Source organism: Streptosporangium pseudovulgare (assembly GCF_014648055.1).
Lineage (GTDB): Bacteria > Actinomycetota > Actinomycetes > Streptosporangiales > Streptosporangiaceae > Streptosporangium > Streptosporangium pseudovulgare.
On the sequence record NZ_BMQJ01000011.1, the window covers coordinates 57,672 to 114,428 of the forward strand.

The window sequence follows — 56,757 nt, forward strand, 5'->3', positions numbered from 1 at the left end:
AGGGCATGGTGCGCGACGCGCGGCGGGTGCTGGCGGAGGTGGCCGGGGACGGCGCCGCCGTGCACACCGAGCTGTTCCACACCGGCGGGCCGCAGCCTCCGCCCGCGACGCCCGCCGTACCGCCGCCCGCCGGGCAGGGCCGCCAGGTGCGGGTCCTGCTGGACGGCCGGGCCACGACGCTGCGCGTCCGGGGGGACCGGCCGATCCTCGACGACGCCCTGCCGCACCGCCCGGAGCTGCCGTACTCGTGCCGCAACGGCGTGTGCGCCACCTGCCGCGCCCGCGTCGTGGACGGCGAGGTGCGGATGACCGGCAACTGGGCGCTGACCGAGGAGGAACTGGCCGCGGGCTACGTGCTCACGTGCCGGTCGGTGCCCGTGAGCGACCGGGTGACCGTCGACTTCGACGTCGTATGAGGACGCCGTACGAGGACGTCCCACGAGCGCGACCCGACCACACGATGACGATCTCGACGAGCCAGGAGGGCCCATGAGAACCGCGCACCGGACCTGCCCCATCTGCGACGCCGTCTGCGGCCTGCGGCTGACGCTCGACGACGCCGGACGCGTCACCTCGGTCAAGGGCGACCCCGACGACCCGTTCTCCAAGGGGTTCGTCTGCCCCAAGGGGGCGAGCCTCGGCCACATCGACGAGGACCCCGACCGGCTGCGCGCGCCGATGGTCCGCGAGGGCGACGACTGGCGCGAGGTCACCTGGGAGGAGGCGTTCCGCGCGGTCCACGAGGGCCTGAACGGGGTGATCGACGCCCACGGCCGCGACGCCCTCGCCGTCTACTTCGGCAACCCGACCTTCCACACGATGGCCGGTTTCATGTACCGGATGCCGCTCACCCAGTCGCTCGGCACCCGCAACGTCTTCTCGGCCAGCACCATCGACCAGATCCCCAAGCAGGTCGCCGGCGGCCTGATGTACGGCGACGCGATGGCCATCGCCGTGCCCGACCTGGACCGCACCGACCACCTGCTGGTGATCGGCGCCAACCCGGCGGTGTCCAACGGCTCGCTGTGCGCGGCCCCGGACTTCCCCGGCCGGCTCAAGGCGCTGCGGGCGCGGGGCGGCAAACTCGTCGTGGTCGACCCGCGCCGCACCCGGACCGCGGCCATGGCCGACGAGCACGTCTTCGTCCGGCCCGGCACCGACGCCTTCCTGCTGATGGGCGTCGTCCACACCCTGCTCGCCGAGGACCTGACGTCGCTCGACCGGGTCGGCGTCGAGGTCGGCGGCCTGGACGAGCTGCGGCGGCTGGCGGACGACTTCACCCCCGAGGCGGTCTCCCGGGTCTGCGGGGTGCCCGCCGAGCAGATCATCCGGATGGCCCGCGAGCTGGCCGCCGCCCCTTCGGCCGCGGTCTACTCGCGCATCGGCACCTGCACCGCCGAGTTCGGCACCGTCACCCAGTGGCTGGTGGACGTGGTCAACACGCTGACCGGCAACCTCGACCGTCCCGGCGGGGTCATGTTCACCAGGACCGCCGCGCTGGAGTTCTTCCGCACCGGCCAGCCGTACAGCGGGGGCAACTGGCGCAGCCGTGCCCGCGGCGTGCCGGAGGCGATGGGCGAGCTGCCGGTGGCGACGCTGGCCGACGAGATCGAGACGCCGGGCGAGGGCCAGGTCAGGGCGCTGATCACGATCGCGGGCAACCCGGTGCTGTCGGCGCCGAACGGGCCCCGGCTGGACCGGGCGTTCGCCGGCCTGGACTTCATGGTCTGCGTGGACCCGTACCTGAACGAGACGACCCGGCACGCGAACGTCATCCTGCCGCCGCCGCGCATGCTGCAGATGCCGCACTACGACTTCCTGCTGCTGACCGTGACGGTGCGCAACTACACCCGGTTCTCTCCGCCGATCCTGCCGCTGGAGCCGGGGCAGCTGTCGGAGGCGGAGATCCTGGCGAAGCTGACGCTGATCGCCGCCGGGCAGGGAGCGGACGCCGACCCGGCCGGGCTCGACGAGATGATCGTCGGGCAGATCCTCGGCGGGGCCGTCCAGGCGCCCGGATCGCCGTTCGAGGGCCGTGACCCGGCCGAGCTGCGCGCCGGCCTCACCGGCGACAGCGGCCCGGAGCTGATGCTGGACGCGATACTCCAGCTCGGCCCGTACGGCCTGTCGCTGGCGAAGCTGCGGGAGAACCCGCACGGCCTCGACCTGGGCCCGCTGCAGCCCCGGCTGGCGGAGCTGGTGTGCACGCCGTCGGGCCGGGTGGAGCTGGCTCCGGAGCCGCTGGCCCCGGAGGTGGAACGACTCCGCGGGCGGCTGGCCGCGGCCCCGCCGGAGATGGTGCTGATCGGGCGGCGCCAGCTTCGGTCCAACAACAGCTGGCTGCACAACGTCGGCACGCTGGTCGGCGGCAGCAACCGCTGCACCCTGCACGTCCACCCGAGCGACGCGGCCCGGCTCGGCCTGGCCGGGGAGGCGCTGGTGCGTTCGGCCGCCGGTGAGCTGACCGTGCCGGTGGAGACCACCGAGTCGATCATGCCCGGGGTGGTCAGCCTGCCCCACGGGTGGGGGCACGCCGGGAGCTCCCTGCGGGTCGCGGCCGAGCACGCCGGGGTCAACGCCAACGCGCTGACCGACGAGACGGTGATCGACCCGCTGTCGGGGAACGCGGTGTTCAACGGCGTCCCCGTCACGGTCGCCCCTGCCGTCCAGGACACCCAGGCCACCCAGGACTCCGGCGGCGACGCCTGCTCCGGCTCGGGCACGCGGGCGGCGGGCCCGGTCGCGGTCACGCTCACGACCCGAGGCGCGTGACCCAGGGCGCGTGACCCGGGGCGACCGCGGTTCCGGTCGCGGTCGCCTCCGGGGGAGTCAGCAGGTGACGTCCCTGCCGGTGAACCGGGCCCAGGCGACCGACCCCGCGACCGCGGTGTAGGCGGCGAAGACCAGCAGGCCCCGGCCCATGTCGCCGAAGGCCACCGGGTCGCGCAGCACCCCGTCGAACCCCGTCCACCAGTGCGTCAGCAGGTAGGGCTGGAGGTCGGCGAGCTGCGGGATGGCACGGAGGACCTGGGCGGCGACGACCAGCACCACGGTGGCGGCGATGGCGCCGATGGCCACCTCGGTCAGCGTGGAGATGGCCAGCGAGACGGCGGCCAGTGCCGCCATGCCCGCCGCGACGTACAGCACGACCAGGCCCATCCGCAGCAGGCCGTCGGTGAAGGGCACGGTCGCGCCGGACAGCAGCGTGACCGGGCCGACCGGGAACAGCGCCAGCCCGGTCAGCAGCGCCGACAGCACGACCGTCGAGACGGCGGCCAGGCAGAAGACGACGGCGCCCACGTACTTGACGGCCAGCAGCCGGGCCCTGCCCGCCGGGGCGACCAGCAGGTAGCGCAGCGTGCCCGCGCCCGCCTCCCCGGCGACGGAGTCCCCGGCCACCACGGAGACCGCCACGGGCAGCATGAACTGCACCAGCACGCTCAGCGCGGCGAAGGCGAGGAAGAGGGCGTTCCCGGTGACCCGTCCCAGGATCGCCAGCTCGCCCCCGCCCGCCCCGCCGCCGCCGTCCACGCCGGTGAACAGCCGCAGCGCCAGGCCGAGCAGCACCGGGACCGCGGCGAGCACGGCCAGCACGGCGAGGTTCCGCGGCCTGCGGAAGATCATCCCCAGCTCGGAGCCGAGCAGCCGCAGCCACGCCCGCACCGCGCCGGCCGCCCGCACCGCCGTAACCGCGTCGGCCGCCCGCGCCGCCGGAACCGCGCCGCCGGCCGTTCCCGCCGCGGCTCCTCCGCCCGCGCCACCGGGACCGCCGGGCACCGCGGCGTCCGCCGTCCCGGCCGCGTCCCCGGCGGCTCCGGTCACCGGGACCGGACCGCTAACCGTCGACATCGAACCCCTCCCCCGTCAGGCCCACGAACACGTCCTCCAGGCTGGGCCGCCGTACGCCCAGCCCCCGTACGGCGACGCCCGCCGCCACCAGGGCCGCGCAGACCCGCTCGGGCTCCTCGGCGTCCAGTTCGGCGTCGGCCTCGCCGTCCCCGGCGCGGATCCCGGTCAGCCCGGCGGCGGCCAGCACCGCGACCGCCCCGGCGACGTCGGGGGTCTCCACCCGGATCCGGACCGTCTCCCGCGCCAGGAGATCGGCGATGGTGCCCTGCGCGACCAGCCGCCCGGTCCGCATGACGGCCACGTGGGAGCACATCTGCTCCACCTCCGCCAGCAGGTGGGAGGAGACGAACACGGTCGTCCCCTCGGCGGCGATCTCCCTGACCAGTGCTCGCACCTCGCGCGTGCCCTGCGGGTCCAGGCCGTTGGTCGGCTCGTCCAGGACCAGCAGCTCCCGGGGCTCCAGCAGCGCGGCGGCGATGGCCAGCCGCTGGCGCATGCCCAGCGAGTAGGCCCGGTAACGCTTGCCGGCCGCGGCGGTCAGGCCCACCCGTTCCAGGGCGTGCCCGATCCGGGCCGTGGCCGTGCGCGGGTCGGCCGCCGGGTCGGCGGCGTCGTAGCGGCGCAGGTTGGCCTCACCCGTCAGGTACGGGTAGAACGCGGGCCCCTCGACCACCGCCCCCACCCGCGGCAGCACCGTGGTCATCCCGTCCGGCATCGGCCGGCCGAGCAGCTCCCACGTCCCGGCCGTCGGCGTGACCAGGCCGAGCAGCATGCGGATGGTGGTGGTCTTGCCCGAGCCGTTCGGCCCGAGGAAACCGAAGACCGAGCCCCCGGGCACGGCCAGGTCGAGGGCGTCCACGGCGACCTGGCCGCCGCGGAACCGCTTGGTCAGCCCGCGGGTGACGATCGAGCACTCCTCCGGCGCGGGCCCCGCGCCGCGGGGAGCGACGGAGCGCTCCCCGCGGCGGCCCGCCAGGAGGCCGGTGTCTCCTGGCATGTCGCTCACTTCTGCCCGGCCACCTCGGTCAGTTTCTCCGGGGTGACGGCGCCGACCAGCAGCCGGCCGTCGTCGGTCAGCAGGGCGGAGACCAGCTTGGTCCGGACGACCCTGCCGCTGCCCCACGGGCCGCTGACGGGCTGGGCGGACTTCAGCACGGCGTCGACGACGGCGCCGACGCCCTGACCGCCGTCCTGCCTGGGAGCCCGGCCGCCCGGCAACTCCTGGTCCGCCGGCGGGAGCTGCCGTTTGAGGTCCTGCTCGGAGAAGGGCAGCACCGCCACCGCGGTCCAGCCCTCGCCGACGATCTTGGCCTCCTCCTTGATGCCCTCGGCCCGCTCGGCCCGCTTGCCGGCCACGGCGGTGAGGTCGTCGATCCGCTTCTCCTCGACCTTGGCGCCCGGGGGCGGGGTGAAGGTGAAGTTGCCGGGTGCGGGCGGGGTGAAGGCGACGGAGGTGAAGCCCACCTCGAAGGCGGGCTCGGCGGCGCTCTTGGCGTAGACCTGGACCCGCAGCGGGATGAGGGTCTCCCCGTCGAGTGCCAGCCTGACCTCGCGCACCAGGGACGAGGCGTCCTTCGGCGCGAAGGTGAGCTGGTAGGCCGCGCGGTCGGCGACCCGCTCGGTGTTGGTCACGCCGACCGCGGTGCCGGGCTTGGACAGCAGCTCGTCGGCGAGCTGCTGCGGGGTGACGGCCGTGGGCGCGGCCGTCTCGGGACGCGCGGCCGCCTCGGTGTCGCCGGTGATCCGGGTGGCCTTCTCGGCGTCGCTCTCCCACAGCCACACCTGGCCGCCGTTGACGATCAGGTCGGTCTCGCTCATCCGCCCCGGCAGGGCGAACCGCATCCGGTCGGCTCCGCCGTACCAGACCTTCAGCTCGTGGGAGCCGGTGAGCAGGGCGGCGGGCGAGGTGCCGCCGAGGCCGGCCATGTCCGGCAGTCCCGGCAGGCCGAAGGAGGCGGTCTGCACGAGCGTGCCCGACATGGGCTTCGGGCCGGACTTGGCGGCCTGGACGGCGTCGGCCAGCAACTGGTTCGCGGTGCGTTCGGGCAGCGTCGGGTCGCCCTGGACCGCGGCGATGACCGGACCGGCGCCGACGGCCGCGGCGACCACCGCCATCGCGGCGACCGGCACACCCCACCTCACGGCCCGGCCCCGCATCGTTCGCTGTGACATATCACTCCTTAACGGTATTGCTTCATTGCCTGCACCGTCAGCCTGCGCGAACGACCCTGTGCCGAGGCTGAGACAGACTGAGAGGGCTCACAGGGTTCTCAGCCGCCTCTCAGGACGGTCGGCGGAAAATGGGGCGACCGAACATCAGAGGAGGCGGAATGCGGGTTCTCGTCGTGGAGGACGAGCGGCGGATGGCGGCCGCCCTCCAGCGCGGCCTGCAGGCCGAGGGGTTCGCGGTGGACCTCGCGCACGACGGCCACGACGGCCTGCACCTGGCCAGGCACGGCGACTACGACGTGGTCGTGCTGGACATCATGCTGCCCGGCCTGTCCGGCTACAACGTCTGCAAGGCGCTGCGGGCCGAGGAGAACTGGGTGCCGATCCTGATGCTGTCGGCCAAGGACGGCGAGTACGACATGGCCGACGGGCTCGACCTGGGCGCCGACGACTACCTGACCAAGCCGTTCTCCTACGTCGTGCTGGTGGCCAGGCTGCGGGCGCTGCTGCGGCGCGGCGCGGGCCGCCGCCCCGCGGTGCTGCAGGCGGGCGACCTGTCGCTCGACCCGGCCCGGCGGCGGGTCGCCCGGGGCGAGACGCCGGTCGAGCTGACACCCCGGGAGTTCGCGCTGCTGGAGTACCTCATGCGCCGCCGTGACGAGGTGGTCTCCAAGTCGGAGATCCTGGAGCACGTCTGGGACACCTTCGACACCGACCCCAACGTCGTCGAGGTGTACGTGGGCTACCTGCGTCGCAAGATCGACGTGCCGTTCTCCCGGAACGCGCTGCGGACCGTGCGCGGCGCCGGCTACCGGCTGTCCGGCGATGGCGGCTGACCCGCCCGCACGCGGCCCGGCGCGCCCGCCCGGCGCCGCGCCCGACCAGGCCCGGCCGTCCGGCACCGCGACCGGCCCAGCGCGTCCGGCCGGTGCCGTGGCCAGCCCCGCGGACCCCGACGCCGCCACCGGCCGCGCCGCACGGCGCGGGCGGCGCGCGGGCTGGTGGCGGCGCAAGAGCCTGCGGTTCCGGCTGACCGCGGTGGCCTCGGCCGTGCTCGCGGTGGCGCTGGCCGCCTCCGCCTACGTGCTGGTGGGCGTGCTCGGCCGGGCCCTGATCGCCGGCACCGACGACGCGATCCACCAGCGGGCCAGGGAGGTCGTCTCACTGGCCGACGCCGGACGGCTGCCGGTCGAGATGACCTCGCCGGACGGCGTCCTGGTGCAGGTGATCGACGCGGCGGGCCGGATCACCCACGCCACCCCCGGCACCGACCGGCTCCTGCCGCTGCTGGACGCCGGGGAACGTGCCACGGCGATCGCGCGGGGCGGCGCCGGGTTCGTGGACGGCGGGCCGTACGGGATCCCGCACGTGCTGCGGGTCCGGGTGCTCAGCGCCGACCAGGGCCGGACGGTGATCGCCGCCCGCCCGTTCAGCGAGGTGCAGACCAGCGTCAACACCGCCGCGCACGTGCTGCTCGTCGGAACCCCGCTGCTGCTGGTGCTGCTCGCCGGGGTGAGCTGGGTGATCGTCGGCGGGACGCTGCGGCCCATCGCGGCGCTGCGCCGGGGCGCGGAGGAGATCACCGACACCGCCCGCTCCCGGCGGCTGCCGGTGCCGGAGTCCCGCGACGAGGTGCACAGCCTGGCCGTCACCCTCAACGACATGCTGGCCCGGCTGGAGAAGGCCGACGCCCGCCAGCGGGCCCTGGTCTCCGACGCCGCGCACGAGCTGCGCAGCCCCCTGGCCAGCATCCGCCTCCAGCTGGAGGTGGCGCTCGGCCACCCCGAGGGGCAGGACTGGCGGGAGACCGCCGAGGGCGTGCTGGAGGACACCATGCGCCTGGCCCGGCTGGCCGAGGACCTCCTCGCGCTGGCCCGGCTGGACGAACGCGGCGGCGCCCTGGCCCGCCGGGAACCGGTGGAGCTGGACCGGCTGGTCCCCCAGACCGTCGAACGGTACGGCGAGGCCGTCACGATGCGGGTCTCCCCCGTCCCGGACGGCGCGATCGTGGTGACCGGGGACGCGCTCGACCTGGGACGGGTGCTGGTCAACCTGGTGGACAACGCGCTGCGGCACACCGTCTCGCCGGTCGTGGTCGGATTGCGCACCGAGGGGGCCGACGCCGTGCTGACCGTCACCGACGACGGCTCCGGCATCCCCGAGGCCGACCGGGAGCGGGTCTTCGACCGCTTCACCCGCCTGGACAGCGCCCGCAGCCGCGACCACGGCGGCGCCGGGCTGGGCCTGGCGATCGTCCGGGAGACCGTCCACGCCCACGGCGGCGCGGTCACCCTGGAGGACGCCGCCCCGGGCCTGCGAGCGGTCGTCCGTCTCCCGCTGTCCTGAGCGGCTGGCCTCGCTGTAGGGGTAGACCAGGTGAAAGGGACAGCCTCTTGGTCACGGCGGTGTGCACGCGAGGACTACGGCTCCAACATGGCGGGACAAGTCCGGCGCAATAACGATCATTCAGGCGTGTTCGCAGGCGGAACTACTAGATATCATGCCATGTCAACCCACTGCCCCCTTCGGGGTACTTGGTCCACGGGCCCTGCCGCTCTCAGACCCCGGGATCCGCTTCGCGGCCGCGGACTGACCACTTCCCTGGCAGATGCCGGTCTCATAACATGATCATAACCGCATTCGACCATGGAGGTTCTCGCATGGAGATTGCACTCGCCGATGCCGTAGGAGCGGTTCGCGAGCAACTGTTGGAGGCCGTCCGGCGCGCCGAGGGAGAAGATCTCGTGTTCGAGGTAGGCCCCATCGAGCTGGAGTTCTCCGTCCAGTTACGCAAGGAGGGGCAAGGCAAGTTCGGCGTCAAGGTGTTCGCGGTTTCGGCGGAGGCAGGAGGAGGCATCTCCAAGGAGAGCACGCATCGTATTCAGGTGACGCTGGTGCCTCAGAGGTCGGACGGCTCTGATGTACACATCGCTGGCTCAGCGCGGAAAGACGGGCAGGCCGACCGCCCGAGGTTGGGCCGATAACTGATGGAGCCGCAGGCCGTCGTAGAGCTCCAGTACAAGAACGGTCGCGGATCCGGCTACGCCATCGCCCCCCGGCTCGTCCTCTCGGCCGCGCACGCGGTGCCCGGGCTGCGGCAGGGGGTGCGCGTCCAGACCGAATCCGGCGCCTATCAGGGCCTGGTGATCTGGCGGGGCGCAGACCCTGTTGACGCAGCACTGGTCGAGATCGTCGATCCGGCGTGGCCTGCTGCCTTCCCATCCCCTGTGCGGTGGGGGCGGATCATCACCGTACGACAGGAAATCCCGTGCACGGCGTGGGGTTTTCCCGCATTCATGCAACCTGACGGCAACCGCGAGGTGAGCCAGGCGCCTGGGACGCTCAATCCGGGAGACGGTCGCCTGAGCGATCGGTACGTGTTCAACGTCGCCCCCCATCCGCCTGGTCCCGTCAAGAATGAGAAGTCGCCGTGGTCCGGGATGTCCGGCGCGAGCCTGTTCTGCGGCGACCTGCTGACCGGCATTCTGATCTTGGACAAGCGGTACACGCGCAATGCCCGGCTGGAGGCTCTTCCCGCGTACGCGCTTCACGCCGATCCAGGATTCCGCGAGGTGGCCGCCCGGTTCGACGTCAGGACAGGGGAACTAGAGGCCGTCGAGCTCAGCCACCTGAGCGATCCGATGATCCCCGCGGCACGCTCGCCGTCCTGGCTGCTCAGGGCGGACCAGGAGATCGTCCGGTTCCGGGGGCGCGAGGACCTGCTCCGAGACCTCGTGGATTGGGTCGACGGTTCCGGATTCGCCGCGCGGCTCCTGCATGGCCCCGGCGGCCAGGGGAAAACACGGCTGGCGAAGGAGCTCGCCGGGCGGCTCCAGCGGGATCGCTGGACCGTGGCATGGGTCAGCGCGGACATCGACGCCGCGGAGCTGGACGTCGTGGCCGACGTGCGCGAGCCCTTGCTGCTCATCGTCGACTACGCCGAGAGCCGCCTGGAGCACCTGCGCGCCCTCCTGCGCGCGTGCGCTCGCCGGAGCCAGGCCCGCTCACCGCTGCGGCTCCTGCTGCTCGCGCGCTCGGCCGGTGACTGGTGGAAGCAGACGCAGCGGGTCACCTCCCATACGGAAGCGCTCCTTCAAGGGGCGCCGGTAACCGAGCTGGCCCCCGTTGACGCCGATGCGGCGGGGCGGCACGAAGCCTACGAAGAAGCCCTGCAGGACTTCGCTGCCGCCCTGGCGATGCTCCCCGGGTACGACGATATCGATTGGTATGGCCTGGCCGCGAACCTCGTACAGCCCGGTGATGTCGAGCGCTCGATGCTGGGCATCCACATGACGGCGCTCGCCGACCTCCTGGACGCGGCGTTCGGGCGCCCTCTCCAGGACGCCGATGTTCCGGAGGATCGGATCCTGAACCATGAGGCGCGCTACTGGGACGCGACCGCGCGGGGGCTTGAGTCCCGATTACGGCGCCAAGCCCTCGTGGCGACGTTCCTCGCGGGAGTCCACGACGAGGATGAGGCCGAGCGGCTGCTGCGGCACGCAGACAACCAGGAACAGGTCCGCGAGTGGCTGAGCAGCCTATACCCAGTACGTCATGCGCCGTGGGGCGCCCTCCAGCCCGACCGCCTCGTGGAGCGCTTCCTGGGGCTGGAACTACTCGAATCCACGCGTATTGCCGACCTGTTCGTCGAGCTCGCCACCGACCGCCAGCTCCATCAGATGATGGACACGTTCGCGCGGGCCGCCACACATCCCTCCTTCGGTACGGCGTTGCACGCGGTGCTGGCCGCGTTCGTTGCCCGGCACAAAGACCAGCTGGCCAGGTTCGCCGTCCAGGTGGCCACCTGGACGCGCGCGCCCGAGCCGCTGGTGGCGACCCTCTGGCAGGTCGCCGAGACGAGTGACACCGCCTTCCTGGCCCAGTTGGAGCGGGCGACGCCCCAGCAAACGCAGATCCTGGCCGATTGGGCGCTCGACGTCGCCACGAAGGCCGTGCGGCCGACGGATCCGCTGAGCCTGAGTCGCCTGGCCTTCCGGCAGGTCTGGGTCGGGAACTACGACCAGGCGCGGGAGACCTCACGGCGCGCTGTCCGGCGTCTCAGCTGGCTGGCAGGCTGGGACCGCATGTGGAAACAGCCCGGTGCCGCACGTTCGCACGCCATCGCGCTGAGCGACACGCTGATCCTCCAGGCGAGATGCACCTATCGGACCGGCAACAGCGCTGGGGCCGTGTCACTGTGCCTGAGGGCCCTACGCGTGCACAGGGCACTGATGCGGCGCGTGGGCGAGCAGGACTACCTGCTCAGCCTCGCCGGCTGTCTCGTGGATCTCGTCGATTACCTGAAGGCGCTCAACCGCTTGTTCCTGGCGGACCTCGCCATCGAGGCGCTCGTAGTGGTCAACGAACGACGTACCCTCCTCGACCCCTCCTCACGTTCGGCCGCGGCCTCGGCCCTGCTGGCCATGGGGCACAACGGCCGTGACGCACACCCAGACCGAGTGCTCGAGGCCAGTGCCAGGTCGGTCGTGCTGTTCCAGGCGCTGATGGAGGAGGCGCCCGACGCGTACCTGCCCGACTTCGTGAAGGCTCTGAGCAACCACGTGCTCAACCTGTTGGCGAACGGGCACCACCAGGAGGCCGCCGCCACCTTCGCTGAGACGAGCGACGTCGTGGGGAAGCTGGACCACCACTCTTCCCATCGCAGCGTGCTCGCGGAGGCGCTGGCCCTGCATGGCTACTGCCTCTACAAGGTCGGCGACCAACGGCAGGCACTGGACCTCGCCGCGCGGGTGGTCGACATGTACCGATCGCTCGCTGGAGAACGTGACACCTGGTTGGCGCCCATGCTCGCCGACGCGCTGGTACAACACGCCTTCCAGCTCGAGCTCGCCGAACAGCAGGAACAGGCGCAGAAACTGCTCGATGAGGCGATCGGCACCTTCCGCGCTCTTGCCCGGCTTTCGCTGGTCGAGTACGGGCCTTCCCTGGTGCGGACGCTCGTCTCCACGACGATCTTGGCTGCAGCAGCAGGACTTGCGGCCAAGGCCGTGGAAACAGCAGAGGAAGCGACCCACACCTTCGGCCGCCTGGCCAGGAGAAAGGCGCCCACCCTTCCGCTCGGGAGCCACCTGCAGCTCATGGAGGCGGTGGACGTCCTGCGGGAGCTGGGCCACGAGCATGAAGCGGAGAAGGTCGCCGCCTGCAGGGAAAAGCTGTTCTGGTTCGAGTACGGCCGGGGCGGCCGCCGGGCGGCTCCCGCGTGGCGGGCGGGTTGGCAGCATGGAGTGAAACGCGGGCGCATCAACCTACTGATCTTCATCATGGCGCATGAAAGCGTCCTCCGGGACCATCCTGCTGATCCCGATCACTTGCCTCACGCATTCCTCAAGGACTTCAAGCGGCGGCGACGGAATGCGCAGATCGAGTTCAAGGCCTACGAGCTGTCGCGCTCGATCTCGCACTTCTTCGGGGACTTCACGCCGTTTCCGTAGCTTCGGCCCGAAACCTCGTGGCAGTCGGAGATGACCAGCTGAACGCCGGACAGACCGCGGGCGACCAGGACACGCACGTAGACGGTATGGCCGCCCTCGCGCCCCATCTGGGTCAGCGCGTCCAGTGAGACGAGGGTGCATAGGCCGACATCGAGCGCCCGGGGCGGAACGCGTCGACCTGCTCATCGAGCGTCTTGGCCACCCGGCTGACAGATGCGCTTCCCGCACCCGTTCGTACCCACTGGCGGATCCCGCGATCAACCGGTGCCTGACTCCATCCTGACGGTCGAACTGGTCTTTGCCTCCGGGCAGCAGCGATGGAGCCGTGCCCACTGCGCCCGGCCACGACACACCTTTGATCACCACTTCGAAACAGCCGCTAGTGCCGGTGTCGGAGGCGGTCGCAACCGCTCGTTGCGCTGTACGGCGCGAACGTCCGCATCACCCTCGACGGGACGATCCACCTGTGACGCGGCCGATGGAAGGCCGTCATCAGTTGGCCTCCGGGAAGCACGAAAAGCGCTCCGCTCCTCCACGGAGCAGCTGGGCGCCTCGTCGTACGGGGTCACGCCCCTGCGTCGGCGCGCACGTGACGCTCACCCTGCGGCGACCCGACCACGGCTCCGGCGTGGGGTCGGCCCGTCCGTGACCATGGCCCCGCATTGGTTAAGAAGGCGTCATACACATCGGAGACCATGTTTTTTCTGCCCGTCGTCCGCTACGCGGTGAGCCCGAGGAACTCCTGCACCGCGCGGGCCTGCTGGTGCTTGCCCAGCTCCGCACGCAACTCATCCAGCGTGCTGGACCCGCGCGCCGAGTCGACCCCGCCCATGCGGCCGACCACCTCATGCGCGCTCTCCAACGCGGCGTCGATATCACCGAGCGCGAGATGCGCCGCGGACTTGCGCGCCAGGTAGATGGCCGCGCCGCGAGCCTCCCTGTCCGGGTCGTAGGGGTCATGGTGGGAGAAGGCCGCGTCGAAGTGCGCCAAAGCACGCCGGGGATCCTTCAGCGTCAGCGCTGAGCTGGCCGCCACCTGATGCAGCTCCCCAGCGGTCACCCAGTACATACCCGACAGGTCGTCGGCGGCCGGGCCCGCGCGATCGTAGGCGGTGAGCGCGGCATCGACCGCCCTGAAGGCCGCCACCGACTCCCGCGCCTTGGAATGAGCGCGCGCCCGGCGAGCGTGCAGCATGGCCATCACCCGCGGGGAGGTGATTTTCCCTCGCGCCGACAAGGCGCCGTCGAGGAGGCCTAGAGCCCCGCGTGCGTCACCGCGGGCATAACGCAAGTTCGCCCAGAACGCCAGCACGATCGCGGCCATCGTGTCGTCGCTGGCGCTGGCCGCGGCCCGCAGCGCGGCGACGAAGTGCCGCTCGGCGGCGGCGGTGTGCCCGGCGTCGTAGGCGCACCAGCCCGCCAGGCGGGACGCCTCAGCCGCCGCCGCATACAGACGACGGCCGATGTCGTCTGTATAGGCCGACTCGGCCAGAATTCGGATGATCAGCCGCAGCTCAGCGGTTGCGGCATCGTACGCCTGCCCGGATCCGACCTGGTCGTCCAGGTGACGCAGAGCATCCAGGCGCGTGTCGAATAGCTCCACGACCTGACGGCCGACCCGGCGGCCGGCAGCGGGGGCGCTGGTGGAGGAAGGAGCGGTCGCCCACTGGGCGACGATCGCGGCGAGTGTGCCGGTTGAGGCGACCAGGAAACCCCGACGATCCACCGGCCCTCCTAGGTTCTCCAGTGCTTTGACGGTACCCACCGGAGTCCAGGCAGATTCCAAAACCACACGATCGTCGTGAAATGCGAGCAAAAGCCAATCGGGCCAGCCCCGGTGGTGAACCTCCCGCCGGTCCACCCCGAACACCTCGGCCATGGCGAGCTGAACGGTGATGTACGGCGTGGTCCCCGCCACCCAGCGGCACACCTTCTCCTTACGGGTGCCGATCCCGCCGTGCCCCAAGGCGCGGTGGCAGGCGTCCACCCTCGTCAAGAACATGGTCGCCGTCCAGTGACGGCGAGCGATCAGCGCGGTGAGCGGATGAGGCTCCACCGAAGCGTTCACGTGCGGCCCCTCCCCTTTGAGGGCGTGATCTGCAGTACGTGGTCCCCGAGGCGTTCGCCGTCACGAGCATGCAGCCGAAACACAACTCAAGGCAACCGGAACGCAACCCAAGGCAACGGACGACCTCTTTCACTTCGCGGCTTCACCGGATGTCCTAGAAACGCACACCCACTGGGAAGGGCAGCCACTCGATGACACCTGAGTCTTTTCTTCACCCGCCGCGGTATGACCGCGGCCACGTCGCCGAGGCCGAACGCCAGCAGCAGCGCTTCCCCGGCTGGCTCGTCATGTGAGGCCCCTACGCACGAACCTTCACCGCGTGGCACCTGGCCGACCCCCGCCAGTGCCGCAGCGTCGAGGCCGCGACCCCGATGGATCTCGAGGTCCTGATGGGCGACGCCGAGCTCGAGTTCGGCGGGCCTCGTTCACCCCCAAGCCCACCACCCCGCCGACCCCCTCCAGCCGGGTCATCGCCAAGCGGCACGGGACCGTCGTCACTTGGCCCTAGACCGCCGAGCGGAAAGGAACTGTCTATGGCATCCAGCATCGAGCGCGCAGTCGACCTGCTGCTGGACCGATGGCGGCTGCACGTGACCGGTGACGCCGAACTGGTCGACGACGTCACCACGGTGATGGTGCCTCCATGCAGCGCCGAACCTGCCACAGCGGACGGCGGAGCGCAATGGACCGTCCGTGTGGAACGAGACCCCTACGGCGAAGCGCCGGCCGACCCGGACACGCTGGCCAACAGTCGGCCCGTGCTGGCCTATCCCAATGGCAGTGCGTGCCTGGCAGTCACCGACAGCTCAGGCGGTCTGCTGCGCCTGGCAGGCCGCTATCGGCCGGGCATCCCGCCCGCGCTGCTTGAGGTCGACCATGGCAGGCGCACCACCCGCGTGGTCGTCTCCACCTCCGAATCAAGTCCGCGCTGGCCCGATTGGCTGGCCCGGCTGTTCTTCTCCAGCCGCATGTTGTCCGGCGGATGGCGGATGCTACATGCGTCCGCGGTCGCGCTTAACGGCGTCGCGGTCCTGTTCGTCGCGTCCACACACGGCGGGAAGTCCACGCTCGCCCACCGCGCCTGCATGGAGATGGGCGCCCGGTTCATGGCCGACGACCTGGTGCTGATCAGCCCTGAAGGGGTCGTCGCCGGATGGCCGACCCGTGTCGCGATCCCCGCGGAACTGGCCGAACTGGGAGGCTTCGCCGGTGGTGGGATGCCTGACCGGCAGGTCGTGGCCGGGGTGTTGCGTCAGCGGGTCCTGCTCACCCCACAGGAGCACCGCGCCGCCGTCCGGCCGTCGCCACCTACCCGGCTGGGCGCGTTGGTGCAGATCGGCACCGCGCCCGGGTCTGCCGCGGGGTGCACGCTGGAGCCGGCGCAGGCCGAAGAGGCGGCCGCTGATGCCGGGGACGTGCCGCTGCAGCGCCTGTATTCCACTGACCTGCTGTCGGTGACCGGCGGCCCACCTCCCGGTGCTCCGGGGGTCCCGGCGCCTCCCGTGGGGTCGGTGCTGGCGGGCGTCCCCGCCGTCAGGCTCACGGTCTCCCATCTGCGGGACCTGCCGTATGCCCCGGTGTGGGAGACATTGGCCGGGCTGCTGCCCGAGGTGATCGCGTGACCGGGCGCCGCCTGGTGCGGGTGTCCTCGGCCGGGCGGACGTTGACGGTGGATGCCCCATCGGCGTTCATCAGCGCGTGGCCCGGCGTGGCCCCGCATGTACCTGGCGCTTCCCCCGGCCTTCTTGACGGCGCCGGCGGGCGGGCGGCGGCGGTCCTGCCGGATGATGCGGCCGATGCCCGCCGCGTGATCAACGCTCACCTGCATGTCCTGCATCTGGCCGCCGGCACCCTGTCAGTGCACGCCACCTGTCTCCACCGCCCCGATGTGGGGGCGGTGCTGCTGCTCGGCGGGCATGGCGTGGGCAAGACGCTGACCGGGGCCGTGCTCGCTGAGCTCGGCTGGGACTGGCTGGCCGGGGATGTCACCCTGGTCGACGCCGTCGCCGACGGCGGCCCTGCGGTGCGGGGCGGTACCAGCGCACTGCTCGGCCGCCGGGCCGGGTTGCGCCGCTGGTTTCCCGCCTGGAATGTGGCCGCCGACGGCGCTGCGATCGTGGCGCTGCCCGGTCACACGGTCCGGCAGCCGGCGGGGCCGGTGCGGGTGGCGGCGGCGGTTCTCGTCGACGTCGACGGCGACCCGGCCGAACGGGCCGTCCTGAAGGGGCTTGACCGGCATACCGCGGCCACCGCGTGGCTGCGCGCCAGCGGGCATCTCCTCGACCGTCTCCTGGCTGAAACCGGTGCGCGGCCGCTACGCGCCCTGGAGGACGGGCGGGCGCAGCGGCGCCGGGTGCGCTACGTGCGCAGCCTGGCAGATGCCGTGCCGGTCTATGCCGGTCGCGGCACCCCGCATGGCATCGCCGCCCGCATCTGCGACGTCGTCACCGCGGAGGTGAGATCCCGATGCCCGTGAAACCTCCTGTGTGCCGGCATGCTGGGCCGCGGCTGCGGCTGGCCGGTGGGCGGGCGTATCTGCTTCCTGCCATCACGCCGCCGAACGGGATGGTCCCGGCGTGGTTCAGCATGCTCAGCCCCGGTACTGAATACCGGCATCTGCAAGCCACCACCGCCGGTTGTGAGGTGCGTGACGCGGGTTATGTGACGCTCGCCTTCCGTCCCGGCGGGGGATGGCTGCTGGCCGCGGTCCCGCACGGCGCCGCGTTCGATCCGGCCGGGCCCGTGCTCGCGGCGCCACCCGGCGCCGATGTGCGGGCCGCCGCGCTGGCCCGGTTCCAGCAGATGGCCGTCCTCGGGCTTGACCGGCTGCCCTCCGGCACCTGCGTGGACAGGGCGGTCGTGGTCGGGTCAGGGCCCGTCGCGCTCGGCTGCGCCCTGGAGCTGCGCCGGCGGGGAGCCTCCAACGTGCGCATCATCACCTCCCGGACGGGGGCGCCGATCGAGGCTGTGCCCGGCGTGTCCTGCCTCGCCGGCCTGGAGGCACCGGCGGCACTGGTCATCGACGCCGCAGGACGACCTGAGCGGGCTGCCGAGCTGCTGGCTCCCGGCGGTGTCCTCGCCCTGCTGGGCACCCCGCCGAGCGAGGCCGGCCTTTCCGCGTTGCAGGTGCACCGGTCCGGATGGACGGTGATCGGCATGCACGAACTCACCAACGACGCGGACGTCTACCATGCCGCCTACACCACGGCGGTGTCCTGGCTGACCGACCAGATCAGTTCACGCCTGCTGAACATCTGGTGCCAGATCGTGCCCGGCACCTGCGCCCCGGCCGTCTACGACACGCTCGCCCGCCCCGCCGGCCGAGACCCGCACCCTGTGGTGATCTTCTCGTGGGGTGTGCCATGACCGTAGGGCTGTACAGCATCTCCGTACGCGGGTTTGACGTGCCCGGCCTGCTGGCATGGGCCGCCTCCCACCGGATCCCGTTCGTGCATCTGCGCGGCGGCCCGCGCGGCGTCGACCTGGCCGCACAACCGGCGGCGACGGTCAAGCGGTGGGCCGCAGCCGCCCGGTCGACCGTGCCGGTCACCGGGGTCACCGCTGACGTCGACGTGGCCGACCTCGCCGCATCCGACGCCGCCCGGCGGGCGCGGGCATGCCGGGACCTGGCCGGGCTGGCTGAGGCGGCCGACCTGCTGGGTGCGGGCTGGGTGAGGCTGCTGGCCTGCACCCCACTGACCGCCGAGGCGCTCAGCGCCGTGGGAAGGCTGCCCGTGGTGGCCGGCAGCCGGCTGCCGCTGCTGGTCGAACCCCATCATCGGCAGTGGATGACCCTGAACGGGGTGCAGGCGCTCGCTCGGCTGGTCGCTGACTGCCCGGCGGCGTGTCTGCTGGCCGACACCACCCAGCTCGCCGCCGCACCCCCCACCTCTGCCAAGGGGGCGGTGGAGGCGATCCTCGACAGAGCACGCGTGCTGCATCTGTCTGATCCCGGCACCGGCTGGGACACCCCCGCTCACGCCGACGTCGCCGCCGCGGCGGCGGCCCGCGCCCGCGCGGGAGCGTTCGCTGAAGTCGCCGTGGAATGGACAGGCGCCGACCGCTCCCCGCACGGGTGCCTGGCCCGCTACCACGCCGCCGTCGCCTGGTGGCAGCAGCACACCGGCAGCTCCGCATGACCCCCCTCAGAACGGGGGCGCCATCACGCTGGGCCTGCCCGCAATCGCCGAGTCGGGCATGCGCCGGGCTGCCATGCTGTACCCGGCCTGGGCGCATAGGGCGAAGGCGCGGCGGCGTAGGTCCGCTGCCCGGGAGCACGCCCACCACCTCACCGCCACCTCACCGCAACCTCTATCGAGGAGATAACCCATGCCTGACCAGACCAGCGTCGCCTCGACGCGGGAGTCCGCCGTCATGGACGTTCTCGCCACCGGCTTCGGACTGACCGCGCACACGATCAGCCCGGTGCCGATCGGCCAGGTCACCATCAACTACCGGGCCCGCCTCGCCGACGGCCGGGACGTGTTCGTGAAGCAGTACCCGGCCACATGCGACCTGGACGCCGAACGCGCCGCGATCGACCTGGCCGCTCGCGCGGTGAAGGACGGCATTCCCGGCGCGGCCGCCATCCCGACCTCATCCGGCGACGTCATCGCCAGCGGCCCGCCGCCGATATCGGTGTGGGAATGGATGCCCGGCCGCGTCGAGACACGGCTGTCGGCGGCGCAGCTCACCGCCGCCGGCGGCGCGCTGGGCCGCATACACGCCCTGTTCGCGCCGCTGCCGACCGGCCCTGACCCGGACGCGGCGGTACGGGCCTGGCGCAGCCCCGACCTGGACGGCCTGGCCACGACGATCGACCAGCTCTTGGAGATCATCGCCGGACGGATGCGCGCCGGTAGCGCCGATGTGTTCGACCGGGAGGCGCAGCGCACCCTGCTGGAGCGCCGCAGCATGCTCGCCCGCGTCCCCGCCCTGCTCGCCGACCTGCCCGACACGCTGACGGTGCAGGTCCTGCACGGCGACTACTCACCGGTCAACCTGCTGTTCCAAGCAGAGACGCTGTCGGCGGTGCTCGACTTCCAGCCACCGCACCCGCCGTTCCTGCTCGCCTACGACCTGGGCCGGATGGCGTTCTACCCCAATACCGTCGCCGCCGGCCCGGCCTGGCAGGACGCCGCCGCGACGCTGATCCGCGCCTACCGTAGCGTCCACCCCGACGTGCCGGCGGCCGACGTGCGCGCCTGCGGCCGCGTCGCGCTGCTGCAACTGCTCACCAGTCTCTACGGCGTCAAGCAGCACTACCTGAAGCCGGGCCTGTTCCAAGACGACCTGGACGAGTTCTGGCTGCTGCGCCACGCCGCCGCCGGCGAGTTGCTGTCGCAGCTGGCCGAAACCGATGCCCTCCTGGCGGACCTCGCCGGCTGACCCGGCGGCCGCCCCCCACCCCCCGTTCCGCCCGACTCAGCAAGGAGAGACTCTCGTGAGTGTGGACACCGTTCCCGTACGCGCCGCAGCGGCCTGGGACGTCCTGCGCGGGCCGATCACAGCCGCCGCCCTCAGCGAGGGTGTGGCCGGCATCGCCGCCCCCCGCAAGCTCCACGTCGACCACACCAGCCCGACCAGCCTGACGCTCACCGTCCCCGGCGGGGCGCCCCACGTCACCATCCGCTGGCACCCGCACACCGCTAAGCGGCCCGACACGCTCAGCCATGTCCTGCCCGCCGACGGCCTGGAGGTCCTCCTGGACGTCCACCCCGGCGGGGAGGAGACCGCCGCCGCCCTGCACACGTGGCTCCGCGACCGGCTGCGCTGCTACGACCCGGCCGAGCTAGAGCAGATCACCGCGTCCATGCCGCTGCTGGCCCGCCACGCCACCCCTGACGCGCACCTCGCCGAGTGGGCGGTCATCTTCCGTGACCACTACGTGGAAAACACCCTCGCCTTCCTGCTGGCGCTGCAGCAGGCCGGTGTCCCCGCCGAATGGGTCTACGCGCTGGCCAAAGGCGACCGCACCCGCAACCGGGACCGCATCCACGCCACCCTCCTGGCGCGCGGCTGCCGCAGCGGCCTGCTCGACAACACGGCGATCAACGCACCCGCCGGCCACGCCGCCGAACTCGCCCGCGCCCTCGCCGGGGTGGACGCGTTCATCGACGCCGCTCACGCCACCGGACGGAAGGTCCTCGTCATCGACGACGGCGGCCTCATCGCCCAGGGGTACGGCCGCATCGACGCGGTCCGCCGTGTCGACGCGGCGATCGAACTCACCGTCTCCGGCCTGAAAAGGATCAAAGCGGCGGGGCCGCTCGGCATCCCCGTGTTCAACCTGGCCCGCTCGGCGTTGAAGACGAACCTCGGCTACCCGGAGATCGCCGACTCGTGTCTGCGGCGGCTCCGCGAACTGCTGCCCGCGGTGAAAGTCATCGGCCGGACCGTCCTCGTCCTCGGCTACGGCACGCTCGGCTCCCGGCTGGCGGCCGCGCTGCGCGCCCAGGGCTGTCAGGTCCACGTCGCAGACCCCGACCCGCTCGCGCTGATCGCCGCCGCCGAAGCCGGACACCCCACCTACCGCACCGTCGGCGACGCGCTGCGCAGCGTGCGGCCGTTCCTCCTCGTCGGCACCACCGGCGAAGACACCCTCACCCCCGGCGTGGTGGAGGCTCTGCCCGACGGGGCGGTGCTCGCCCCGTACGCCACACGCGACTTCTCGCTGCTGGCGACCGACCCCGCGTTCACCGCAACGCAGATCCCCGGCGTCGGCCGCCGCTACCGGCTGCCCGCCGGAACGCACGTGACGGTCCTCGGCGACGGCCGATCGCTGAACCTGTTCGAGTCCGACGCCATCCCCAACCAGGGCTACGACGCCTACCGGGCGGGGACCCTCATCGCCGCGAAAGCCCTCTGCGCCGACGCCGCCGCGCTGCCGCCGGGAGTGCACACCAGCGTCGTCGACGACGTCATCACCGGCTCCGGCCTGTATGACGCCTACTACGACACCTACCTGTCCGCCAGCGCGCCCGCCCAGCACGCCGCAACCGGCTCGGCTCCGCTGGCCGGCACCACCGTGTGCACGGTCGGCTACGGCACGGCCGGACGCCTGCACGCCCAGATCCTCACCGACGCCGGAGCACAGCTCACGATCGTCGACCCCAAACACCAGGACCTGCCCCGCGGCTGCACGACCTTCCACCACAGCGTCGGTGACCTCCCCGCGGCCGTCGCCGCAGGCATCGGCCTGTGGTCGGTCGCCTGCCCCACCGCCGACCATCTGCCGGTGCTGCGCGCCATCCTCGCCCATAACCCCGCCGCCCGAATCCTGCTGGAGAAACCCGCATGCCAGGGGCATGAGATCGACGAGCTGACACAGCTGCTGGCCACCCATCCCGCTGCCCGAATCGCCGTCGTCGACCAGTACCGCCATGCCCGCGCCCTCGATATCGCCGCTGACCTGCTGGAGGGCTACGAGCCCGGCATACCGCCGAGCCACATCTCGATCACCTTCACCAAGGACCGCACCGGCGACATCTCGCTCGGCCGGTTCGTCGACCGCTCCTACGGGGTGCTCGGCTACGAATGGCTGCACATGCTGGCCGCCCTGCGCCGTGTCCTGCCCAGCGGCGTCTTCGACGCCTACCTGGCCGGCTCACCGCAGAAGTCGATGCTGCGCGCCATCTACAACGAGAGGCTGTTCGTCGCATCCCTCACCGAGCAGTCCATCCTGCACACCCCCGACGCAACCACGTACGTGGACCTGCATTCCAGCATCACCAGTCCAGCCGTGCTGCTCGGGGACGCCCCGGCCGATGCCACCGGGTGGCGGCGGGGCCTGCGCGCCGCCGATGACCGCCGCCGGTATCTGATGGTGACCGCCGGGCGGACTCAGGTGGCGGTGCATCTAGAGCCGGTGACGGTGGCCGGCGGCTGGCAGCTGGAGCGCAACCACCATCGGGTCGTCGCCGCGAAGGAGGGACGCATCGTGCATGACCAGGTGGTGGAGGACTCGCCGCTGCGGACGGCGATCAGCGACGCGATCGGCAGGCTGACCGGACCGCTGCTGGTGGAGCCGTTGGAGCTGGGGCCGCTGCGGCGGATCGCCGCGCTGGCAGAGTACCTGCGTGCTCAGCAACCCGCCGGGCAGACGACCGACGCAAGGGATGAGCGAGACCTGCCGGGTCCACCGGTCGCGGGGGAGCCGATGTCCGTCCAGGCCGGGTGACGCCTGGGGCATACGGAATGTCTTGCGGGGCTTGCCCGCTCGGGCAGGCCCCGCCGTGTGTTCCGGGGGACAGACCAGGTAAGCCTGAAAGAGGCAATGACCGGGGCGACGCGGCTCGGCGTACCGTGCGGAGAGGGCAAGTTTCGGCGCTCTGGCACCGGACGGCCCACGGAACCGAATCGGCGAGGGAACCAGGGTGAAGGCGTTGAACCGGTAGGACGCCGCTGGGTGACCGGACAGAAATTGTTGTTCTGTCCCATGTGCCGACCATCGGTGCCCCTTTGACGCTTATCTTGTCTGCCCCCTCATCAGCTCCTCTGACCTGCGAGTTGCGTCTTTGACGCTTACTTGGTCTGCCCTCCCGCCTTGGGTTCGTCGCTGAGCCGGGCTTGGAGGTATTCCGGGCTCGGCTCGGGCTGAGTGTGGTCGACCTCTCCGGCGGTGCGGACCAGCCGGACGCTGCCCAGGCCTCTGATCGGCTGGTGTGCGAGGTGATGCCGCATAGGGACGGCTACATCGCGCGGGACATCCTCGCGCACGGCGGCTGCCGAACCCGAAAGCCCCCACTTCCCGGTGCCAGGGCCCTGGTACGGCAATACTGCCCACATGACCAACGAACCGCCGTACTCCCACATGAAGATCCGTGTTGGTGCCATCGTGTTCTGCGGCGACGACATCGCCCTGATCCGCCACGACCGGCTCCCATTGCACCCCGCCCGGCGGCAACGCGAAGACCGGCGAGCTGCCGCTGTTCCCCCTGCTCGGTCAGGCGCTGTCGTCCCTGTCCAACCCGGACGCGGCCATAGCCGCTCCGTGGCTGCCCCCCATCATGGACGCCACCTACACCTGGGTCTGACGATGGGACCCGACGCACGAGCCCTCGAGGCCGTCCTCGCCCGCCATCCCGGCAGCCCACATCTGCGAGCTGTCCGGTCGTATTGTGCCCGGCTCATCGCGTCGGTCCCCGCCGCCGACGCTCCCCGCTGAGAGTGAACCCGGTTGGTGGACCGGCAACCACCCTGACGGCAAACCCGAACGCGATTATCGCGCCGGCCACTCCGACCAGGGGATGGCTCACGGCATCACCGGCCCGCTGCCCTGATGGCGGCTGAGACGTTCCATCTCGTCCACACCCGGGGCAGCGATCATGTGTCGATGTGAGGCTTGCAGATCAACACCTGAACCACTCGGACCCGTCCGTACCCGGCCGCCGGAATGCCGGACTCGCCGCCGGGACTCCTCTCCGTGGTGTCCCGGGCCGTAGAGTCGGGGTGCGCGCCGTATCCGGCCTCCGGGCCGTCCCCCACCCCCCCGCGCCGCACCGAAGGAGACCCGCGTGAGCCTGCCGGAGAAAGGCCGTGACATCGAGGACGTGCTCGCCGAGATCGGCAGGCTCAGAGAGGACGACCTGCCGGTGCGCGGGGGCCAGGTGACGGCCTACGTCTACGACACCGGCCGGCCGGAGGTGCACGAGGCCGCGGCCCGCGCCTACTTCGAGATGCTGGAGGTCAACACGCTCGACCCGACGGCGTTCCCGAGTGTGGTGGAGATGGAGCGGCAGGTGGTCGGCGCGGTCGCCGGCCTGCTCGGCGGCGGGCACGGCGTCTTCACCAGCGGCGGCACCGAGTCGATCATGCTGGCGGTGAAGGCGGCGCGCGACTCCCGGCCGGTCCCTGGCCGGCCGCGACTGGTGCTGCCGGTCACCGCGCATCCGGCGTTCCACAAGGCCGCGCACTACCTCGGGGTGGCGGTGGACGCCGTTCCGGTGGACCCGGTGACGTTCCGGGTGTCCCCGGCGGTGGTGGAGGCGGCGATCACGCCCGACACGGTGCTGGTGGTCGCCTCGGCGCCGTCCTACCCGCAGGGCGTGGTGGACCCGGTCGCCGAGATCGCGGCGACGGCCGCCGCGCGCGGCGTGCTCTGCCACGTGGACGCCTGCGTCGGCGGGTGGCTGCTGCCGTGGCTGCGCGAGGCCGGGGCCCAGGTCCCGCCGTTCGACATGTCGGTGCCGGGGGTCACCTCGCTCTCGTGCGACCTGCACAAGTTCGGTTACGCCCCCAAGGGCGCCTCGGTGGTGCTGTTCGCCGACCCGGCGCTGCGGCGCGCGGCGTACTTCGCGTCGGCGTCCTGGCCCGGTTACACGATCATCAACGCGACCGTGCAGAGCTCGAAGTCCGCCGGCCCGCTGGGCGGGGCCTGGGCCACCCTGCAGGCCCTCGGCCGCGACGGTTACCTGGAGCTGGGCCGGTCGACGCTGGCGGCGGCCCGGCGGCTGCGGGAGGGCGTCGCGGCGATCGACGGCCTGCGGGTGTTCGGCGACCCGGACTCGGCCCTGGTCGCCTTCGGCCCGGACGACCCGGGCGGCCCGGACGCCCCGGACGTGTTCGTGATGGCCGACGAGGCGAGGAGGCGGGGCTGGTTCCTGCAGCCGCAGCTGTCCTACGCGGGCATCCCGGCCAACCTGCACGTCACGGTGACCGGGGTGACCCTGCGCGGGGTGGAGGCGATGCTGGAGGTGGTCGCCGAGTCCGCGGCGGCGGCGCGGCGGCGCGGGCCCGTCGAGCTGCCGGAGGGCCTGGTGGAGCTGGTCGCCGGGCTCGACCTGGACACGCTGGACGACGCCGCCTTCGCCGAGCTGGCCGCCGCCGTCGGAGCGGACCTCCGCGGCGGGTCGGGGCAGCCGGAGATGGCGGTGGTCAACGCCGTGCTGGACGCCCTGCCCGCCGACCGGCGCGAGGCGGTGCTCGTCCGGTTCCTGTCGGTGCTCTACTCCTCGACCGCCCCGGCCTGACGGCCGGAGCGCCTGTTCCTGCGTTCCCTGGTCACGGCGCCGTCCGCGCCAGCTCCTCAAGTCGCTGGACGACCCTGTCGATCGGCGCGGAAGCGTCGATCTCGGCGGTGCAGGTCGCCCTGAGCAACGGTTCCACGTCGGCCAGGTCGCGCAGGATGGCCTCACGTTCCTCAGGGCGCTTGCCGAAGGGGTTGTTGGTTCGCGTCGCGATGCGGGCGAGCATGATCTCGGCGGGAGCGCTGAGCAGGACGACGTGGTCGAACCGCGGGTAGAACCGCCCCTGGTTGGTCTTACAGCCGGCCACGAAGAGGGCGCCCTCCCGGTGGGTGGCGAGCAGGTCCCCGATGGCCGGTTCGCGCCACGCCCAGTCGGTGGATCCGTCGGGCAGGGTCACCCAGTGGCTCCATCGGTCGCTGTCGGTGTCGACGGCGCGATGACCCCGGGCCGCCAGCATCTCCATCGCGGTGGACTTTCCGGTGCCGGACATGCCGGTGACCAAGATCTTCGCCATCGGCCGAGACTACCGCGCCGTCTTGATCATGGTCGGCCGACGATCCGCCGGCTTCCGGTCCCGGGCTTCCCTGACCCCTGCGACTCGGGATACGGAAGCCCAGCCGGCTCACTGCGCCGGCCACCACCAATAAGTGATCACGGTGTCGCGACGCCCCTCGAATGCGCCCTCGTAAGCAAGAACTGAAACGCCCCGCCGTACGGCGTGGGCCTCAGGCGCCGGCCCGCTCCCGCAGGGCGGTGACGGCGGACAGGGCGGCGCGGGCGGAGGCGGCGTCGTGGACCCGGAATACCCGCGCGCCCTGCCAGGCGGAGACGGCGAGGGTGGCCAGGGTGCCGGCGTGGCGCTGCTCGACCGGCAGACCGCCGAGGGTCTCGCCGACGAAGTCCTTGTTGGAGACCGCGACCAGCACCGGCCAGCCGGTGCCGACCATCTCGTGCAGGCGGCGGCCGACCTCCAGGGAATGCCAGGTGTTCTTGCCGAAGTCGTGGGCCGGGTCGATGAGGATCGACTCCCTGGCCACCCCGGCGGCGGCCGCCCGTTCGGCGAGGTCGACGGTGTAGCCGATGACGTCGGCGACCACGTCGTCGTAGGCGACGCGGTGCGGGCGGGTGCGGGGAACGGCGCGCCCGGCGTGGGCGCAGACCAGCCCGATGCCGTGCTCGGCGGCGACGCCGGCCAGGCCGGGGTCCACCCCGCCCCAGGTGTCGTTGAGCAGGTCGGCGCCCGCACGCGCGACGACCGCGCCGACCTCGGCGCGCCAGGTGTCGACGCTGATGATCAGTCCGGGGTGGCGCTCGCGGACCGCGGCGACCAGGCCGGCCACCCGGCGGATCTCCTCGGCCGGGTCCACCTCGTCCCCGGGACCCGCCTTGACCCCGCCGATGTCGACGATGTCGGCGCCGCCGGCGACGGCGGCGTCCACCGCGTCCAGGGCCGCCGTGAAGCCGTACGTTCTGCCCCTGTCGAAGAACGAGTCGGGGGTGCGGTTGACCACCGCCATGATCGCGAATTCGCCGGGCCGGAACTCACGGCCCCGCAGGCGCAGGATGCTCATCGGGACCGAGCCTATCGCCCGGTGCCGGAGAGGCCGGCGCTCCCACCTGCGCCGCCTCTGGGAATGTCGTGCGGAAGACCGCTTCGTCAGGCGACCGGCCCACATCCGGTCACCGAGGTCTTCGTCAGGCGGCCGACCCACCTTCGGCCACCGAGAGGAACTCCTGGGCGAGGGCGGGCAGCCGCCGTCGCGCGTGGATGAGGGCGATCACCCGGCGGACCGAGGGATCGAGGGAGCGGACCCGCAGCCCGGCACGGAGGGCCTGCTCGGCCATCCCGCGGTACCACAGCAGCGAGGCCGCGCCGGAGCGGACCGTGTTCAGCCAGTTGCCGCGCTCGTCGAGCTGTACGGCGGGCACGGGGACGATGCCGTACCTGGCGAAGAGCGCGTCGAACTCCCTGCGCCGGGCGCTGCCGGGCACCGGCAGGACCAGCCGCATGCCGTTGAGCCGGTTCATCGGCACCGGATCGGGCAGCTCGACGCCGGGCGGGGAGATCAGCACGATCTCCTGGCGCTCCAGCGGGTGGCTGACCAGGTCGGCGGGGACGGGCAGGTCGGTCAGGCCGAGGTCGGCCCGCTGGTCCCGTACGGCGTTGACCACGCCGTCGCGCCCGTCGCAGCGGACGATGTGGACCCGCACCCCGGGATGCTCGGCGGTGTAGGCGGGCAGGAGGCGGCCGGCCAGGCCCGGCTCCAGGCTGGGGGTGGAGGCGATGCGCAGTTCGGTGTCGGACGTGTGGCCATGGGCGGACAGCTCCTCGATCTCGCGGACGGCGTCGAGTGCCTCCCGGGCGAGCTTGACCACCCGGCGGCCCTGCGCCGTGACGACCACGCCCCGCCCCGAGCGGGCGAACAACGTCATTCCGAGTTCTCGTTCCAGATCCCTGATCGCCCGCGACAGGGCGGGCTGTGCGATGTACAGCGACTTGGCCGCGTCGGTCATGGTGCGATGCTCCGCTGTCGCGACCACGTAGCGGAGCTGCTGCAGATTCATGCATCGAAGCTAGGACACGGGAACCCGCTCAGTCCGGCACATCGCAGAGATCACCTCGGATGATTCCGGAATGTAATTGATTGCGGCTACATCCGTGACGGATGATAAATCAGTATGCTTACGCCCCAAATTCCAGAATGATCCCGACCTACGGGTCACAAGGGACAGATGGTTTACGGGGAGACAGCGTGACAGGCAACGGGCAGTTCCCTCCGCCGCCGCCTCAGCCGCAGGGATATCCGCACCCCGCGCCGCCGCCCGCCTGGGCCTCCGCTCCTCCCCAGGGGCCGCCCCAGACCCCGCCGCCGGGTCATCCGCCTCAGGGCCCGCCCCCGCAGGGACCGCCGCCGGGACAGGGCGGGCCCGGGGGTTACGGCCATCCGCACGGGGGTCCGGCGGCGCCCGTTTCCCCTCCGCCGCAGGGCGTCCCACCCCGGCCGCTTCCCCCGCGACCGCCCGCCCCGCACCCCTTCCCGCCGCCGGGACACCCGGGTCCGGGACACTCGGGTCCGGGGTATCCGGGGCCGGGTCACCCGCCGGCCCACCCTCCCCAGGGACATCCGCCGCAGCCGCCGGGATACCCGCCCCAGCCGGTCCAGGGGCCCCCGCCGCAGCGGTTCCCCCAGCCGGCCCCGCAGCCTTTCCCCCAGCCGGTTCCGCCGCAGGGGCAGGCGCCGTACGGCATGCCGCCGGCACCGCCGGCGCCGCCGCCTTCCCCCCTCCAGGGCCCCTCCCCCTACCCTCAGTGGCAGCCGCCGCGCCGCCGTTCCGGCGCCGGCGCGGTCATCGGCGGGATCTTCGGGGCGATCGCGGTCGCGTTCGTCGGGATCATCGTGATCGCCGCGGTCCTCCGCGGCGGCGACGACTCCCACATGGTCTCGCCGGTCGCCCTCCCCACCTCCACCCCGTACGAGGCGCGGACGAGCGAGCCCGCCGACCCGACGCCCACCGCAAGCACCACGAGCACCACGAGCACCGCCGACGACTCCGGCGACTCCCAGGGCTCCGATGACACGACGGACACGACGGACACGGCCGACGCCCGGCCCCGGAGGGTGCTGAACACCAGCCTCACGAACAACACCCTCTACCGTGCCGGGAGCCTGCCCCGGGTCTCCTGCCCCGCCGGCTCGGCCAACATCTACAGCAACGCCCAGCTCAAGGCGCTGATCCTCAAGACGTCCCGGTGCCTGGACAAGGGCTGGGCGCAGATCCTGCAGCAGCAGGGCATCGACTGGCGGCGGCCGGGCTACGCCATCACCTCCACCAGGGGACGCGGCGCGTGCGGGGACTTCCCCTCGGCCGGCGGCATCGTGCCGTACTACTGCCCCCGCAACGAGACGATCTACGCCTCGACCTCCGCCATGGTGCGAGGCTCGGGCCGCTCCCTGGGGTACGGCCAGCTCACGAACTGGCACGGCGGGATCGTCAGCATGATGGCCCACGAGTACGGCCATCACGTCCAGCAGCTCTCGGGCCTGTCGAACACCTGGTGGGAGAAGAGCCTGCGCTCCACCAGCAAGAGCGGCAGGCTGGCGCTGAGCCGCAGGTTCGAGCTGCAGGCCACCTGCTTCGGCGCGATGTTCATGCGCTCGGTCTCGGCGACCTACCCGGTCACCCCGGCGCGGCGCGACACCCTCTACTACTTCTACTCGCGCGTGGGTGACTGGGCGGGCGCTCCCCGCGACCACGGCTCCCCCGCCAACAACAACCGCTGGTTCCGCCAGGGCTACGAGAAGAACAAGACCTTCCAGTGCAACACCTGGCTGGCTCCGGCGTCCACGACGTCATGACTGTCGCCATGTTTTAAGCGTCCGTTAACCGTTACTTGATCATGTGTCTGTCATGTACCGGTATGGGAGCTAGAATCCTGGCAAATTTCGTGTAAGCAGGGAATCTTGGCTGTTTTGCCAGGTGGACCGGGATGAACCATAGGAAGCGGTGTGACGATGCACCTTGGGCAAGACTCGGGGGACGCCGCCGAGGGCGGGCAACGACGCACCCGGCAGCGTGATGCGAACCCCGGAACACCCCCGGGGCCCCCCGGAACACCCCCAGGTCCGCACGATCCTTCCGGCGCGCCGACCTCGCACGGAGCGCAGGGCGCGCACGGAGCACCCGGCGCCGGAGCACCCGACGCTGGAGCACCCGGCGCTGGAGCACCCGGCGCTGGAGCACCAGCCGCATCACCGGACGACCCCGCCGACCCGGAGAAGACCCGGGCCTTCCGGAAGACCCCCAACAGGACGGCCCCGCAGGGCGGAGCGGTCCCTCCGGGCACGCCGGGAGGACCGGCCGCGCCCAGCGGCCCGCAGGGATCGTCCGCGCCCGGCGGCCCGCAGGGATCGTCCGCGCCGGCCGGGCAGCCCGCCCCGGGCCGCCCCACCCCGCAGCAGCCGCCCGGCGCCCAGGACAAGCTCGTCGCCGGATCGCCCACGCCGCAGGCCCCGCCCGCCGGACCGGCCGCGGCGGCGCCCGCGCCCGCGGGAGGCTCCTCCCCTGCCCCTGCCCCCGCGGCCTCCCCGCCGCCCGGAGCGGGTTCTCCCTCACCGGCGTCCGGCCCGGGGCCGTCCGCGCCCCAGGCCTCCGGCGGGACCTCCGGGAAGGGGGCCGCCGGGAAGCGGATGCGGTTCGCCCGGCCGCTGACGATCGGCTCGATCATCGGCTGGACCGCGCTGTCGGCGATCCTCCCGGGTGCGGCGCACCTGCGCTCCGGACGGCGCCGCATCGGGTACGCCCTGCTCGGAGTCTTCGCCGCGCTGCTGGTGGCGGCGCTGGTCGCCGGGCTCACCCTCCAGGGCAACGTCGGCTTCCTCGCCCGGGACAGCACGCTGACGGGCCTGGTGGCCCTGACCGGGGTGGGCGCCCTCGCCTGGTTCCTGCTGGTGCTCTTCTCCTACGTCACCCTCGGCCCGAACCGGCTGAAGGGCCGGGACCAGATCATCTCGGGCATCGCGGCCGGGGTGCTGTGCGTGTCCGTGATGGCGCCGTTCGGATACGCCGCGAGCAGCGTGCTGGCCATCAAGGACACGGCCAACGTCATCTTCCAGCAGCAGGAGGAGGCGAACCCCACGGCCGCGCCGATCAAGGCCGAGGACCCCTGGGACGGCAGCTCCAGGGTGAACTTCCTGCTGGTCGGCGGTGACGCGGCAGGCAACCGCACCGGCCTGCGGACCGACAGCATGACCGTGGCCAGCATCGACATCAAGAGCGGCAACACGGTGCTGTTCAGCCTCCCGCGCAACCTGCAGCACGTCCGCTTCCGGCCCGGCACCCCGCTGGCCAAGCGGTTCCCCAACGGCTACATGGCCGATCTGCCCAACGGCGGCCTGCTCAACGAGATCTGGCAGTACGCCGAGGAGAACCCGGACCTCGTGCACGGCAAGGACGGGCAGCGCGGCCCCAAGGCCCTGATGGACACCATCGGCTACACGCTCAACCTGAAGATCGACTACTACGCCCTGATCAACATGTACGGCTTCGCCCACCTCGTGGACGCCATCGGCGGCCTGAAGATCCGGGTGGACCACGACATCCGCTGGGGCGGCCACTTCGGCACGGCCGGCACGATCAAGGCGGGCTACCGGACGCTCTCCGGCGAGGAGGCGCTCTGGTACGGCCGCTCCCGGGTGGACAGCGACGACTTCTCCCGGATGGGCCGGCAGCGGTGCGTCATCGGCGCCTTCGCCCAGCAGGCCACGCCGCAGGTGGTGCTGACCAACTTCATCAAGATCGCACAGGCCGCCAAGAAGCTCGCCACCACGAACATCCCCCGCGAGCTGCTGGACCCGCTGATCGAGCTGGCCATGAAGGTGAAGGGTGCGAAGATCACCAGCCTCCAGTTCGTGCCGCCGCAGTTCTACAGCGGCGCACCCGACTGGGTGAAGATCCGCACCGCGACCGCGCGGGCGCTGCGCCAGTCGGTCCAGCCCGCCCGCCGCCCCCAGGCCGCGGGCGCCACCGCCTCGCCGGCCGACGGGACGCCCTCGGCCGGGGCGAGCGGGGCCACCCCGGAGCCCGGGGTGAGCGGCACCACGCCCAAGCCCACGCCGACCAGGTCGGCGGTGGCGGCCAAGCCCAGCCAGACCCCCACCCGGAACGGCAACCCCTCGGCGGAGTCCCTGTCGGAGACCTGCGGGCTCTGACGCCCGGCGGATCCCACCGCCCCGGCCCGTGGCCCGGTCCCCTCGCGGGGGCCGGGCCACGGCCTTTCCCGCCACGGCCTTTCCCGCCACCGCGCGCCACCGCACGCACCACTGCACGCACCGCCGCGTGCCACCGCCGTACGGCCGCGCGTGCCACCGTGCGGACCGCCGCCGGGACGGCCGCAGCCGGTCAGGCCGCCGCCGCGCGCCGGGGCAGCAGCGCGAAGGCTCCGAGGTAGAGCAGCCCCGCCACGATCAGCAGGCCCCGGTAGCCGACGACCAGCGCCAGGTACTCCAGGCAGCCGCCGGCCATCGCGCCCAGCAGGTTCGCGCCGAAGGCGGTCGTGCCGTCGTGCGAGTCGGCGAACCGTTTGGCGAACACCACGTTGGCCGCGAAGATCGGCAGGAACGCCACGACCACGGCGGTCACCGCCCGCAGCGGCAGCGGCAGGCCCAGCAGCCAGGAGCTGGGCACCAGCCAGGCCAGCACCAGTCCGGCGAGGAGCACACCGTACATGACGGGCAGCGGCGGGGTCGGGAAGCGGCGCGTCACCTCCACTGCGGCGAGCACCGCGACCAGCACCCCGGCGAACACCACCGCGTTGACCACCCAGGTCGTGCCGAACAGCAGCGCGAACCCGGTGACGCTCTTGGTCTCCAGCAGCATGAACGCCACGCCCAGCAGGAACAGGTCGGCGTACGGGCGCATCCTGCGGTACGGCCCGGCGACCGCCCGGACGGCGAGCAGGCTCACGATCAGGATCAGGATCAGGGTGACGACGTAGATCTGCGGGATCGTGCGGTCCTTGAGGTACAGGAAGGGCCGGTCGTCGTCGCTCGGCGGCGGGGCCCCGGCGGCGGCGCCCGCCCACTCGGCGCCGCAGGACTGGTCGGCGGCGGCGAGGCCGGCGGTGATCACGGCCTGCTGCCCGGCCTGGCTGACCACGTCCACGCAGGGCCGGTGACCGAAGGCGGCCTGCGCGGTGGCGGCGAGCCGGTCGACCAGCCAGCCCTCGCGGTAGTAGTTGTACATCGAGAAGGTGCCGCCGGGCTTGAGGTGGTCCCTGGCCGCTTCCATGGCCTGCCGGGTGAACAGGTAGCTCTCCAGCCGCAGCGAGCCGGCGCCGGAGACCAGGGTCAGCGAGTCGGGCAGCGCGAACAGGATCAGGTCGTACTTCCTGGCCGTGCGTTCCAGGTAGGCGCGGCCGTCGGTGACGACGGTGGTGACCCGGGGGTCGGCGTAGGGCCGATCGGGGTGGTAGATCTCGCCGAGCTCGCGGAGCCTGGGGTCGATCTCCACGGCGTCCACGTGTTTCGCGCCCTTGGCCAGCGCGATCGCCACGTCGGTGCCGCTGCCCGCGCCGACGATCAGCACGTCGTCGAGCCGGTGGGCGGCCGACCTCTCGTACGGCAGCGCGTACTGCCGCTCCCACGACAGCCGCTCCCGCGCCGGGATGGCCTGCTGGTGCGGGATGCCGTTGACCTGGATGTCCATCACCGGGACGCCCTGCCATAGGAAGCGGTCGTAGGTCACCTTGTAGTACGGCGACCACAGCGCCCCGGCGGTCAGCGTCTCGACGGCGAGCGCGCCGACGACGACCAGCGACGGCACGAGCACCGCGACCCGGCCGCCGAGCCCGCGCGGCCACAGCAGCGCGACGTAGGCGGCCGCGGCGATCATCCCCCACACCACCGGCGGGGCGCCGAGGAACGACAGCGCGGTGAACAGCGCGATGCCTGTGAGGCTGCCGACCAGGTCGTAGCGGTAGGCCTCCAGCCGGTCCAGCTCGGGGAAGCAGCGGCCGACCAGCTCGGCCGGGCCCATCAGCACGACCGCGGCGGCGGCGAAGATCAGCGGCAGGATCAGCCACGGCGGCGGCCCGCTGGTGTTGAGGCTGGTCCAGTACAGGACGCCCTCGGTGTCGCGGTCCACCGTGACCGGGAATCGCAGGATCACCAGCACCAGGACGGCCAGCGCGATCGCCGAGTAGTACGGCGGGCGCGCCGTGCGCCCCACCCGCAGGAAACCCAGCCCGATTCCGAGGAACGACCCCAGAAGGACAAAATTCGTGAAATAACTCAAATGCACGATATTCGAGCCGGTCCACCGGATCAGCGCCAGCTCCAGGAAAAGCATGAACGCGCTGGCCACGACCAGTCTGGGCCGGGCGCCGAGCCAGTGCCGGGAAAAGGCGCCGGAATGCGGTGATGGCGTGGTCTCCGCCGCTGTGGTCATGCCGGACAACCTAGTGACCGCCGCGTCCCCGCGAAAGGAAAACGGCCCCGGCGATTTGCCGGTGTAAACGGGAGAAGATACCGGTCGGAGTTGTTATGAACGGCTGGACGCGCCCGGCGGAAATGGAGGAACGTGGGATGGCCCGTTCCCTTCGGTTTCCCGGTGGTGCGTCATGCGCGTCCTCATCCAGCTCCGCCCCTCCCCCGACGTCGTCGCGGCCGTGGCCGACCCCGGCGCGACCGCGACCACGGCCGACGTCGCCGACGGCCTGCCCGGCGTCGCGCTGGACCACTCCTTCACCCCGGTCGCCGTCCCGCGCCCCGTGCCGGCGACCGGCGGCGACCCGCTGTCGCTGAACCAGGCGCTGACCTTCTCGCTCGCCGCCGAGGACGCCACCGTGATGGTCCGCGGTGAGATCTCCGACGACGAGCTGTCCACCCGCCTGACACTGCTGCCCGCGCTGCACCGCGACGTCGTGGGGGTCTTCGCCGACCCGGTCATCGAGCCCAACCCCACCTGCGGCGGCGACGGCCCGGTGGGCGACTGGCACGACGTGGAGCGGCTGCTGGACGTCGCCGGGCTGGGCGCCGAGGGCATGGACGGCTCCGGCGTCGCCCTCGCGGTGCTGGACACCGGCATCAACACCGCCCACGTCACCGGCCGTCTCGGTCGCGACCTCACCCTGGACGCCACGCGGAGCTGGAACCCCGACGGGGTGCACGGCACCCCGGGCGGTTTCCCCGTCGACCACGGCTCGATGTGCGCGTTCGACGCGCTGATCGCCGCGCCGCGCGCAACGCTGCTCGACCTGCCCGTGCTGCTCTCCCGCAGGCCGGGCGGCTCGGCCCTGGACGGCATGCTGTCGGACGCGGTGGCCGCCTTCGCCCACCTGCGCACCGTCCTGGAGGCGCAGCCCGCCGGGTCGCGGGCCCTGGTGATCACCAACAGCTGGGGGTCGTTCTCCCCGCGCTGGGACTTCCCCGTCGGCCACCCCGGCAACTACTCCGACAACCCCGCCCACCCCTTCAACCTCATCGTCTCCAGCCTGGAGCAGGCCGGCGCGGACGTGCTGTTCGCCGCGGGCAACTGCGGGCGCGAGTGCCGCGACAGCCGGTGCGCCTACCCGGACCGGCCGATCACGGGCGCCAACTCCCACCCGGGCGTGCTGTCCATCGGCGGGGTGGACACCGCCGGGGAGCGGGTCGGCTACTCCTCCCAGGGCCCCGGCCGGCTCACCTCCCGCAAGCCCGACATCTGCTCCTACACCCACTTCTCCGGCTCCGGGGCCTTCGGCGACCGTGAGCCCGACTCCGGCACCTCGGCCGCCTGCCCGGTCGCCGCCGGGGTGGTCGCGGCCGTGCGCACGGTGTGGCCGGCCTCCCGGCTCGCCCCGGCGCAGCTGCGCACCCTGCTGCGCCGTACCGCCGACGACCGCAGCGACGTCGGGTTCGACTTCGACTACGGCTACGGCGTCATCGACGCCTCCGGGGTCATCTCCTCATTGCGCCGCCGGGCGGCGCGCGTAGCGTGAGGAACATGGTTCTCGTCACCGTACGGCTCGCGCCCAGGGCGACCCTCGAACAGGCCATGCGCCGCCTGAAGCTGTCGGAGAAGGACGTCGACACCGGCTACGGCCTGGTGCTCATCGACCCCGGCGAGGACCTGTACGGCCTGCGCGTGAGCGAGGCCGCCGCCCGGCGGATCGACCCGTCCGCCGGCGGCGGCCCGTACGCCGACCCCCGCATCGAACCGTACGGCCCGCCGGACTAGCCCCCGTCCTCGTGGGTCGCCCCGCCCGCCGGGACCGCCCGGACGGCCCGCCGCCATGGGGGCACCCGGTCGGGCCCCGCGGCCGGAGGGTCAGGCGTTGGCGCGGTTGAAGACCCGCGTGCCGACCGCCACGCACACCGCGGACAGGGCGAGCGCCACCCCGACCCCGACGCCCACGGCCGCCGTGGCGTAGTGCCCGGCGAACAGGTCGCGGACGGCCTCGACGACGTGCCGGAACGGGGTGGCCCGCGACACGGCGTCCAGCCAGGCCGGCGCCATCGACATCGGCAGGAACGCCCCCGACAGCAGGATCAGCGGGACGACCACGGTGCTGACCACGGGTGCGAACAGGTCGGGGTCGAGGGTGAGCGCGATCGCGTTGGACAGCGCGGCCAGGCTGACCCCGAGCAGCGCCATGATCGCCAGCCCGGCCAGCACTCCGGGCAGCGGGGCCCGCAGGCCGAAGGCGTAGCCCAGCGCGATCAGCAGGACCGACTGGATGAGCAGGATCAGCGAGCTGCCCAGCACCCGGCCCAGCAGCAGGGCGACCCGGTGGGCCGGGGTGACGCGGAGCCGCTCCAGCACGCCGGAGCGCAGGTCGAAGACAATGCCGAACCCGGCCATGCCCGCGCTGAGCAGGCTCACCTGGACCAGCAGCCCGGGCACCAGGGTCTCCCAGGTGCCGATCGTGGCGAACAGCGGCCCGAACAGCACCAGGTACAGCAGCGGCTGCATGACCCCGAACAGGATGCCGACCTTCTGCCGCAGCAGGATGCGCACGTTGTGCCGGAAGACCAGCCAGGTCTCGCGGATGACGTCCATCGGACTCCTCACCTCTCCCCGTCCGCCGCGCGGCGGGCTCCGGCCGCCGTCGTCTCCGCCATGTCATTCCGATCCGCCCGATCCGCCCGGTCCGCCGGTGCCGCCGGGCGGTCCGGGGCCTCGGCTCCCGGACCGCCCGGCACCCCGCCCGCGCCGCTCGGGTCGCCCGGAGCGCTCGGATCACCCGGGGCGCCCAGGGCGTCGTCCCGCAGCGAGCGGCCGGTGATGGACAGGAAGACGTCGTCGAGGGTGCCGCCGCCGCCCTTGAGCTCGGCCGGGGTGCCCTCGGCGACGATCACGCCGTGGTCGATGATGAACAGCCGGTCGGCCAGCGTGTCGGCCTCCTCCAGGTAGTGCGTGGTCAGGAAGACCGTCAGGCCCTCCTCCTCGCGCAGGCGCCGGATGTGGTCCCACAGGTGGGCCCGGCTCTGCGGGTCGAGGCCGGTGGTGGGCTCGTCGAGGAAGAGCAGCGCCGGGGCGTGGACCAGGCCGAACACCAGGTCGAACCGGCGGCGCTGGCCTCCGGAGAGCGCCGCCCCGGGCCTGGTCTCCAGGCCGGTCAGCTCGAACCGGTCGAGCAGTTCCCGGATCCGCCCGCGCGCCTCGGCGGGGCGTGCGCCGTACAGCGCGGCGTGCAGTTCGAGCTCCTCCTTCACCGGGACGCCCGGGGAGACCCCGCCTCCCTGGGACACGTAGCCGATGCGCCGCCGCACCGACCGCGGGTCGGCGAGCAGGTCGTGCCCGGCGACGACGGCGGTGCCGCCGGAGGGGCGCAGCAGTGTGGTCAGCATGCGCATGGTGGTGGTCTTGCCGGCGCCGTTGGGGCCGAGGAAGCCCACGATCTCCCCGGCCTCCACGGCCAGGTCGACTCCCCTGACGGCCTCGACGCCGCCCGGGAAGGTCTTGCGCAGGCCCGATGTCCTGATCACTCGATCGCCTCCATCTTGAAGTCGCCCCAAAAATAGAGTGACTTAAAAATTTCTGCAACATCTAAAATGACCGGCATGAGCGAGGGACTGCGCGCGCGCAAGAAGCGGGAGACCCGCCTGCGCATCTCCGACATCGCGACGGGGCTGTTCATGGCCCGGGGGTTCGACAACGTGACGGTGGCCGACGTCGCCCGGGCCGCCGACGTCTCGGTCAACACGGTCTTCAACTACTTCGCCACCAAGGAGGACCTGCTCCTCGACCGGGCGCCCGAGGTCGAGGACCTGCTCGCCCGGGTGGTGCGGGAGCGCGAACCCGGGGAGACCCCCGTGACCGCGGTGCTTCGCGACTTCCTGGACGCGCTGGAGACCGGCCACTACCGCTACGGGTTCCACGAGGCCGGCGACGACTTCCTCCGCATGGTCGAGACCAGCCCCAGCCTGGTCGCCCGGGTGCGGGAGATGGGCGAGACGCGGGAGCGGAGGCTCGCCGAGGCGATCGCAGAGGAGGCCGGCGCCGATCCCGACGACCTGACCCCCGCCCTGGTCGCCGCGCAGATCAACGCGGTGCTGCGCACCGTGGTGAACCACGCCGTACGGCGCATGATCGCCGGGGAACGGGCCGACGACATCCTCCCGGACCTGCGCGAGCGGGCCGAGCAGGCGTTCGGCCTGCTGGAGTCGGGGATCGGCGGGCGCTACACCCGGCGGTGACCCGCCCGGCGGCGATGAGTCCGATGGCCTCCTCCGCCGCGATCCGCCCGGCAGCGGTCTCCCTGCCGCGACCGGCCCGGCGGCGGCTCCCCGGCCGCCCGGGGGCCGGGCGTCGCCGTACGACGACCACCGCCGAAGAGTGGATCATCCGGCGATATGATCATCCGGCACCTCGTCCCCTCACGACCCACGGAGCCGTCAGTGCCGGTGCGCGAGCGCGTCCGCACCTTCCTGGAGACCCCCTACCTCCAGCGGATCATCATCGCGGTCATCGTGATCAACGCGGCCACCCTGGGGCTGGAGACATCGGCCACCGTCACCGACCGGTACGGCACGGCGCTGGCGGTCGTGGACCACGCCGCGCTGTACATCTTCGTGGCCGAGCTGGCGGCCAAGGTCTACGCCCAGCGCCTGCGCTTCCTCCGCGACCCGTGGAACCTGTTCGACACCGCGATCGTGGCGCTGTCCCTGCTGCCCGTGGCCAACGGGCTGTCGGTGCTGCGGGCGCTGCGCATCCTGCGCGCGCTGCGGCTCATCTCGGTGGTGCCGAGCCTGCGCCGGGTGGTGACGGCCCTGCTGACCGCGGTGCCCGGAATGACGTCGATCGTGCTGCTGCTCGGCCTGGTGCTCTACGTCGCGGCGGTGATGGGCACGAAGCTCTACCACCTCACCGCGCCCGACTACTTCGGCGACCTGCCCACCTCGCTGTTCACGCTGTTCCAGATGATGACGGGGGACGGCTGGTCCGACATCACCCGCGACGTGATGGACGAACACCCGTCGGCGTGGCTCTTCTTCGTGATGTTCATGCTGGTCTGCACGTTCGTGGTGCTGAACCTCTTCATCGCGGTGGTCGTCAACGCGATGGAGGAGGAGGCCTCCGGGGAGACGGCCCGGGCGACCCGCAGCCTCGAGGCGGCCGTGCTGGCGGAGCTGTCGGCGCTACGGGCGGAGGTGCGGGAACTACGCGAGCGGACCCCGGTGGGAACCGCAGCGAGGGGGCGGGCCGCCGCGGAACCGGTCGCCGCGGTGACGGCCGCCGCCGGGCCCGTCGCCGCCGGGCCGGTCGCCACGGAGGTCGTCGGCACGGAGCCGGCCGCCGCCGGGCCCGTCGCCGCGGGGCCGGGCCCGCGGAGCCGATCACCCCGGGACCGCTCGTCACGGGGCCGCTCGTCGCGGGGCGCGCGGGGCCGGAGATGACCGGTCAGCGGGAGTAGTACTCCACCACGAGCTGCTCGTCCACCGGGACGGCGATCTGCTCGCGCCGCGGGCGGTCGAGCAGGGTGAACGTCAGGTCGGCGTGGTCGACCGACAGGTAGGGGGCGATCCGCTCGTCGGCGTGGATCCCCTCGGCCGCGGCGACGAACGGCTGCATCGCCCGTGACCTGGGCCGCACCGAGACGACCTGTCCGGGCTTGACCAGGTAGCTGGGGATGTCCGCCTTGCGGCCGTCCACGGTGATGTGCCCGTGCGCGACGTACTGGCGGGCGGCGTAGATCGACGGCGCGAGGCCGGCGCGCAGGACCAGCGAGGCCAGGCGGCTCTCCAGGATGGCCACCAGCTCGGCGCCGGAACGGCCGCTGCCGCGGTGCGCCAGGTCCCAGTAGCGGCGCATCTGCCGTTCGGAGACGTCGTAGTACCAGCGCAGCTTCTGCTTCTCCATCAGCTGCAGGCTGTAGTTGCTCGCCTGGTGCCGGCGGGTCTGCCGGCCGTGCTCGCCCGGCGGGTAGGGGCGCTCCTCGAAGTAGCGGACCGCCTTGCGGGTCAACGGGACGCCCGCCCGGCGGGACAGGCGCACCTTGGGTCCGGTGTAGCGCATGACAACTCCCTCTCGTTGCGGTAAGAATTGATTAGGCAAGCCTTAGTTAGGTAAGCCTAAGCTACCTGACATCGTTCGCCGATCTCAAGGAGGGCCGGGTCATGCAGCGCCCCGTCACCGCCCCGCCGATCCCGGAGCGGATCCGCACCCTGGCCGCCGCGGCGGCCCCGACCCACGTCTCCTTCGCCGGCACGGCCCGGCCCGCCGTCCCCGCCCGGGGAGGCGTGGACGGCGCGGGCCGCCCGGTGCTGCTGGTCCGGCCCGGCGACCCCCTGTACGGCGCGCGCGACGAACCCGCGGTCACCGTGGATCTGGTGGCGAGCCGCCGCCTGGGCGGGCACGAGACGGCGCGGGGTCTGCTCAAGGTGCAGGGCTGGGCGCAGGCCGTACCCGCCGCCGAGGCGCGCGAGGCCGCGGTGGCGATCGCGGGGCACTGCCCGGACGAGGCGCTGTTCGACGTCCTGGAGGATCTCGCCGCCCCGGCCGGCGGGGGACGCCCGGAGGGCACGGGCGCGCCGCGGCTGCTCCGCGTGGACGTGGGGCAGGTGGTGTACCTGACCGGCGGCGAGTCAGGGGTGGTCGACGCCGAGGACTATCTGCGCGCCGTGCCCGACCCGCTGTCCGAGCCGGCCGAGCGCATGCTCGCCCACGTCAACGACACCCATCGCCGACAACTCACCGACGCCCTGTGTTCCCTGCTCGGCGCTCCGGTGCGCGAGGTGTGGCTGTGGGAGCTCGACCGGTACGGGGCGACCGTCCGCCACGGCGCCGACCGGCCCGCGCTGGTCCGCCTCCCCTGGCCCGCCCCCGTAGCCTGCGCCCGCTCCCTGGAACACGCCGTGCACGGCCTCCTCTGCCACCGCTGACCGCCCCCGCTCCACCGGCGGCCCGTACGGCGAGAGCGTCCGGCGCGTACGGACACCGGGATGCGACGGGCGTCACGGCGCCCGGACGGCGAAGGCGCCCGGCGGGGCCGCCGGCCTCACGGGCGGCTCATGCCGGAGCCGCCCCGCGCGACCCCGGGAAAACGGTGTCGTTCTCACCGTCACCCGGGAATCGGGCAGAGGACATCATTCCAAAACGGACCGTCAGTTACCGGCCGCCACCTCGCTGGTGCTCCGGATCACCTGGTCGACGAATCCGTACTCCTTCGCCTCGGCGGCGGTGAACCAGCGGTCGCGGTCGGAGTCCGCCTCGATCCGCTCCAGCGGCTGGCCGGTGTGGTAGGCGATCCGCTCGCGCAGCATCTGCTTGGTGTAGAGCATCTGCTCGGCCTGGATGGCGATGTCGCTGGCGGTGCCGCCGACGCCGCCGGACGGCTGGTGCATCATGACGCGGGCGTGCGGCAGCACGTACCGCTTGCCGGGCGCACCGGCGCACAGCAGGAACTGCCCCATCGACGCCGCCAGGCCCATGCCGACGGTGGCGACGTCGTTGGGGACGTACTGCATGACGTCGTAGATCGCCATCCCCGCCGAGACGGAACCGCCCGGCGAGTTGATGTAGAGCCAGATGTCACGCTCACCGTCGCCGGCGGCCAGCAGCAGCAGCTCGCCGCAGATCCGGTTGGCCACCTCGTCGTTCACCTCGGTTCCGAGCACGACGATCCGCTGGCGCAGCAGCCGCTGGTACAGCGGGTCCTCGAACACGGGCTGTGGGTTGGTCAACTCTTTTCACCTGCCTCACATATCGGGAATCCACCGACGTACGTCTGATGAATCGCTGCCGACGATAACGCCGCCCGGAACGGAGTTCCGGGCCCGTTCGCTGTGGGCGCTTTCCGCTCACAGCGCAGCGTCGCCGGAAGAACGCGACGGCGCCGGACGCGACACGGGGAAAGGCGGGTCCCCCGGCGGGAGGGCGGCGCCTTCCTGTGTGATGATGGCCGCATCATGCCCGCCACCGAGCCCGTTCCCGCGACCGCGCTCTTCCGCCTCGCCCGCTCCGCGGCCTTCGCCGCCGTGGCGCTGGGGCTGAGCGCCGGGGCGCACGCGTTCGCCGGAGGCACGGTCACGGCCTGGGGCGCGGCGGGCGGGCTGGCGCTGGCGTTCGCGGCGGCCCTTCCGGCGACCGGCCGCGAGCGCGGCCTGGGGATGATCCTGCCGCTCCTGACCGGCGTGCAGGCCGCGCTGCACCTGCTGTTCGCGGTGACGGCCCCGGCCACCTGCCACGTCGTGCCGCCGGGGCCGTTCCCCGGTACGGCCGGACCGGGGCCGTACGCCGGCCTGACCGCGCCGCCCGGTTCGCTTCCGGACCCGCTCGCCGCCGTGGACCCGATGGCGGGCATGGCCGGGCACTCGGGGCTGGTCCCGGGCCTGGCGATGCTGGTCATGCACGGCTGGGCCATCGGGCTGACCGCGCTGTGGCTGGCCCGCGGGGAGGCACTGCTCTGGGCGGTGCTCCGGCGGCTCGGCGCCCGGTTCACGCCGGTCCTCGCCGGTGAGCCGTCCCCGGTCCCGAGGAAGCCCTCGGGCACGCCCCGCCGCGACGGCCCCGCCGTCCCGCGTCGCTCCTCGCTGCGGCACGCGGTCAGCAGACGCGGCCCTCCGGCGCCCGCGGCGTTCCTTCTCTGACATCTCCGGCGGCGTCTTCCGGCTGACCGCCCACCGGTCGCCCACCGGCCGCCCGCCGACGTTCGCGGCGGCCCCGGCACGGCCCGCTCCGCGTGGCTCCCGCACGGCCGGGCGCACGACCCGGCCCACCGGCCCGTCCGCGTACGGCACCGGCGTCCCGCCGTGATCGCTTCATTCCATCTCTCCGGCATCGAGGCGCCCCCTGCGCCTCCCGGCGCTCCCGCGGCGTGCAGAGCACCGCTCCGCCGCGGCGCCGTACCGTCTTCGAAAGGCATTTCCATGATCATCCGTCGTGTCGTCCCGGCCGGGCTCCTGGCCGTCCTCACCGCCGCCGCGGTGGGGGCCTGCGGCGCACAGCAGGACGCGCCGGCCCCGGACCGGGCGGCCGCACCGGCCGCCACCCCGGCCGCCGCGCCGTCCGGCTCGGGCACACCCGGCACGTCCTCCCCCCTGACGGTCACCGACCCCTGGGTGAAGACCGCGAAGAAGGGCATGACCGCCGCATTCGGCACCCTGGTCAACCACACCGCCGCCGACGTGACCGTCGTCTCCGCCACCTCCCCGCTGTCGTCGATGATCGAGCTGCACGAGGTGGCCGACGTCGGCGGCAAGCCGGTCATGCGGCCCAAGGAGGGCGGATTCACCGTCCCCGCGCACGGCACGCACCGGCTCCAGCCCGGCGGCGACCACATCATGCTGATGGGCGTCACCGAGGAGGTGAAGCCCGGCGCGCGGATCCCCTTCACCCTGACCCTCAAGGACGGCGGGACCATGGAGTTCACCGCGATCGGCAAGGACTTCGCCGGCGGCAACGAGAACTACGACTCCGGCGCGGGTAAGGGACACAGCTGATGGACCAGCCCCGGCTGACCCGGCGCGGGCTGCTCGCGGGGGGCGCCGCCACCGCGGCCGGCGCCCTCGCGGCGTGCGCCTCCGCGCAGACCGGCGCCAAGGCTGCCTACGCGGGGCCGTCGGCGTCCGGCGGGTCCGCGCCCCCCACCGGCTGGGCGGCCGAACCCTTCCACGGGCCGCACCAGGCCGGCATCACCACGACGCCGCAGGCCCACGCCGTCTTCGTCGGCCTGGACCTGCTGCCGGACGCCGACCGCGACGCCGTCGTACGGCTGATGCAGCTGCTCACCGACGACGCGCGCCGCCTGGCCGAGGGCCGGGCGGCCCTGGCCGACACCGATCCGGAGCTGGCCACGCTCCCCGCTCGGCTGACCGTCACCTTCGGCTTCGGGCCCGACCTGTTCCGGGCCGCGGAGGTGGCGGACCGCTGCCCGGAGTCGGTGGCGCCCCTGCCGAAGTTCGGAATCGACAGGCTGGACAAGCGGTGGACGGGCACGGACCTGCTGCTGCAGGTCTGCGCCGACGACGCCGTCACCCTCGCCCACGCCCTGCGCATGCTGGTCAAGGACGCCCGGTCCTTCGCCCGGGTGCGCTGGGTCCAGCGGGGGTTCCGGCGCGGCCCGCAGACCCAGGCGCCGGGCACGACCCAGCGCAACCTCATGGGCCAGCTCGACGGCACCGTCAACCCCCGCCCCGGCACGCCCGACTTCGACCGGGCCGTGTGGGTGGACGACGGCCCGGAGTGGCTGCGCGGCGGCACCACGCTGGTGCTGCGGCGCATCCGGATGGACCTGGAGACGTGGGACGCCGCCGACCGGACCGCCAAGGAGTTCTCGGTGGGCCGCCGGTTGGACACCGGCGCCCCGCTGACCGGCCGGAACGAGCGTGACGCGCCGGACTTCGGCATGGTCACGGCGGCGGGGTTCCCGGTCATCGCCGAGCAGGCCCACATCCGGCGGGCGCACGTCGCCGACCCGGGTATGCGGATCTTCCGCCGGGTCTACAACTACGACGAGGGCGTCACCTACGAGGGGCGACCCGACACGGGGCTGCTGTTCGCCTCCTACCAGGCCGACATCGCCCGGCAGTTCCTCCCCGTCCAGCGGAGGCTTGCCGAGGCGGACCTGCTGAACCAGTGGACGACGCCGGTCGGCTCGGCGGTGTACGCCGTCCCGCCGGGCTGCGGGCCCGACGGCTGGGTCGGTGAGACCCTGCTGTCCTGACCGGCCCGGCCGGGCGGCCGTCGCCGCCTGATCTCAGGGTCGTCGATGCCGCTCGCCGTTCCGGTTCCGGTGGGACTCATCCCGCCGGAACCGGAACGGCCGTCCGGGGATCGCCGTCAGGTGACCTTGTGGAGGTATCCCGCCGAGGCCCAGCCCAGCTTGCCGTTCGAGGCGCGGACGGCCACCCACCCCTTGACGGGTGAGCATCCCCCGGCGAACCGGCCGTCGGCCGGGGTCAGTCTGCCGACCCTGCGGGCGTCCGCCGCGGGCTGGGAGCGGACGTTGAGGTAACCGCCCGGCTGGAGCTTGACGACGCGGTAGTTGCACGTGAGGCCGGGCGGGATCTTGTCGTCGGAGGGGCTCTGCCCCTCGTCGACCTTTCGGAGGTATCTCGCCGAGGCCCAGCCCAGCCTGCCGTTGGACGCCTTGACCTCCACCCAGCCGTCGACGGCCGAGCACGAGCCCGCGAACGCCCCGTCGTCCGCCGTCAGTCTGCCGATCGGCCGGCCCTTCAGCGACGGCCGCGACCGGACGTTGAGGTGGCTGTCCGCCCGCACGCCCGTGACCCGGTAGGTGCACGCGAGGACGGTGTGGCCGCTTCCGTCGGTGGAGTGGCCGTGCCCGCCGTAGGGGTCGGGGGTGGCCGCGGGGCGCGGGGTCGCCGAGGAGTGTCCGGGGGTCGCCGCGACCGGCGGCCCGGAGGTCGCGGCGGGGGTGGCGGAGGTCATGGGGGTGGGGCTCGGGCTGGGAGTGGGGGTCGCCGAGGAGGCGAGGGCGGCGGCCGGCGGGGCGAGGATCGTGGACAGGCCCACGGTGGCGCCCACGGTGAACGAGGCCGCGACCCGTTTTCCGAGCATGACATCTCCCTTCGATTCGCATCGCACCCGTGGCCGCCGGACCCCCGAAGGTCATGGCACGGCATGCCACCTGCGATGTTAACGCAAAGTAGATATCCAATTACCCTAGGTGCAAACCCGCAAGCGGTTTCCCGGAAACCGTCCGCCACGGCACCCGACCGCCCGCCGCCCACACTCCGGCGCCGACCCCCTCCGTCCGCCCGCCGCCCTCCCCGGCCGTCGGTCAGTAGGACTGGAGCTCGACGAGGTTGCCCTCGGGGTCGCACACGTGGGCCGTACGCAGACCGGGCCCCCAGTCGGGGCGGTCCGCCGGAGGGGCGACCAGCCGCGCGCCGTACCGCACGTAGAGATCGGCGGCGGCGCCGACGTCCTCCACCCGGCTGACGAGCATGACCCGGCCCCCGCCGCACGGCGGGACCTCGGCGCCCCGGCCGTCCGGCAGGAGCCCGGCGCCGGCGGGGGACGTGTCGTCCGGGGAGGACCCGCCGACGTCCACGACCCCGGCCATCATGGCCCGGTCGAAGAGGGCGAGCACCCCCTGACCCTCGACGTCCCAGCTGGCGTACGGCCCGGCCGCCGACCCTCTCGCCAACGTGGCGCCGCACAGCGCCGGGAGGACGGCGTCGTAGAGCCGGAAGCACTCGGCGAAGCGGCCGACGAGCAGGCGGGGGTGGAAGACGTCCATCACGCGTCCAATCCGTGGGTTAACACCAATGATTGGTGACAACCTACAATATTTTCATGACGGACACTCCGCCCACCCTGACCGCGCTCACCGCCTACCTGCTGTCGAGGATCGGCAAAACCGCCAGGGGACAGGTCGCGGCCCGCCTCGGCGAGCGCGACCTGCGGTTCTGGCACATGTCGATGCTGGCGGCCCTGGCCGACTTCGGCCCTCACTCGCAGCGGGAGCTGGGCACCCGGCTCGGCATCGACCCCAGCGACGTCGTCAAGGCGCTCGACGAGCTCACCGCCGCCGGATGGGCCGAGCGGACCAGGGACCCCGCCGACCGCCGGAAGGTGCGGGTCGTCGTCACGCCCGAGGGCCGGGCCGCGCTGGCCGGGATGGTGCGGGACACCGAGGTCCTCCAGGACGGGCTGCTGGCCCCGCTGAACCCGCGGGAACGCGCCCGGCTGCACGACCTGCTGCTGAAGGTCTTCGAGCGGCCCTGAAAGACGAGGACCGGCCGCGGTTCCCGCCGGCCCGTCGGTCTATCGGTCCGCCGTGGCGGCGAGCCGGGCGCGGAGCGTGCGCAGCGCGTCGTCCACCAGCTCGGGCGTGCGCTGCTCCAGGCCGAACAGCACGTCCAGCGCCGGATCCGCCAGGGCCCAGAAGTCCAGCTTGCGGGCCAGCCGTACGGTGAACGGCAGGCCGCGGTGCGCCTGCACCCGCCGTACGAAGTCGGGGCCCGCCTCCGCCCAGAGGTAGGACAGGTCGTAGTCGGGGTCGCCGACCTCGGCGTCGCCGAAGTCGATGAGCCCGGTGATCTCGTCCCCGGTGACGAGCAGGTGGTCCAGGCTCACGTCGCCGTGCGTGAACGCGGGCCGGTAGGCGAAGTTGGCGTCGTCGCCGAGGTAGCCCTCCCAGACGGCCAGCAGCGTCCGCCCCTCCCCCGGCGTCAGCCTCGGCAGCACCTCCGCCCGGACGGCGGCCAGGTCGCCGGCGAAGTCCTCCCGCAGGTCCCAGGACGGCGCCCCCAGCTTCTCCGCCGTCTCCGCGGGGAAGGCGTGCAGGGCGTCGAGGATCCCGGCCACCTGCCGGACCGGCCCCGGCAGGCCGGGCAGCCCCCGGGCGTGCCAGCGCTCCGGAGTCAGCACCTCGCCCGGGACGAGCGGGTAGCCACAGAACGAGCCCGGCCCGAGGGGGTTGGGCGCGGTGAACAGGAACCGTGGAATCGCCACACCGAGGTCCCGGTGGAGGGTGAGCTCGGGCAGCAGCCGGGCCTCCTTGGCGACGCTCCCGGCCCCGTCGGAGTTCTTCGGCAGCCGCAGCACGATCGCGCCGTCCAGCAGCAGCGTCACGTTGTCCAGCCCCGCCCCCAGCGGCCGCAGCGGAGCGTTCCGCCGCTCCGGCAGCACATCGGCGAGCGCCTCCCGGACCTTCGGCTCCCAGTCGTCCGGCAACGAGACATCCCTGATCACGGACATACCGTACTAGCCGGTGCCGGCGAGCGCTCCACGTCCGCCCCTGCCCCCGGGAGGCCGGGAGGCCGGGAGGCCGGGAGGCCGGGAGGCCGGGACGCCGGGAGGCCGGGACGCCGGGAGGCCGGGAGGCCGGGAGGCCGGGACGCCGGGAGGCCGGGACGCCGGGAGGCCGGGGAACACCGGCCGTCGAAGACGCCGGAGCCCGTCCGCGGTGCCCCGGGGGACGAAGCGCTGACCGGATCGTTCCGCAGGCTGACCGGTTCACGCCTTCAGCTCCCGCCCCCACCCCGCCACCCTTGAGGGGTGAACAACGCACTCGTCGTCATCGACGTTCAGGAGTCCTTCCGGCAGATGCCGGACTGGGAGTTCGTATCGCAGCCGGACATCGTCGGCCAGGTCAACCGTCTGGTCACCGCGGCCCGCGCCCAGGACCACCTGGTGGTCTGGGTGCTCGGCTCCCGGCCGGGGTCCGGCACCGTGTTCGATCCGGCGCGGGGGCACGTCCGCCTGATGGACGGGCTCGAACCTCACGCGGGCGAGCCGCTCATCACCAAGACCGCGCACAACGCCTTCACCACCACGAACCTGCACCAGATCCTCACCGCTCACGGCATCCGGCGGCTGACCGTGTGCGGCATCCGGACCGAGCAGTGCTGCGAAACCACCACCCGGATCGCCTCCGACCTCGGCTTCGACGTCGTCTTCGTCACCGACGCCACCGCGACCACCCCCATCCCGCACCGTGACGCGCCGCAGGATCTGCCGTTCCCGCAACTGGTGGACGACCCGCGGACGCTGGGCGTCGCCGATGTCATCGCGCGCACCGAGTACGCGCTCGCGGACCGGTTCGCCGTCATCCGCACCGTCGACGAACTGGCCGGGGCATAGGCTCGGCGACTGTGCCCCGGGTCGTCTTCCTGCTCATCCCACGAGTGCACCTGCTCGACGTGGCCGGGCCGGCCCAGGTCTTCTCCACCGCGGCCGACTTCGGCCACGAGTACGTCCTGTCGTACGTGTCCGAGGAGACGCCCGTCGCCACCGTGCAGGGACTGCCCCTGCACGCCGAACACACGTGGCCCGACCTGGAACCGGACGATCTCATCGTCGTGCCGGGCTGGCGCGGCCCGACCCGCATGGCCGGGGCCGGCACCCTGCACCGGCTGCGCGAGCACCACGCGGCCGGCGGCACCGTGGCGGGTGTCTGCGCGGGCGCCGACGCGCTCGGCCGGGCCGGCCTGCTCGACGGCCGCCGCTGCACCACCCACCACGCGTCCCAGGACGAGCTCGCCCGCCTCTATCCGAGGGCCAGGGTCGTGCGCGACGTGCTCTACGTCGAGGACGGGCGGGTGGTGACCTCGGCGGGCGTGGCCAGCGGCATCGATGTGGCACTTCACCTGCTGAGCACCAGGCACGGGCCGTACGCCGCCGGCCGGGTGGCCCGCGCCATGGTGGTGCACGGTCGCCGCCAGGGAGCGTCACCGCAGGTCAGCGCGATGCTCCGGCACCGCGGCCACGACGACGAGACCGTTCACCGCATCCAGAACCTGATCGACGCGCGTTTCACCCAGCGGCTCCCACTCTCGACGCTGGCCGACGCGGCCGGCTGCAGCGAACGGACCGTCACCCGGCTCTTCCGGCACGCGACCGGCCTCACGCCGCTGGCCTACCAGACCGCGCTGCGCCTGGAGCGGGCCGAACACCTCCTGGGGCAGGGCGCGACGACAGAGACGGCCGCCCGCGAGGCCGGCTTCGGCGACGCACGGATGCTGCGCCGCCTGCGCGCCCGGATGTAGGCCCGGCGGAGGTTTCCGCCGGGTAAGACCGCGTTCATCCTGGAAGACCTCTCCACCGCGACGGTGACGCGAGGCGGGACGTCGGCCCAGGGGCAGGCGGGGACCACGGGGACGCCCGCCTGCCCCTGCCCCTCCGGAAAGCCTGGACGAAGGTGGTTACTTCCGGCCATCCGCACCAGCCCGGGACGCGTGAAACCATACGGCTGTGCCGAACAACGCCGTCCACGGGGATTCCGACCAGTTCACCGCTCGTCTCGTGGCCACCGCCGCCGCTCCGCTCGACCCCGCGTCGGCGGACGGTCCACAGGTGCTGCACTGGCCCGGGCGCAGGCTGCTGGTGCAGCGCGGGGACACCGAGCTGGCCATCCGCGACCTGGACGGGGAGGGGCTGGAGGTCCGCTTCCCCGCGCCCTGGCCCCGCCGGTACGGCTCGGTGGCGGTCTCTCCCACGGGTGACCTCGCCGTGTTCGCCGGCGTGCACGCGTTACGAGCCGTGGATTCGACCGGCGCCGTGCGGTGGGAGCTCCGGCACGGTTGCTGGTCCGCCGCCGTGTGCGCCGAGGCCCACGCCTCGTTCTCCGAGTACGCCGACGACCACCACCACGGCCACGCGGACAGCGGCTCGGCGGCGTTCTCCTCGGACGGCAGGCTCCTCTGGGCCCACATCCGCAGCCACGCCGGGCACGACACCAACGAGGAATGGCTGATCCTCGACCCCGCCGACGGCACGGTGCTGGCCCGGGCCGAGACGATGACCGTGGGATCGGGCTCCGCCCACTTCCCCCACCCGAACCCGGCGTACATGGGGCTGACGGTCGGCGAGGGTGAAGAGGACTCGCCCGTGCTGTGGGGACACTGGGATGGCGCGAGGCTCACCGTCCGGCGGTTCGTCGAGGAGGTCCTCCTCGCCGTCAGCCCGTCCGGGGAGTGCTTCCTGACCACGGATCCGGGACAGTGGTCCCTGTACCTGCACCGGGCGGAGGACGGCCTCGAACTGCGGCGCCTGGACGCCGAGGAGGCCGTGCCGCCTCCGTCGGGCGAGGACGACCGCGCTCGGTGGGACTACGAGGCGGCCTTCCCCTACGACGACACCGCCGTGGTCGGCACCGAGCACCACACGGACGCCGTTCCCCGCCACTGGGTCGTCGATCCACGCACGATGGGGGTGCGCGGCCGGATCGTCTACCCCTTCCCCATCGCGGGATCTCCTCGATCAGCAGGGGAGGCCGCCTGGTACACGGTCTCCAGGGACCAGACCACCCTCCATCTGTGGGACCTGCCGCACCGGGAATGAATCAATGTCCCAGGCGTTCGCGCGGCTCGGAGCCGGCACCGGGGTCCCGGTGATCCGGAGTGCCGTCGGCCCGCGCCGAACGGGGATGTCCCCCTACCGCGGCGATGACGCGGGGCAGGACGTCGGTCCAGGGGCGGGCGGGGACCACGGGGACGCCCGCCTCGGCGGCCAGGGCGGCGAGGCGGGCGCCGTAACGGGCGCTGGCGCGGGCGCGGGCGCGCTGGTCGCCGTGGCCGGGCTCGCGGCTCAGGTAGTTCGCCGCGATCTGCGCCTCGTCGGGCTCGTGCAGGACCACCGCCGCCACCCGCCCGTCCGCCGGGATCCCGGCGAAGGACTCCCGTACGGCCAGGCCGGGCAGAAGGTAGTCGCCCTCGACGACCACCGGGGTGCCGGTCTCCAGGTGGTTGGCCACCACCGCCTCGACGGCCGGGAGGAGCGCCTCGGCGATGGCGATCTGCAGGTCGGCGATGTCGTCGGCGGGCAGGCGGCCGTCCTCGGGGTGGGTGCGCCAGTGGTGCAGGAGCGGCTGCTGCTCGGGTGTGGTCATGGCGAGGAGCGCCTCGACGAGGTCGTCGACCTCCACGATCGGGACGCCGTGGAGCCGCGCCAGGGGGTAGCTGACCCGGGTCTTGCCGGTTCCGGAGGCGCCGCAGATCAGCAGCACGTCCCAGGGGCGCCGTGGCGCTGGCGAGAGCCGGCCGTCCGAGGACTCGTTCGACGGGTCCGCGCCGCCCAGCGGGTGCACGCTGTTCTCCGTACCGTCCGGGAAGCGTCCCTCGCCCGCCGGTCCGCTCGGGGAGCGCCCATCCGTGGCTCCGTACGGCGGGCGGATGACCTCGGTCGAGGCCGTCGGTGCGCTGTCGTGCATGTTTACCCCTCTGATCTGCGGACACTAAGTATTCCTGCATAGAGAGAACTTCGTGCAAGGGGAGGAACCACCCATGGGTGCTGACGACAAGATCTCCAACAAGGCCGAAGAGCTCGGAGGCAAGGTCAAGGAGGGCGTCGGCCGCGCCACCGACGACGAGCGGCTTGAGGCCGAGGGCCGGGCCGACCAGGGGGAGAGCAAGTTCAAGCAGGCCGGGGAGAAGCTGAAGGACAGCGCCAAGGACGTGAAGGACGCCTTCAAGCGTTGATCTCCCGGTCCGGCGGGCCGGAGTCCCCCGATTCAGGGGGATCGGAGGCTCCCGCCGCGGGAACTCGCAGGAAAGGGGCCCGGATTCCGGGCCCCTTTCTCATGGGCCCCTTGCTCGTGGGTCCTCTTCCCCACGGACCTCTTCCTCACGGGCCCCTTGCTCACGGACCCCTCGCTCACGAACCCTTTGTTCACGAGCTCCCGCGGCATCTCACGGGTTCGTGAATAATGCCTTGTAACTCGATCAGGTGGTTTTTAGGGTGACCCGATGTCTTCTCAACCCGCCCTCCTGCCGCGATCGACACCCGCCGCCTCGGGGGTGTCGTCCCGTTCGATCGCCGCGCTGCTGGACCGGCTCGAAGCACGATCCGTCGAGTGTCACTCGATCATGGTCGTACGCCACGGTCACGTCGTCGCCGAGGGCTGGTGGGCGCCGTACTCAGCCGGACGCCCGCACCTTCTCTACTCGCTGACCAAGTCGTTCACCTCGGTCGCCGTCGGGCTCGTGATCGCCGACGGGCTGCTCTCCCTGGACGACCGGGTGGTGGACGTGTTGCCCGACCACGTTCCGGCCGGCATCCCGGAGCAGGGGCGCCGCCTCACCGTTCACCACCTGCTGTCCATGACGGCCGGACACCGCACGGACAGCCTCGACGAGGCCTGGCGGCTGGAGCCGGGCGACCTGGTGAAGGGCTTCCTGCGCGTACCGTTTTCCGAGGCCGAGGGAACACGCCACACCTACGACAATTCGACCACCTTCATCCTGGCCCGGATGGTGGAACGGGTCACCGGCCGCGGCCTTCCGGAACTGCTCGACGAGCGCCTTTTCACGCCGATGGGCATCGACCACGCCGAATGGGACCGGGTGGCGAGCGGCGCCGCCTTCGGATTCCACGGCCTGCACCTCACGACCGAGGCCGTCGCCGCCTTCGGCGAACTGCTGCTGCGCGGCGGCCTGTGGGGCGACCGGCGACTCGTCCCCCGCGAATGGGTGGAGCTCGCGACCAGACGGCACATCGACACCCCGCAGGTCGAGGGCTGGTCGGAAAACCCCGACGCGCTCTGCGGCTACGGCTACCAGTTTTGGATGTCGCGTCACGGTTACCGGGGCGACGGTGCCTTCGGCCAGCTGTGCGTGGTCGTCCCGTCGCACGATCTCGTGGTCGCCGTGACCGGCGCGACGGTGCAGGGTGAGGAGATACTCGGCCCGCTGTGGGAGTGCCTGCTGCCCGGAATGGACCAGGCGGGAAGCGCCCAGGACGACGAGGTCCTCGCCGATCGGCTGCGGCGGCTGTCACTCGCGCCGGTACCGGGTTCGGCCGCCCCGGGGCGTTCCGTCAAGGCGAGGCTCGACGCCTCCGCCGAGGGTTCGGCGCTGCCCGACGGGACCACGGTGATCGTCGATCCCGTGGACGGCGGATGGCTCCTGCGGTTCGGGGCGCTCCTCGACGTCGAGGCCGGCCACGGCGAATGGCGGGAAAGCTCACCGCTCGGCCGTCCTGTCGTCGCGGCCGGCGCCTGGCAGGGCGACACGTTCGTCGCCGATCTCTACGTCATCACCACCCCGCACCGGGTCCGGCTGGTGGTCGACGCCGACGCCGGAACGGCGGTGGCGACGTGGAACGTCGCGCCCCTGACCGGCCCCGATCTGGCGTTGCATCTGCGGTCGCCGCTGATGACACGGCCCGACGTCGCGTAGGCACTGCGCAGGCACCGCGTAGGCACCGCACCGGCGGCCGCTCCCCGGCCGCAGGAGTCCTCTCCTTACGGCCGGGGCCGCTCCCCCGCGGGCTCCCCGCGGCCGGAGCCGCTCTCGTGAGCCGCGGTCCCGCTACGAGGCCGGTCCCATCTCCGGCTCGGGCGTCCGCTTGCCCGCCCCCTCTCCGGCACCCATTCCCTCCTCGGGACCGGGACCGGGACCGGGACCAGGAGCTGCGCCGTCGAGGAGGTCCCCCGGGTCGTCCGAGGGCAGATCCGCCAGGAGCGGGCGGTCGGGGAACGTCGTGTCCGCGGCCGATCTCTCGGCCACCACCCGGCTCTCGCCGTCGATGCCGCGCGGCGCCGGCGGCGGGTCGTCCGGTGTACCGCCGTGGTGTTTCCCGGCGGGGTCGTGGTCCTCGCCGGTGGGGTCACGGTCCTCCCCCATGGGACCGCCGCCGCCCTCTGCTGCTTCCTCGGGTGCTGCGTGCTCGTTCATACGAACACCACTCCCCGGCAAAGCACTAAATATGTCCGTTTTAGGCATGTCGGCGAGCGATCGGGTAGGGAACCGGCTGAAGGGGGGAGAGACGATGACCGTGACGCGGTTTCATGATCTGCCGCTCGCCGACCGGGACAGGGACTGGGACGCGGACGCGGCCGAGAAGCGGGTCCGCGAGTGGGCGGGCGCCGAGGAGAAGCCGAACGCGAAGTACCGGGAGGCGCACGTCTGGTACGACGGCGAGGAGCCGGAGAACTTCGAGAGCTACAAGCTGCCGGTCGCCGACGTGATCGGCGGCGAACTGAAGGTCGTGCCGCACGCCGTGATGGCGGCCGGGGCGGTCATGCAGGGGGCGCGGGGCGGGGTGAAGATCCCCCGGGACGAGGTGGACCGGGTCAGGTCCCACCTGGCCAGGTACTACGCGAAGATGGGCGACACGCCGCCCTGGGAGCGCTGACCGGTGCCGCGCTTCGAGTTCGCCTTCGAGTCGACGTGGATGACGCCGCTGAGGCTGATGGGCGTCACCCCCGAGCGGGCGTTCGTCGTCATCCACGCCGGTGAACTGTGGGTGCGCTTCGGCCCCTGGCGGCTGCGCACACCCCTCACCAACATCTCGGGCGCCCTCGTCACCGGCCCGTACACGCCGTGGAAGGTCATCGGGCCGCACCTGTCGCTGGCTGATCGGGGCGTGACCTTCGGGACGAGTACCCAGAAGGGCGTATGCGTCCTGTTCCACCGGCCGGTGCCCGCGCTCGTGCCGGGGCGTCTGCTGACCCACCCCGGCGCAACCCTCACCGTGTCGGACCCCGAAGGACTGGTGGAGGCACTTCGACAGCCGCAGAGCACATGACCGGCGGACACCCGGGTAGCAGGGTGGAGCTGATCAAGAGGAGGGGAGCAATGACCGAGGAGAACCAGGAAGGACTGGACCCCCGGGGACGGCCGATGGTCCCGACGACGCCGCGGGACGTGGTCTACATCCGGCTGGCGTCGTTCGCGCTGATACCGATCGTGATTCTCGCCGTGTTCGGCTTCGCGACCGGCACCTCGTGGCTGGTCATCGCCGCCGTGGTCCTCGCGGTGATAGCGATCGCGTTCATCGTGGTCGGTGTCCGCCGCCAGTCACGGAGGCCCGGCTCGACCACGGAGGAGGCGGGCTGAGGCGGCGCGCCTGGCGGCGGCTTCGGGAGGCGGACGGCCTTCCCGGGGCCGCCGACGCTTTTCCGCAGCGCTTTTCCACGGGGAGACCGCGCCGTACGGAGAAACCGCGCCGTACGGGGAGACCACGCCGTACGAGGAACCGCGCCGTACGAGGAACCGCGCCGTACGAGGAACCGCGCCGTGCGAAGGGCCAAGCCGTACGGAGGATCAGAGGGCGGCGTCGACCGCCTCGGGCGACAGGATGTGGTCGAGGACCATGTGGGCGCAGCCGACGATGCCCGCGCCCGGGCCGAGGCGGCTGCGCTCGATCCGCAGGTTGCGGGTGGACAGGGCGGTGGAGCGTCGGTGGACGACCTCCCGCACGCCCGACACCAGCGGCTGGAACGCCTCGGCGACGTCGCCGCCCAGGACGACCACGGCGGGGTTGAGCAGGTTGACCGCGGTGGCGACGACCTCGCCGAGCATCCGGGCGGCGTTGCGGACGACGGCCATGGTCTCGGCGTCCCCGGCGCGGACCAGGCTGACCACGTCCGCCAGTGACGCCACCTGGTAGCCGCGGTCGCGCAGGTCGCGCAGGATGGCGGTGCCGCTGGCCACCGAGTCGACGCAGTCGACGTTGCCGCACCGGCACAGCACTCCCCCGCCGTCGCGGACCGGGATGTGCCCGATCTCCCCGGCCGCGCCCAGCGCCCCGCGCAGGATCTCCCCGCCCGCGATGACGCCGGCGCCGATGCGGGTGGAGACCTTGATGAACAGCAGGTCGTCGGCGTCCCCGGCGTAGGCCGCGCGGTGCTCGCCGATCGCGATGACGTTCACGTCATTGTCGAGGAAGACCTGGACGGGGAAGCGCTCGGCGATGATCGGCGGGATGGCGACGCCGGTCCAGTTCGCCATGATCCGGGCGCTCTCGGTACGGCCGGCCGCGAACTCGACCGTCGCGGGGACGCCCAGGCCGACGCCGCGCACCTGGGACAGGGGCCGGTCGCCGAGCAGTTCGGCCCAGGTGTCCATGACCAGGGGCA

Annotated in this window: 50 protein-coding genes (2 of these 50 running past the window's edge); 32 read left to right on the forward strand and 18 right to left on the reverse strand. The window is 72.5% G+C overall.

The features are described from left to right. Together IEZ10_RS21685 and IEZ10_RS21690 are read left to right on the forward strand one after the other, a co-directional pair. Window positions 1–416, forward strand: the 3' portion of a protein-coding gene (locus IEZ10_RS21685) for a 2Fe-2S iron-sulfur cluster-binding protein (RefSeq protein ID WP_229811495.1). Its footprint begins 640 nt before the window's first position; 416 of the gene's 1,056 nt are visible here — the last part of the coding sequence; its start codon lies beyond the left edge, outside the window; the stop codon is at window positions 414–416. Between the two features lie 73 nt (window positions 417–489). Continuing rightward, a complete protein-coding gene (locus IEZ10_RS21690) occupies window positions 490–2,772 on the forward strand; it encodes a molybdopterin-dependent oxidoreductase (protein ID WP_189248338.1) in 2,283 nt (760 codons plus the stop codon). 57 nt (window positions 2,773–2,829) lie between these two features. Here the strand turns inward: IEZ10_RS21690 and IEZ10_RS21695 are convergent, their stop codons facing one another. Genes IEZ10_RS21695 through IEZ10_RS21705 form a run of 3 tightly spaced genes read right to left on the reverse strand, consistent with a single transcriptional unit; the run spans window position 2,830 to window position 6,021 of the window. Continuing rightward, window positions 2,830–3,849 (reverse strand): ABC transporter permease, encoded by a 1,020-nt coding sequence (locus tag IEZ10_RS21695; protein WP_189248339.1) that lies wholly within the window; start codon window positions 3,847–3,849, stop codon window positions 2,830–2,832. After that, window positions 3,836–4,846, reverse strand: a complete 1,011-nt coding sequence (locus IEZ10_RS21700; RefSeq protein ID WP_189248514.1) for an ABC transporter ATP-binding protein — start codon at window positions 4,844–4,846, stop codon at window positions 3,836–3,838. Before IEZ10_RS21700 ends, IEZ10_RS21695 begins: the two co-directional genes overlap by 14 nt. 5 nt (window positions 4,847–4,851) lie before the next feature. Further along, window positions 4,852–6,021 (reverse strand): LolA family protein, encoded by a 1,170-nt coding sequence (locus tag IEZ10_RS21705; protein ID WP_189248340.1) that lies wholly within the window; start codon window positions 6,019–6,021, stop codon window positions 4,852–4,854. Between the two features lie 158 nt (window positions 6,022–6,179). Between IEZ10_RS21705 and IEZ10_RS21710 the strand changes: the two genes are divergently transcribed. The 4 genes from IEZ10_RS21710 (at window position 6,180) to IEZ10_RS21725 (ending at window position 12,470) form a co-directional block, all read left to right on the forward strand. Next, window positions 6,180–6,854: a response regulator transcription factor gene (locus IEZ10_RS21710; RefSeq protein WP_179818067.1), complete on the forward strand. Its 675-nt coding sequence runs from the start codon at window positions 6,180–6,182 to the stop codon at window positions 6,852–6,854. Between the two features lie 97 nt (window positions 6,855–6,951). Continuing rightward, on the forward strand, window positions 6,952–8,364 hold the full coding sequence (locus tag IEZ10_RS21715; RefSeq protein WP_229811496.1) for a sensor histidine kinase: 1,413 nt from the start codon (window positions 6,952–6,954) through the stop codon (window positions 8,362–8,364). A 314-nt stretch (window positions 8,365–8,678) separates the two neighbouring features. Further along, window positions 8,679–9,002: a trypco2 family protein gene (locus IEZ10_RS21720; RefSeq protein WP_189248342.1), complete on the forward strand. Its 324-nt coding sequence runs from the start codon at window positions 8,679–8,681 to the stop codon at window positions 9,000–9,002. Between the two features lie 3 nt (window positions 9,003–9,005). Further along, the gene (locus IEZ10_RS21725) at window positions 9,006–12,470 is read left to right on the forward strand and encodes a P-loop NTPase (protein WP_189248343.1); all 3,465 of its coding nucleotides are present in this window, start codon (window positions 9,006–9,008) and stop codon (window positions 12,468–12,470) included. Between the two features lie 718 nt (window positions 12,471–13,188). Here the strand turns inward: IEZ10_RS21725 and IEZ10_RS21730 are convergent. After that, a complete protein-coding gene (locus IEZ10_RS21730) occupies window positions 13,189–14,538 on the reverse strand; it encodes an NsdA family TPR-like regulatory protein (RefSeq protein WP_229811497.1) in 1,350 nt (449 codons plus the stop codon). Window positions 14,539–15,071: 533 nt separating this feature from the next. On the opposite strand from IEZ10_RS21730, the gene IEZ10_RS21735 reads away from it, so the two are divergent. The 7 genes from IEZ10_RS21735 (at window position 15,072) to IEZ10_RS21765 (ending at window position 25,508) form a co-directional block, all read left to right on the forward strand. Next, window positions 15,072–16,160, forward strand: coding sequence for a phosphoenolpyruvate carboxykinase (ATP) (locus tag IEZ10_RS21735; RefSeq protein WP_189248344.1), 1,089 nt, complete (start codon window positions 15,072–15,074; stop codon window positions 16,158–16,160). After that, on the forward strand, window positions 16,157–17,014 hold the full coding sequence (locus IEZ10_RS21740; protein ID WP_229811498.1) for a hypothetical protein: 858 nt from the start codon (window positions 16,157–16,159) through the stop codon (window positions 17,012–17,014). Before IEZ10_RS21735 ends, IEZ10_RS21740 begins: the two co-directional genes overlap by 4 nt. Before the next feature lie 167 nt (window positions 17,015–17,181). Then, the gene (locus IEZ10_RS21745; protein ID WP_229811499.1) at window positions 17,182–17,904 is read left to right on the forward strand and encodes an MDR/zinc-dependent alcohol dehydrogenase-like family protein; all 723 of its coding nucleotides are present in this window, start codon (window positions 17,182–17,184) and stop codon (window positions 17,902–17,904) included. Beyond that, on the forward strand, window positions 17,901–18,677 hold the full coding sequence (locus tag IEZ10_RS21750) for an IolE/MocC family protein (RefSeq protein ID WP_189248345.1): 777 nt from the start codon (window positions 17,901–17,903) through the stop codon (window positions 18,675–18,677). The genes IEZ10_RS21745 and IEZ10_RS21750 overlap by 4 nt, the downstream gene beginning before the upstream one ends. A gap of 190 nt (window positions 18,678–18,867) precedes the next feature. Further along, complete coding sequence (locus IEZ10_RS21755; RefSeq protein WP_189248346.1) at window positions 18,868–19,926, forward strand: phosphotransferase; 1,059 nt, start codon at window positions 18,868–18,870, stop codon at window positions 19,924–19,926. 55 nt (window positions 19,927–19,981) lie between these two features. After that, window positions 19,982–22,717, forward strand: coding sequence for a Rossmann-fold NAD(P)-binding domain-containing protein (locus IEZ10_RS39085; RefSeq protein WP_229811500.1), 2,736 nt, complete (start codon window positions 19,982–19,984; stop codon window positions 22,715–22,717). A 1,336-nt stretch (window positions 22,718–24,053) separates the two neighbouring features. Next, the gene (locus IEZ10_RS21765) at window positions 24,054–25,508 is read left to right on the forward strand and encodes a pyridoxal phosphate-dependent decarboxylase family protein (RefSeq protein WP_189248347.1); all 1,455 of its coding nucleotides are present in this window, start codon (window positions 24,054–24,056) and stop codon (window positions 25,506–25,508) included. Window positions 25,509–25,539: 31 nt separating this feature from the next. Here the strand turns inward: IEZ10_RS21765 and IEZ10_RS21770 are convergent, their stop codons facing one another. From IEZ10_RS21770 to IEZ10_RS21780, 3 genes are all read right to left on the reverse strand, one after another. Beyond that, window positions 25,540–26,019: an ATP-binding protein gene (locus tag IEZ10_RS21770; protein WP_189248348.1), complete on the reverse strand. Its 480-nt coding sequence runs from the start codon at window positions 26,017–26,019 to the stop codon at window positions 25,540–25,542. A gap of 211 nt (window positions 26,020–26,230) precedes the next feature. Next, the gene (gene folP / locus IEZ10_RS21775) at window positions 26,231–27,076 is read right to left on the reverse strand and encodes a dihydropteroate synthase (RefSeq protein ID WP_189248349.1); all 846 of its coding nucleotides are present in this window, start codon (window positions 27,074–27,076) and stop codon (window positions 26,231–26,233) included. 124 nt (window positions 27,077–27,200) lie between these two features. Further along, window positions 27,201–28,070, reverse strand: a complete 870-nt coding sequence (locus tag IEZ10_RS21780; protein ID WP_189248350.1) for a LysR family transcriptional regulator — start codon at window positions 28,068–28,070, stop codon at window positions 27,201–27,203. Between the two features lie 683 nt (window positions 28,071–28,753). Here IEZ10_RS21780 and IEZ10_RS21785 point away from each other — a divergent pair. Next, a complete protein-coding gene (locus IEZ10_RS21785; protein WP_189248351.1) occupies window positions 28,754–29,863 on the forward strand; it encodes a neutral zinc metallopeptidase in 1,110 nt (369 codons plus the stop codon). Window positions 29,864–30,694: 831 nt separating this feature from the next. Next, window positions 30,695–32,215, forward strand: coding sequence for an LCP family glycopolymer transferase (locus IEZ10_RS21790; protein WP_189248352.1), 1,521 nt, complete (start codon window positions 30,695–30,697; stop codon window positions 32,213–32,215). Between the two features lie 190 nt (window positions 32,216–32,405). Here the strand turns inward: IEZ10_RS21790 and IEZ10_RS21795 are convergent, their stop codons facing one another. Beyond that, the gene (locus IEZ10_RS21795) at window positions 32,406–34,451 is read right to left on the reverse strand and encodes a spermine/spermidine synthase domain-containing protein (protein ID WP_189248353.1); all 2,046 of its coding nucleotides are present in this window, start codon (window positions 34,449–34,451) and stop codon (window positions 32,406–32,408) included. A 172-nt stretch (window positions 34,452–34,623) separates the two neighbouring features. Here IEZ10_RS21795 and IEZ10_RS21800 point away from each other — a divergent pair, with 172 nt between their 5' ends. Then, the gene (locus tag IEZ10_RS21800; protein WP_189248354.1) at window positions 34,624–35,982 is read left to right on the forward strand and encodes a S8 family serine peptidase; all 1,359 of its coding nucleotides are present in this window, start codon (window positions 34,624–34,626) and stop codon (window positions 35,980–35,982) included. A gap of 5 nt (window positions 35,983–35,987) precedes the next feature. Beyond that, a complete protein-coding gene (locus IEZ10_RS21805) occupies window positions 35,988–36,221 on the forward strand; it encodes a hypothetical protein (RefSeq protein ID WP_189248355.1) in 234 nt (77 codons plus the stop codon). Between the two features lie 90 nt (window positions 36,222–36,311). On the opposite strand, the gene IEZ10_RS21810 is transcribed toward IEZ10_RS21805, so the two are convergent. Next, window positions 36,312–37,043: an ABC transporter permease gene (locus IEZ10_RS21810; protein ID WP_189248356.1), complete on the reverse strand. Its 732-nt coding sequence runs from the start codon at window positions 37,041–37,043 to the stop codon at window positions 36,312–36,314. An 8-nt stretch (window positions 37,044–37,051) separates the two neighbouring features. Continuing rightward, complete coding sequence (locus IEZ10_RS21815) at window positions 37,052–37,972, reverse strand: ABC transporter ATP-binding protein (protein WP_229811501.1); 921 nt, start codon at window positions 37,970–37,972, stop codon at window positions 37,052–37,054. A 75-nt stretch (window positions 37,973–38,047) separates the two neighbouring features. On the opposite strand from IEZ10_RS21815, the gene IEZ10_RS40000 reads away from it, so the two are divergent. After that, complete coding sequence (locus IEZ10_RS40000) at window positions 38,048–38,683, forward strand: TetR/AcrR family transcriptional regulator (RefSeq protein ID WP_189248357.1); 636 nt, start codon at window positions 38,048–38,050, stop codon at window positions 38,681–38,683. Between the two features lie 201 nt (window positions 38,684–38,884). Beyond that, the gene (locus tag IEZ10_RS21825) at window positions 38,885–39,883 is read left to right on the forward strand and encodes an ion transporter (RefSeq protein ID WP_308426292.1); all 999 of its coding nucleotides are present in this window, start codon (window positions 38,885–38,887) and stop codon (window positions 39,881–39,883) included. 4 nt (window positions 39,884–39,887) lie between these two features. Here IEZ10_RS21825 and rpsD read toward each other — a convergent pair whose 3' ends face one another. Further along, entirely contained in the window at window positions 39,888–40,502 is a 615-nt protein-coding gene (gene rpsD / locus IEZ10_RS21830) for a 30S ribosomal protein S4 (RefSeq protein ID WP_189248358.1), read from the reverse strand. 101 nt (window positions 40,503–40,603) lie between these two features. Here rpsD and IEZ10_RS21835 point away from each other — a divergent pair, with 101 nt between their 5' ends. Beyond that, window positions 40,604–41,368 carry a DUF2470 domain-containing protein gene (locus IEZ10_RS21835; RefSeq protein ID WP_189248359.1) on the forward strand — a complete coding sequence of 255 codons (765 nt, stop codon included), beginning with the start codon at window positions 40,604–40,606 and terminating at the stop codon, window positions 41,366–41,368. A gap of 222 nt (window positions 41,369–41,590) precedes the next feature. Here IEZ10_RS21835 and IEZ10_RS21840 read toward each other — a convergent pair whose 3' ends face one another. Next, on the reverse strand, window positions 41,591–42,169 hold the full coding sequence (locus IEZ10_RS21840) for a ClpP family protease (protein ID WP_189248360.1): 579 nt from the start codon (window positions 42,167–42,169) through the stop codon (window positions 41,591–41,593). A gap of 225 nt (window positions 42,170–42,394) precedes the next feature. Between IEZ10_RS21840 and IEZ10_RS21845 the strand changes: the two genes are divergently transcribed. From IEZ10_RS21845 to IEZ10_RS21855, 3 genes are all read left to right on the forward strand, one after another. After that, entirely contained in the window at window positions 42,395–43,075 is a 681-nt protein-coding gene (locus IEZ10_RS21845) for a hypothetical protein (protein ID WP_189248361.1), read from the forward strand. A 279-nt stretch (window positions 43,076–43,354) separates the two neighbouring features. After that, window positions 43,355–43,927 carry a copper chaperone PCu(A)C gene (locus IEZ10_RS21850; RefSeq protein ID WP_189248362.1) on the forward strand — a complete coding sequence of 191 codons (573 nt, stop codon included), beginning with the start codon at window positions 43,355–43,357 and terminating at the stop codon, window positions 43,925–43,927. Further along, window positions 43,927–45,150, forward strand: a complete 1,224-nt coding sequence (locus IEZ10_RS21855) for a Dyp-type peroxidase (protein WP_229811502.1) — start codon at window positions 43,927–43,929, stop codon at window positions 45,148–45,150. The genes IEZ10_RS21850 and IEZ10_RS21855 overlap by 1 nt, the downstream gene beginning before the upstream one ends. Window positions 45,151–45,266: 116 nt before the next feature. Here the strand turns inward: IEZ10_RS21855 and IEZ10_RS21860 are convergent, their stop codons facing one another. Together IEZ10_RS21860 and IEZ10_RS21865 are read right to left on the reverse strand one after the other, a co-directional pair. After that, complete coding sequence (locus tag IEZ10_RS21860; RefSeq protein WP_189248363.1) at window positions 45,267–46,007, reverse strand: SH3 domain-containing protein; 741 nt, start codon at window positions 46,005–46,007, stop codon at window positions 45,267–45,269. Between the two features lie 223 nt (window positions 46,008–46,230). Further along, window positions 46,231–46,692, reverse strand: coding sequence for a VOC family protein (locus IEZ10_RS21865; protein ID WP_189248519.1), 462 nt, complete (start codon window positions 46,690–46,692; stop codon window positions 46,231–46,233). 56 nt (window positions 46,693–46,748) lie between these two features. On the opposite strand from IEZ10_RS21865, the gene IEZ10_RS21870 reads away from it, so the two are divergent. Continuing rightward, window positions 46,749–47,180 carry a MarR family winged helix-turn-helix transcriptional regulator gene (locus IEZ10_RS21870; RefSeq protein ID WP_189248364.1) on the forward strand — a complete coding sequence of 144 codons (432 nt, stop codon included), beginning with the start codon at window positions 46,749–46,751 and terminating at the stop codon, window positions 47,178–47,180. A gap of 39 nt (window positions 47,181–47,219) precedes the next feature. Here the strand turns inward: IEZ10_RS21870 and IEZ10_RS21875 are convergent, their stop codons facing one another. Continuing rightward, entirely contained in the window at window positions 47,220–48,149 is a 930-nt protein-coding gene (locus tag IEZ10_RS21875; protein ID WP_189248365.1) for a phosphotransferase, read from the reverse strand. Between the two features lie 306 nt (window positions 48,150–48,455). Here IEZ10_RS21875 and IEZ10_RS21880 point away from each other — a divergent pair, with 306 nt between their 5' ends. The 3 genes from IEZ10_RS21880 (at window position 48,456) to IEZ10_RS21890 (ending at window position 51,239) form a co-directional block, all read left to right on the forward strand. After that, entirely contained in the window at window positions 48,456–49,040 is a 585-nt protein-coding gene (locus tag IEZ10_RS21880; RefSeq protein ID WP_189248366.1) for a cysteine hydrolase family protein, read from the forward strand. An 11-nt stretch (window positions 49,041–49,051) separates the two neighbouring features. Beyond that, window positions 49,052–49,945, forward strand: coding sequence for a GlxA family transcriptional regulator (locus tag IEZ10_RS21885; protein ID WP_189248367.1), 894 nt, complete (start codon window positions 49,052–49,054; stop codon window positions 49,943–49,945). 205 nt (window positions 49,946–50,150) lie between these two features. Beyond that, entirely contained in the window at window positions 50,151–51,239 is a 1,089-nt protein-coding gene (locus IEZ10_RS21890; RefSeq protein WP_189248368.1) for a hypothetical protein, read from the forward strand. A gap of 1 nt (window position 51,240) precedes the next feature. Here IEZ10_RS21890 and IEZ10_RS21895 read toward each other — a convergent pair whose 3' ends face one another. Further along, window positions 51,241–52,107: a hypothetical protein gene (locus IEZ10_RS21895; protein WP_229811503.1), complete on the reverse strand. Its 867-nt coding sequence runs from the start codon at window positions 52,105–52,107 to the stop codon at window positions 51,241–51,243. A gap of 73 nt (window positions 52,108–52,180) precedes the next feature. On the opposite strand from IEZ10_RS21895, the gene IEZ10_RS21900 reads away from it, so the two are divergent. Together IEZ10_RS21900 and IEZ10_RS21905 are read left to right on the forward strand one after the other, a co-directional pair. Then, on the forward strand, window positions 52,181–52,375 hold the full coding sequence (locus tag IEZ10_RS21900) for a CsbD family protein (RefSeq protein ID WP_179818094.1): 195 nt from the start codon (window positions 52,181–52,183) through the stop codon (window positions 52,373–52,375). 267 nt (window positions 52,376–52,642) lie between these two features. Continuing rightward, entirely contained in the window at window positions 52,643–54,073 is a 1,431-nt protein-coding gene (locus IEZ10_RS21905; RefSeq protein ID WP_189248369.1) for a serine hydrolase domain-containing protein, read from the forward strand. A 132-nt stretch (window positions 54,074–54,205) separates the two neighbouring features. Here the strand turns inward: IEZ10_RS21905 and IEZ10_RS21910 are convergent, their stop codons facing one another. Beyond that, complete coding sequence (locus IEZ10_RS21910) at window positions 54,206–54,571, reverse strand: hypothetical protein (RefSeq protein ID WP_189248370.1); 366 nt, start codon at window positions 54,569–54,571, stop codon at window positions 54,206–54,208. A 94-nt stretch (window positions 54,572–54,665) separates the two neighbouring features. Here IEZ10_RS21910 and IEZ10_RS21915 point away from each other — a divergent pair, with 94 nt between their 5' ends. Genes IEZ10_RS21915 through IEZ10_RS21925 form a run of 3 tightly spaced genes read left to right on the forward strand, consistent with a single transcriptional unit; the run spans window position 54,666 to window position 55,735 of the window. Continuing rightward, window positions 54,666–55,031: a hypothetical protein gene (locus IEZ10_RS21915; protein ID WP_189248371.1), complete on the forward strand. Its 366-nt coding sequence runs from the start codon at window positions 54,666–54,668 to the stop codon at window positions 55,029–55,031. A 3-nt stretch (window positions 55,032–55,034) separates the two neighbouring features. After that, window positions 55,035–55,424 (forward strand): hypothetical protein, encoded by a 390-nt coding sequence (locus IEZ10_RS21920; protein WP_229811504.1) that lies wholly within the window; start codon window positions 55,035–55,037, stop codon window positions 55,422–55,424. 50 nt (window positions 55,425–55,474) lie between these two features. Continuing rightward, entirely contained in the window at window positions 55,475–55,735 is a 261-nt protein-coding gene (locus IEZ10_RS21925) for a hypothetical protein (protein WP_189248372.1), read from the forward strand. Window positions 55,736–55,942: 207 nt separating this feature from the next. On the opposite strand, the gene IEZ10_RS21930 is transcribed toward IEZ10_RS21925, so the two are convergent. Further along, a protein-coding gene (locus tag IEZ10_RS21930; RefSeq protein WP_189248373.1) for an ROK family transcriptional regulator crosses the window boundary here: on the reverse strand, window positions 55,943–56,757 show its 3' portion. The gene runs 355 nt beyond the window's last position; only the last 815 of its 1,170 coding nucleotides appear in the window; its start codon lies off the right edge, out of view — the gene reads right to left on this strand; its stop codon occupies window positions 55,943–55,945.

Coding starts and splice junctions, on each gene's coding strand:
- IEZ10_RS21690 (WP_189248338.1), top strand. CDS start 490: ATGAGAACCGCGCACCGGACCTGCCCCATCTGCGACGCCGTCTGCGGC.
- IEZ10_RS21695 (WP_189248339.1), bottom strand. CDS start 3,849: ATGTCGACGGTTAGCGGTCCGGTCCCGGTGACCGGAGCCGCCGGGGAC.
- IEZ10_RS21700 (WP_189248514.1), bottom strand. CDS start 4,846: ATGCCAGGAGACACCGGCCTCCTGGCGGGCCGCCGCGGGGAGCGCTCC.
- IEZ10_RS21705 (WP_189248340.1), bottom strand. CDS start 6,021: ATGTCACAGCGAACGATGCGGGGCCGGGCCGTGAGGTGGGGTGTGCCG.
- IEZ10_RS21710 (WP_179818067.1), top strand. CDS start 6,180: ATGCGGGTTCTCGTCGTGGAGGACGAGCGGCGGATGGCGGCCGCCCTC.
- IEZ10_RS21720 (WP_189248342.1), top strand. CDS start 8,679: ATGGAGATTGCACTCGCCGATGCCGTAGGAGCGGTTCGCGAGCAACTG.
- IEZ10_RS21725 (WP_189248343.1), top strand. CDS start 9,006: ATGGAGCCGCAGGCCGTCGTAGAGCTCCAGTACAAGAACGGTCGCGGA.
- IEZ10_RS21735 (WP_189248344.1), top strand. CDS start 15,072: ATGGCATCCAGCATCGAGCGCGCAGTCGACCTGCTGCTGGACCGATGG.
- IEZ10_RS21750 (WP_189248345.1), top strand. CDS start 17,901: ATGACCGTAGGGCTGTACAGCATCTCCGTACGCGGGTTTGACGTGCCC.
- IEZ10_RS21755 (WP_189248346.1), top strand. CDS start 18,868: ATGCCTGACCAGACCAGCGTCGCCTCGACGCGGGAGTCCGCCGTCATG.
- IEZ10_RS21770 (WP_189248348.1), bottom strand. CDS start 26,019: ATGGCGAAGATCTTGGTCACCGGCATGTCCGGCACCGGAAAGTCCACC.
- folP (WP_189248349.1), bottom strand. CDS start 27,076: ATGAGCATCCTGCGCCTGCGGGGCCGTGAGTTCCGGCCCGGCGAATTC.
- IEZ10_RS21780 (WP_189248350.1), bottom strand. CDS start 28,070: ATGAATCTGCAGCAGCTCCGCTACGTGGTCGCGACAGCGGAGCATCGC.
- IEZ10_RS21785 (WP_189248351.1), top strand. CDS start 28,754: ATGCCGCCGGCACCGCCGGCGCCGCCGCCTTCCCCCCTCCAGGGCCCC.
- IEZ10_RS21790 (WP_189248352.1), top strand. CDS start 30,695: ATGCGGTTCGCCCGGCCGCTGACGATCGGCTCGATCATCGGCTGGACC.
- IEZ10_RS21795 (WP_189248353.1), bottom strand. CDS start 34,451: ATGACCACAGCGGCGGAGACCACGCCATCACCGCATTCCGGCGCCTTT.
- IEZ10_RS21800 (WP_189248354.1), top strand. CDS start 34,624: ATGCGCGTCCTCATCCAGCTCCGCCCCTCCCCCGACGTCGTCGCGGCC.
- IEZ10_RS21805 (WP_189248355.1), top strand. CDS start 35,988: ATGGTTCTCGTCACCGTACGGCTCGCGCCCAGGGCGACCCTCGAACAG.
- IEZ10_RS21810 (WP_189248356.1), bottom strand. CDS start 37,043: ATGGACGTCATCCGCGAGACCTGGCTGGTCTTCCGGCACAACGTGCGC.
- IEZ10_RS40000 (WP_189248357.1), top strand. CDS start 38,048: ATGAGCGAGGGACTGCGCGCGCGCAAGAAGCGGGAGACCCGCCTGCGC.
- rpsD (WP_189248358.1), bottom strand. CDS start 40,502: ATGCGCTACACCGGACCCAAGGTGCGCCTGTCCCGCCGGGCGGGCGTC.
- IEZ10_RS21835 (WP_189248359.1), top strand. CDS start 40,604: ATGCAGCGCCCCGTCACCGCCCCGCCGATCCCGGAGCGGATCCGCACC.
- IEZ10_RS21845 (WP_189248361.1), top strand. CDS start 42,395: ATGCCCGCCACCGAGCCCGTTCCCGCGACCGCGCTCTTCCGCCTCGCC.
- IEZ10_RS21850 (WP_189248362.1), top strand. CDS start 43,355: ATGATCATCCGTCGTGTCGTCCCGGCCGGGCTCCTGGCCGTCCTCACC.
- IEZ10_RS21855 (WP_229811502.1), top strand. CDS start 43,927: ATGGACCAGCCCCGGCTGACCCGGCGCGGGCTGCTCGCGGGGGGCGCC.
- IEZ10_RS21860 (WP_189248363.1), bottom strand. CDS start 46,007: ATGCTCGGAAAACGGGTCGCGGCCTCGTTCACCGTGGGCGCCACCGTG.
- IEZ10_RS21865 (WP_189248519.1), bottom strand. CDS start 46,692: ATGGACGTCTTCCACCCCCGCCTGCTCGTCGGCCGCTTCGCCGAGTGC.
- IEZ10_RS21870 (WP_189248364.1), top strand. CDS start 46,749: ATGACGGACACTCCGCCCACCCTGACCGCGCTCACCGCCTACCTGCTG.
- IEZ10_RS21895 (WP_229811503.1), bottom strand. CDS start 52,107: ATGCACGACAGCGCACCGACGGCCTCGACCGAGGTCATCCGCCCGCCG.
- IEZ10_RS21900 (WP_179818094.1), top strand. CDS start 52,181: ATGGGTGCTGACGACAAGATCTCCAACAAGGCCGAAGAGCTCGGAGGC.
- IEZ10_RS21905 (WP_189248369.1), top strand. CDS start 52,643: ATGTCTTCTCAACCCGCCCTCCTGCCGCGATCGACACCCGCCGCCTCG.
- IEZ10_RS21910 (WP_189248370.1), bottom strand. CDS start 54,571: ATGAACGAGCACGCAGCACCCGAGGAAGCAGCAGAGGGCGGCGGCGGT.
- IEZ10_RS21915 (WP_189248371.1), top strand. CDS start 54,666: ATGACCGTGACGCGGTTTCATGATCTGCCGCTCGCCGACCGGGACAGG.
- IEZ10_RS21925 (WP_189248372.1), top strand. CDS start 55,475: ATGACCGAGGAGAACCAGGAAGGACTGGACCCCCGGGGACGGCCGATG.